The 57671-nt window shown below is 53.8% G+C and carries 44 protein-coding genes and 3 pseudogenes; 22 read left to right on the forward strand and 25 right to left on the reverse strand.

The annotated features are described in order from the left end of the window. Positions 1-45: 45 nt before the first annotated feature. Positions 46-831: a hypothetical protein gene (locus AB1287_RS03965; protein ID WP_435617008.1), complete on the forward strand. Its 786-nt coding sequence runs from the start codon at positions 46-48 to the stop codon at positions 829-831. An 11-nt stretch (positions 832-842) separates the two neighbouring features. Here the strand turns inward: AB1287_RS03965 and AB1287_RS03970 are convergent, their stop codons facing one another. After that, on the reverse strand, positions 843-1898 hold the full coding sequence (locus AB1287_RS03970) for an acyltransferase family protein (protein ID WP_435617009.1): 1056 nt from the start codon (positions 1896-1898) through the stop codon (positions 843-845). Positions 1899-2138: 240 nt separating this feature from the next. Between AB1287_RS03970 and AB1287_RS03975 the strand changes: the two genes are divergently transcribed. Further along, complete coding sequence (locus AB1287_RS03975; RefSeq protein WP_435617010.1) at positions 2139-2528, forward strand: HumD family translesion DNA polymerase; 390 nt, start codon at positions 2139-2141, stop codon at positions 2526-2528. A 236-nt stretch (positions 2529-2764) separates the two neighbouring features. Here AB1287_RS03975 and AB1287_RS03980 read toward each other — a convergent pair whose 3' ends face one another. The 4 genes from AB1287_RS03980 to AB1287_RS03995 all read right to left on the reverse strand — a co-directional run bounded on the left by AB1287_RS03980 (position 2765) and on the right by AB1287_RS03995 (position 7278). Then, on the reverse strand, positions 2765-2935 hold the full coding sequence (locus tag AB1287_RS03980) for a hypothetical protein (RefSeq protein ID WP_312624624.1): 171 nt from the start codon (positions 2933-2935) through the stop codon (positions 2765-2767). A gap of 208 nt (positions 2936-3143) precedes the next feature. Continuing rightward, complete coding sequence (locus tag AB1287_RS03985; protein ID WP_435617011.1) at positions 3144-4214, reverse strand: ABC transporter ATP-binding protein; 1071 nt, start codon at positions 4212-4214, stop codon at positions 3144-3146. Continuing rightward, entirely contained in the window at positions 4207-5976 is a 1770-nt protein-coding gene (locus tag AB1287_RS03990; protein ID WP_312624621.1) for an ABC transporter permease, read from the reverse strand. Before AB1287_RS03990 ends, AB1287_RS03985 begins: the two co-directional genes overlap by 8 nt. Before the next feature lie 213 nt (positions 5977-6189). Further along, positions 6190-7278 carry an ABC transporter substrate-binding protein gene (locus AB1287_RS03995; protein WP_435617012.1) on the reverse strand — a complete coding sequence of 363 codons (1089 nt, stop codon included), beginning with the start codon at positions 7276-7278 and terminating at the stop codon, positions 6190-6192. Between the two features lie 509 nt (positions 7279-7787). Here AB1287_RS03995 and AB1287_RS04000 point away from each other — a divergent pair. The 3 genes and pseudogenes from AB1287_RS04000 to AB1287_RS04010 form a co-directional block, all read left to right on the forward strand. Beyond that, positions 7788-8480 (forward strand): hypothetical protein, encoded by a 693-nt coding sequence (locus AB1287_RS04000; protein WP_435617013.1) that lies wholly within the window; start codon positions 7788-7790, stop codon positions 8478-8480. A 344-nt stretch (positions 8481-8824) separates the two neighbouring features. Continuing rightward, positions 8825-10258, forward strand: a complete 1434-nt coding sequence (locus AB1287_RS04005; protein WP_435617014.1) for a hypothetical protein — start codon at positions 8825-8827, stop codon at positions 10256-10258. A 297-nt stretch (positions 10259-10555) separates the two neighbouring features. Beyond that, a pseudogene (locus tag AB1287_RS04010) lies at positions 10556-10654 on the forward strand (hypothetical protein); the annotation flags it as partial. Between the two features lie 73 nt (positions 10655-10727). Here AB1287_RS04010 and AB1287_RS04015 read toward each other — a convergent pair. Both AB1287_RS04015 and AB1287_RS04020 read right to left on the reverse strand, forming a co-directional pair. After that, positions 10728-11216 (reverse strand): hypothetical protein, encoded by a 489-nt coding sequence (locus AB1287_RS04015; protein ID WP_435617015.1) that lies wholly within the window; start codon positions 11214-11216, stop codon positions 10728-10730. A 587-nt stretch (positions 11217-11803) separates the two neighbouring features. Then, positions 11804-13135 carry an amino acid permease gene (locus AB1287_RS04020; RefSeq protein ID WP_436799818.1) on the reverse strand — a complete coding sequence of 444 codons (1332 nt, stop codon included), beginning with the start codon at positions 13133-13135 and terminating at the stop codon, positions 11804-11806. 650 nt (positions 13136-13785) lie between these two features. Between AB1287_RS04020 and AB1287_RS04025 the strand changes: the two genes are divergently transcribed. After that, positions 13786-15315, forward strand: coding sequence for a DUF4041 domain-containing protein (locus AB1287_RS04025; protein WP_435617017.1), 1530 nt, complete (start codon positions 13786-13788; stop codon positions 15313-15315). Between the two features lie 356 nt (positions 15316-15671). On the opposite strand, the gene AB1287_RS04030 is transcribed toward AB1287_RS04025, so the two are convergent. Next, entirely contained in the window at positions 15672-16532 is an 861-nt protein-coding gene (locus AB1287_RS04030) for an AraC family transcriptional regulator N-terminal domain-containing protein (RefSeq protein WP_435617171.1), read from the reverse strand. Positions 16533-16783: 251 nt separating this feature from the next. Between AB1287_RS04030 and AB1287_RS04035 the strand changes: the two genes are divergently transcribed. After that, the gene (locus AB1287_RS04035) at positions 16784-17539 is read left to right on the forward strand and encodes an SDR family NAD(P)-dependent oxidoreductase (RefSeq protein ID WP_435617018.1); all 756 of its coding nucleotides are present in this window, start codon (positions 16784-16786) and stop codon (positions 17537-17539) included. Between the two features lie 418 nt (positions 17540-17957). Here the strand turns inward: AB1287_RS04035 and AB1287_RS04040 are convergent, their stop codons facing one another. The 5 genes from AB1287_RS04040 to AB1287_RS04060 all read right to left on the reverse strand — a co-directional run bounded on the left by AB1287_RS04040 (position 17958) and on the right by AB1287_RS04060 (position 22372). Next, the gene (locus tag AB1287_RS04040; RefSeq protein ID WP_435617019.1) at positions 17958-18434 is read right to left on the reverse strand and encodes a DUF2778 domain-containing protein; all 477 of its coding nucleotides are present in this window, start codon (positions 18432-18434) and stop codon (positions 17958-17960) included. Beyond that, a complete protein-coding gene (locus tag AB1287_RS04045; RefSeq protein ID WP_435617020.1) occupies positions 18431-18913 on the reverse strand; it encodes an Hcp family type VI secretion system effector in 483 nt (160 codons plus the stop codon). Before AB1287_RS04045 ends, AB1287_RS04040 begins: the two co-directional genes overlap by 4 nt. A 563-nt stretch (positions 18914-19476) precedes the next feature. Then, the gene (locus tag AB1287_RS04050; RefSeq protein ID WP_435617021.1) at positions 19477-20181 is read right to left on the reverse strand and encodes a response regulator; all 705 of its coding nucleotides are present in this window, start codon (positions 20179-20181) and stop codon (positions 19477-19479) included. Beyond that, positions 20159-21814, reverse strand: coding sequence for an ATP-binding protein (locus tag AB1287_RS04055; RefSeq protein ID WP_435617022.1), 1656 nt, complete (start codon positions 21812-21814; stop codon positions 20159-20161). Before AB1287_RS04055 ends, AB1287_RS04050 begins: the two co-directional genes overlap by 23 nt. Before the next feature lie 159 nt (positions 21815-21973). Next, positions 21974-22372 carry a DUF1090 domain-containing protein gene (locus AB1287_RS04060; RefSeq protein WP_435617023.1) on the reverse strand — a complete coding sequence of 133 codons (399 nt, stop codon included), beginning with the start codon at positions 22370-22372 and terminating at the stop codon, positions 21974-21976. Between the two features lie 186 nt (positions 22373-22558). Here AB1287_RS04060 and AB1287_RS04065 point away from each other — a divergent pair, with 186 nt between their 5' ends. Next, the gene (locus AB1287_RS04065) at positions 22559-23680 is read left to right on the forward strand and encodes a JmjC domain-containing protein (protein ID WP_435617024.1); all 1122 of its coding nucleotides are present in this window, start codon (positions 22559-22561) and stop codon (positions 23678-23680) included. 128 nt (positions 23681-23808) lie between these two features. Here the strand turns inward: AB1287_RS04065 and AB1287_RS04070 are convergent, their stop codons facing one another. Continuing rightward, positions 23809-25203, reverse strand: coding sequence for an MFS transporter (locus AB1287_RS04070; protein ID WP_435617025.1), 1395 nt, complete (start codon positions 25201-25203; stop codon positions 23809-23811). Between the two features lie 52 nt (positions 25204-25255). Next, positions 25256-26347, reverse strand: coding sequence for a cellulase family glycosylhydrolase (locus tag AB1287_RS04075; protein WP_435617026.1), 1092 nt, complete (start codon positions 26345-26347; stop codon positions 25256-25258). A 201-nt stretch (positions 26348-26548) separates the two neighbouring features. On the opposite strand from AB1287_RS04075, the gene AB1287_RS04080 reads away from it, so the two are divergent. Next, the gene (locus AB1287_RS04080; RefSeq protein WP_312624600.1) at positions 26549-27556 is read left to right on the forward strand and encodes a LacI family DNA-binding transcriptional regulator; all 1008 of its coding nucleotides are present in this window, start codon (positions 26549-26551) and stop codon (positions 27554-27556) included. Positions 27557-27648: 92 nt separating this feature from the next. On the opposite strand, the gene fumA is transcribed toward AB1287_RS04080, so the two are convergent. Together fumA and AB1287_RS04090 are read right to left on the reverse strand one after the other, a co-directional pair. Beyond that, positions 27649-29298 (reverse strand): class I fumarate hydratase FumA, encoded by a 1650-nt coding sequence (gene fumA, locus AB1287_RS04085; protein ID WP_312624599.1) that lies wholly within the window; start codon positions 29296-29298, stop codon positions 27649-27651. A gap of 179 nt (positions 29299-29477) precedes the next feature. Further along, the gene (locus AB1287_RS04090) at positions 29478-30989 is read right to left on the reverse strand and encodes an anion permease (RefSeq protein ID WP_435617027.1); all 1512 of its coding nucleotides are present in this window, start codon (positions 30987-30989) and stop codon (positions 29478-29480) included. A gap of 640 nt (positions 30990-31629) precedes the next feature. On the opposite strand from AB1287_RS04090, the gene AB1287_RS04095 reads away from it, so the two are divergent. Both AB1287_RS04095 and AB1287_RS04100 read left to right on the forward strand, forming a co-directional pair. Next, entirely contained in the window at positions 31630-34404 is a 2775-nt protein-coding gene (locus AB1287_RS04095; protein ID WP_435617028.1) for a flavocytochrome c, read from the forward strand. Positions 34405-34598: 194 nt separating this feature from the next. Then, positions 34599-35564, forward strand: coding sequence for an FAD:protein FMN transferase (locus tag AB1287_RS04100; protein ID WP_435617029.1), 966 nt, complete (start codon positions 34599-34601; stop codon positions 35562-35564). On the opposite strand, the gene dcuR is transcribed toward AB1287_RS04100, so the two are convergent. Both dcuR and AB1287_RS04110 read right to left on the reverse strand, forming a co-directional pair. Then, the gene (gene dcuR / locus AB1287_RS04105) at positions 35545-36264 is read right to left on the reverse strand and encodes a two-component system response regulator DcuR (RefSeq protein ID WP_312624594.1); all 720 of its coding nucleotides are present in this window, start codon (positions 36262-36264) and stop codon (positions 35545-35547) included. The two genes, AB1287_RS04100 and dcuR, sit on opposite strands and share 20 nt — an antisense overlap. Then, positions 36261-37880: a sensor histidine kinase gene (locus tag AB1287_RS04110; RefSeq protein ID WP_435617030.1), complete on the reverse strand. Its 1620-nt coding sequence runs from the start codon at positions 37878-37880 to the stop codon at positions 36261-36263. The genes dcuR and AB1287_RS04110 overlap by 4 nt, the downstream gene beginning before the upstream one ends. 172 nt (positions 37881-38052) lie before the next feature. On the opposite strand from AB1287_RS04110, the gene AB1287_RS04115 reads away from it, so the two are divergent. The 4 genes from AB1287_RS04115 to pheP all read left to right on the forward strand — a co-directional run bounded on the left by AB1287_RS04115 (position 38053) and on the right by pheP (position 44066). Beyond that, positions 38053-38970: an N-acetylmuramic acid 6-phosphate etherase gene (locus AB1287_RS04115; protein WP_435617031.1), complete on the forward strand. Its 918-nt coding sequence runs from the start codon at positions 38053-38055 to the stop codon at positions 38968-38970. Positions 38971-39249: 279 nt separating this feature from the next. After that, positions 39250-40317 (forward strand): PQQ-binding-like beta-propeller repeat protein, encoded by a 1068-nt coding sequence (locus AB1287_RS04120; protein ID WP_435617032.1) that lies wholly within the window; start codon positions 39250-39252, stop codon positions 40315-40317. 57 nt (positions 40318-40374) lie between these two features. Beyond that, on the forward strand, positions 40375-42570 hold the full coding sequence (locus tag AB1287_RS04125) for a TonB-dependent receptor (protein WP_435617033.1): 2196 nt from the start codon (positions 40375-40377) through the stop codon (positions 42568-42570). Positions 42571-42674: 104 nt separating this feature from the next. Further along, complete coding sequence (gene pheP, locus AB1287_RS04130; RefSeq protein ID WP_435617034.1) at positions 42675-44066, forward strand: phenylalanine transporter; 1392 nt, start codon at positions 42675-42677, stop codon at positions 44064-44066. Positions 44067-44108: 42 nt separating this feature from the next. Here the strand turns inward: pheP and AB1287_RS04135 are convergent, their stop codons facing one another. Further along, positions 44109-45350 carry a mechanosensitive ion channel family protein gene (locus AB1287_RS04135; RefSeq protein WP_435617035.1) on the reverse strand — a complete coding sequence of 414 codons (1242 nt, stop codon included), beginning with the start codon at positions 45348-45350 and terminating at the stop codon, positions 44109-44111. 64 nt (positions 45351-45414) lie between these two features. After that, a pseudogene (locus AB1287_RS04140) lies at positions 45415-46829 on the reverse strand (MFS transporter). Positions 46830-46937: 108 nt separating this feature from the next. Here AB1287_RS04140 and AB1287_RS04145 point away from each other — a divergent pair. From AB1287_RS04145 to AB1287_RS04155, 3 genes and pseudogenes are all read left to right on the forward strand, one after another. Then, a complete protein-coding gene (locus AB1287_RS04145) occupies positions 46938-47807 on the forward strand; it encodes a helix-turn-helix transcriptional regulator (protein ID WP_435617036.1) in 870 nt (289 codons plus the stop codon). 26 nt (positions 47808-47833) lie between these two features. Then, positions 47834-48871: a DUF2157 domain-containing protein gene (locus AB1287_RS04150; protein WP_435617037.1), complete on the forward strand. Its 1038-nt coding sequence runs from the start codon at positions 47834-47836 to the stop codon at positions 48869-48871. Between the two features lie 80 nt (positions 48872-48951). Then, positions 48952-49044 (forward strand): annotated as a pseudogene (locus AB1287_RS04155) (helix-turn-helix domain-containing protein); the annotation flags it as partial. A 71-nt stretch (positions 49045-49115) separates the two neighbouring features. Here AB1287_RS04155 and nfsB read toward each other — a convergent pair. From nfsB to AB1287_RS04170, 3 genes are all read right to left on the reverse strand, one after another. Continuing rightward, positions 49116-49769 carry an oxygen-insensitive NAD(P)H nitroreductase gene (gene nfsB / locus AB1287_RS04160; RefSeq protein WP_435617038.1) on the reverse strand — a complete coding sequence of 218 codons (654 nt, stop codon included), beginning with the start codon at positions 49767-49769 and terminating at the stop codon, positions 49116-49118. A 118-nt stretch (positions 49770-49887) separates the two neighbouring features. Continuing rightward, entirely contained in the window at positions 49888-50256 is a 369-nt protein-coding gene (locus AB1287_RS04165; RefSeq protein ID WP_312624581.1) for an MmcQ/YjbR family DNA-binding protein, read from the reverse strand. Then, a complete protein-coding gene (locus AB1287_RS04170) occupies positions 50253-50834 on the reverse strand; it encodes a TetR/AcrR family transcriptional regulator (protein ID WP_312624579.1) in 582 nt (193 codons plus the stop codon). The genes AB1287_RS04165 and AB1287_RS04170 overlap by 4 nt, the downstream gene beginning before the upstream one ends. 192 nt (positions 50835-51026) lie before the next feature. Between AB1287_RS04170 and AB1287_RS04175 the strand changes: the two genes are divergently transcribed. The 3 genes from AB1287_RS04175 (at position 51027) to AB1287_RS04185 (ending at position 54188) form a co-directional block, all read left to right on the forward strand. After that, positions 51027-52127 carry an MBL fold metallo-hydrolase gene (locus AB1287_RS04175; protein WP_312624578.1) on the forward strand — a complete coding sequence of 367 codons (1101 nt, stop codon included), beginning with the start codon at positions 51027-51029 and terminating at the stop codon, positions 52125-52127. Between the two features lie 33 nt (positions 52128-52160). After that, positions 52161-52502 (forward strand): RamA family antibiotic efflux transcriptional regulator, encoded by a 342-nt coding sequence (locus tag AB1287_RS04180; RefSeq protein WP_312624577.1) that lies wholly within the window; start codon positions 52161-52163, stop codon positions 52500-52502. 126 nt (positions 52503-52628) lie between these two features. Continuing rightward, the gene (locus AB1287_RS04185) at positions 52629-54188 is read left to right on the forward strand and encodes an alpha/beta hydrolase-fold protein (RefSeq protein ID WP_435617039.1); all 1560 of its coding nucleotides are present in this window, start codon (positions 52629-52631) and stop codon (positions 54186-54188) included. Here the strand turns inward: AB1287_RS04185 and AB1287_RS04190 are convergent. Beyond that, positions 54174-54422: a DUF1158 domain-containing protein gene (locus tag AB1287_RS04190; protein WP_312624575.1), complete on the reverse strand. Its 249-nt coding sequence runs from the start codon at positions 54420-54422 to the stop codon at positions 54174-54176. The two genes, AB1287_RS04185 and AB1287_RS04190, sit on opposite strands and share 15 nt — an antisense overlap. A gap of 500 nt (positions 54423-54922) precedes the next feature. On the opposite strand from AB1287_RS04190, the gene AB1287_RS04195 reads away from it, so the two are divergent. Next, positions 54923-57634, forward strand: coding sequence for a cation-transporting P-type ATPase (locus AB1287_RS04195; protein ID WP_436799819.1), 2712 nt, complete (start codon positions 54923-54925; stop codon positions 57632-57634). The last annotated feature ends 37 nt before the right edge of the window (positions 57635-57671 follow it).

Here is a 57671-nt window from a genome sequence, read left to right on the forward strand (position 1 = left end):
TGTTAAACCTGTGGCGATTCAGTGCCAGGTAACTCCACAATTGTAATGAATGGTATTGAAGTGGATAGGATATTCATAACGAACGTTCCAAGCACTGGTTTCATACAGCCATTAGTTTCTGTTAATGATCTCCCATTCCAGAAGGTAATCGCTGGACGCGCTACCGCAAAAGACACTCCTTTGCTTCCGTTAACATCGAATCATGTAGCAGTAATAGATAAGTATGGTTGTAACATACCAGCTTTAAACGGAGATTTGGTGTTTGCTGAAAATCCATCCACTGCTATTCCCGCTAACTCATCCACTGCTGTTGCTCCAGGATGGTTTGCCAGATCAACATCTGCGACAACATTTACCAGAAGCGGTTCAGGTTCACCTCAGCAGGCTTTGAGAATGAGCCGGTACATTGCCTCTATTGTTAGTGGAAGTGGAGCGACAACATCCATTACATATGAACACCCTAGGGCAGACCTGATAAATGGAGAGGTGATAACTATACAGGCATTATTCAACGCCACTGCAGGACTTACATTCTCTGTAAATATCTATGTAGCAAATGATAACGCATCGCGAACTACGTTGTTGTCTAAAACATTGGCAGGCGGTGGAGCATGGAAAGAATTGACATACACAGTGGCTGTTGCAGGAGTAGAAACAGCATCATCATTTGTTGTTGTTGAAATAGGTGCAACTACACCAAGCTCAACTACAATATTCGTTACAGGCCATCGCATGAATAGAGGTGAGTATGGTCTGTGTACACGATCCAATTCATTTAGTTATGCAGAAACACAGCGGATGAAACTAGATTACTCATACATCACACCATAAAAAAAGGGCGGTTATACCGCCCTGTTTTCTTTTCTGACCACTGCTCTGAACATAATCTTGACAATGTTTCTCTTCTCAAACATAGAGTATGAGAACTGAGCCGCTATAGTGAACGATACATACAGGATAAGCCATCCAACAAGACCATTATCATAAATTATTGAAGGCCTTAGATAGTCGAAGAACATGAAGCCAGCACACTGCATAAGATAAAAAGAGTAACTAATCTCTCCCATCCACACAAAAGGCTTAAGCATCTTGCTTGTACCCATCTGTGAAATACCAACAAGGATGATGGCTATCGCGGGCACGATCACGATGTTATGCTGCATGTACCCTTTCATAGGATAAGATGAAGCAAGGAAAGCAACGAAGATTGCTGATATTACAACCGGCCATTTCACTTTTAGCCCATACTGCATATATTTTGCAGCAGTAACACCAATTATGAATTCAGGCAAACGGTAAATTGGAGTTGCATAGTAAATTGGCATCTGAATCTCAGGGTTGAATACAAGAGAGGCGGGGATAAGCAACCCACAGAAAGCCATAGACACAGCCGCAACATAATGAATGTTACCTCTGTTGATATTTTTCAATATCATAGGGAAACACGCATAGAAAAACATTTCAGTAGATATTGACCAGGTGCCACCAAAGTTCCACGTGAAGAAGCTAGGTGTAACCCATGACTGAGTTGCCGTTGCGTATAGGAATATTGATGTTAATGACTTTATGATCCCCTGCAGGTCATATCCAGACTGCATGAATAAAAACGGGAGCGTGATAAAACCACAGAACAGGTAAGCAGGGAATATCCTGTTCAACCGCTTCATAAAGTAACCATCACCAACTGAAGTTCCGTAAGTGTATGTCAGGATAAAGCCAGACAGCACAAAGAACAGACTCATTCCCACAGCGCCATTGGCGATGATCCAGTTAACCGGCCACTGAAAATCAAGATGTATGCGCGCATTTGCGTGATACAGGAAAACATACAAAGCTGCAACGAAACGCAGAATCGTTACGTTATCGAGCCGTTTAGGTTTTTTTTGTATAGATTGCATGCAGTTAATTGGATTAATCTTAAAATGAATTGATTAAGAGTAACATCGACTTCTTACTTTCTCCACAATTTGCACATAGTTTGGTGAGACCAGCCACAAACATGGCAGCCTGCCAGATACCACCTAGAACTAATTACCTCAATAGCTCAATGCGTTACTAGCGTCATGCAAAATGGAAGTTGATCGACGTTGCCGATTGATAATGCTGTATGTATATACAGTAACTATCGGAGGTGCATCATGGGATTCCCGTCGCCAGCAGCAGACTACGTAGAAGAACGTATATCACTTGACCAGCGCATCATAGCCAGGCCGTCAGCTACATACTTTATGAAGGCAGGAGCGACACACTATCGAGAAGGTATCCTTCAGGGTGCGTTACTGGTTGTCGATGCCTCACTGAATCCTTGTGATGGTTCACTTCTGGTGTGCTCGTGCGAAGGTGAGTTTCGTATCAAGCGCTATCGAACACATCCACAGCCATATCTTGAGAATCTTGAAAACGGTCACAGGGAGTTGTTACGCCAGAAGGATGAGACAACCGATTCTGATAAACCGGTGTTCGGGGTGATCACCTACATCATTAACGATGCGAGAACGGGTGAGTTTGATGACCGTCCGGTTATGTGAGACAGAAATGGGACACACAAAGCTTTGCATCGGTTTGCAAGGCTTTGCATGTTTTCGCAAGATGGGACGTGTGAGCGCAGGAATCATGCGGTATGTGTTTGTTTTCTTAGATAGCTCTAGGAACTTCTAAGCCGTAGGTCACAGGTTCGAATCCTGTAGGGCGTGCCACTTCGACAAAATCAGACGTCAACCGACGTCTTTTTTTATGCCTGAAATTCAGCCCTGAAAAGAGGGCGTTACCACTCGTGCACAATCAGCATGCGGTCTTCTGAGATCCGGACTTCGCTGATACGAGGCGGCAGAGGCGGGGCGACGATGGTTAACGTGACCTGAATTCCCCCTTGCTGGGAGGCGAGCGTAGTCTTGAAGGGTAAAAAAAACAAAACGGCGAGCAGTAATTTCTTCATTGTAAATTAATAAGCAAAAAGTCGGACAGGATTCAGCATCAACAGGGCGGGCGACACAATAGCCTAAAGCGAAGCGAGAGAAAAAGAGAATTTGGTCTTTTTTAATACGATGGCGGCGGGCTGAGCAGGATTAAATCCGATCTGAAAGCGTTTTTACTGTTGGTACAAGAAGCTAAGCCCCTGTTCAGGCTTAGCTTCATTTTACTCGTCAATTCTTCGCAAATACCCACACATCCTTTTCAGGCAGTGACAGATGGCAATGCTGCGGGTCGCGAACTTCGTTGCCGTAGGCGCGGATCACGAAGTCATCGCCGGAGGTGCGGAACAGGTATTCCCAGCGATCGCCCAGGTACATGCTGGTGAGCAGCGGCAGTTCGAGCTGATTTTCTCCCGGCCCATCGACTAGCGCCACGCGCTCCACGCGAATCACCGCCGTACCTTCCTGTCCAGCCTGCACGCCTTCTCCTGCCTGGCCCCACAGTGTCCAGCCGCTGCCTTCAATGCGTGCTTTGCCGTCGCGCACTTCGGTGACTTTGCCGTGCAGGCGGTTGTTGCTGCCCATAAATTCTGCCGTAAACAGCGTCTTCGGTGAGCCGTACATCTCCTGCGGCGTGCCCTGCTGTTCAATTTTGCCGTTGTTGAGCAGCAGGATGCGATCGGAAATGGACATCGCTTCGTTCTGATCGTGCGTCACCATTAGCGCGGAAAGCCCAAGCTTGATAATGAGCTCCCGCAGGAACACGCGGGCCTCTTCGCGCAGCTTGGCGTCGAGGTTGGAGAGCGGTTCATCCAGCAGGATCACTGGCGGGTTATAAACCAGCGCACGGCCAATCGCCACGCGCTGCTGCTGCCCGCCGGAAAGCATATGCGGATGACGCTTGCCGAGATGCCCGAGCCCGAGCTGATCCAGCACCGCCTGCACGCGCTGGGTGATCTCTTTCGCGGGCACTTTACGCAGCTTCAGCGGGTAGGCCACATTCTCAAAAACGGTTTTGTGTGGCCACAGCGCGTAGGACTGAAACACCAGCCCGAGATTGCGCTCTTCGGCGGGAATCTCGCTGCGCGGCGTGCCGTCGTACACTTTGTTTTTCCCGATGACGATCGACCCTTGGGTTGGCTTTTCCAGCCCGGCGACCGCGCGCAGCAGCGTGGTTTTGCCGCTGCCCGAAGGACCCAAAAGGGAGACCACTTCGCCGCGCTTCAGGTTAATAGAGACGCCCTTCAGCACCGGGTTGTCGCCGTAGGTCAGATGCAGATTTTCAACCGCTAATTCAATCATGTAATTTCACTCCAAAACGAAGGGCAATCCCCAGACCGACGACCACCAGCAGGATATTGATAAATGACAGCGCTGCGACGATATCAATGGCGCCCGCCGCCCACAGGGAGACCAGCATCGAGCCAATCGTCTCGGTGCCGGGCGAAAGCAGGTAGACGCCGGTCGAGTATTCACGTTCGAAAATCAGGAACATCAGCAGCCACGAGCCAATCAGGCCATAGCGTGAAAGCGGAATGGTGACGTGGCGTGTGATTTGCCCGCGTGTCGCCCCTGTGCTGCGTGCTGCTTCTTCCAGCTCCGGCCCCACCTGGAGCAGCGTGGAGGAGATCAGCCTTAGGCCATACGCCATCCACACCACCGTGTAGGCCAGCCACACGCTGAAGATGGTGCTGCGAAGCCCTCGCAGCCAGACGATCAGGTTATCGCGCAGCCACTGCGACCACGGCATGCCCGAAAGCCAGCCTGATTTCAGGGCGTTATCGAGCCACATCGGCAGGAACAGGAACACCCACAGGAAAGCCAGCCCCGCCAGCAGCCCCGGCACGGCGCGCGGCACCAGCACGCTGTAGTCGAGGAAGCGGGTGGTGTTGTCCGGTTTACGATGCATGGCGATGCCGACAAACAGATAGCAGGCCACGGCCAGCGCGCCGCCAAACACACCAATCGCCATGGAGTTGACGATGGCCCTCAACAGATTGGGCTGCGCCCAGATGGTGTGGAAGGTACTGAGCGAGAGTTGATCCCAGACGGACACGCCCACGCCCCAGTTGGAGATAAAGGCGCGCAGCACCACGCCGAGCAGCGGCACGCCGATGGTAACCGTCAGCCAGAACGCGACCACGGCACCCGCCACCCAGCGCCACTTGCCAAGCGGCAGCGCGCGCGCCTGAGAGGCTTTGCCTTTCATGGTCACAAAACGGTTGGCGGTGCTCATCAGGCGGCGTTGCAGCATCACCAGCGGAATGGTGATGCAAATCAGCACCACGGCGACGGCGGCCATCAGATGATAGGAGGGCGTGCCGAGCTTGTTGGTGAGCTGATAGAGATAGGTCGCCAGCACCATGTTGCCTTCCGGATCGCCGAGCACCAGCATCAGGCCGAACACCTCCAGCCCGAGGAAAAACAGCAGCACGATGGCGTAGAGAATGGAAGGGCGCACCATCGGCAGACTGACGGCGGTCATTACCTGCAAAGGTGATGCTCCGGAGATACGAGCGGCTTCTTCCACGTCCGAGCCCACGCTGCGCAGCGCCGACGAAATATAAAGGTAGGCGTGCGGTACGTGCGTCAGCCCGGCAATCACCACGATGCTAGACATGTCGTAGATGTTCCACGGCACGAAGCCAATCAGCGACTGCGCCCACAGCGACAGAAAGCCCACCGGCCCTGCGGCGACCACGTAACCAAAGCCGAGCACCATCGGTGAGACGAAAATCGGCACGAGGATCAGCGGCTCAATCAGCCGACGACCCGGTAAATCCGTGCGCACCATCAGGAACGCCAGGATCCCGCCGAGCGGAATGGCGATGGCGACTAGGCCAAAGGCGAGAATAAAGCCGCTTTTCAGCGCCTTATAAAAATCCGGATCGGTGAAAATAAACCCGAACGACTCGAGGCTCCACTCTTTAGAAGGGGCAAAGAACGGTGCCGACAGGAAGCTCTGAATCACGATAAACGACAGCGGAACGTAGATGGCGAGCGTGGTGAGCAGCACCACGACGCCGCGCGGCAAACTTTGCCACTTTCTTGTTAATGCATTCATAGAAAATCCCTGGTCTGGCGGGGAGGCAGAATCTCAACAGGTCTGTTTGCCGGATGCGCTGCGCTTATCCGGCCTACGGTTTGTAGGCCCGGTAAGGCGTGAGCCGCCACTGGGCATTTTTTGCCGGATGCGTCAGGCTTATCAGGCCTACGATTTGTAGGCCCGGTAAGGCCTAAGCCGCCACCGGGCAATCAGACGAGGTTGCCGTAAAGGTTATTTCGCTGCGGCTTCGCGCCACTGTTTGATGTAGTCGAGGCGTTTTTTCGGCTGCAGGTACTCCAGCAGGGTTTCATCCACCGGAATAGGCTTCAGCGCGTTGCCGAGCATTTTGGTCATGCCGTCGATGTCATTTTTCCCTTCGATATCGTTACGGATAGACGGAATATCCGCCTGGTTCGCCAGAATGCTTTGCCCTTTTTCAGACAGCACGTAGTCCAGCCACAGCTTCGCGGCGTTGGCATTCTGGGCCTGCGAGCTGATGAACGACACGCGGGAGAGCACGAGGGTGTAATCCTTCGGATAAGCGATGCCGAGTGACGGATCGTTCTTCGCGCGCGCCTCGGCGTAGGACCCAAGGATATTGAAGCCAATCAGGTTTTCGCCGGACGAGACACGTTCCATCATCGTGCCGGTGGAGGACTGCACCGCTAAGCCGCCTTTGGCGACGTCGGCGAGGGTTTTAAAGTAGTTCGGATCGGCTTTGTAATCCTGCACCGAGAGCATAAAGCCGAGGCCGGATTTCTCGATATCGTAGGTGGTGACTTTGCTTTTGAACTTGTCGGCCTGGCCGGCAATCAGCTTCGCCAGCGCGGCGTGGGAGTCCGGCACTTCGTTCGCCGGGATCAGGCGTTTGTTGTAGATGAACACCACTGGCTCGTAGGTGGTGCCGTAGGCTTTGTCGTTCCAGACCGCCCACTTCGGCAGCTGGCCTTGTTCCGGCGACTTATAGGCCTGCGCGTAGTCCGTCGCAAGCTTAAGGGCTGTATCCATCGACGAACTCCAGACCACGTCGCCACTGCCGCCGCCCGCAGCCTGTTCGCTGATAAAGCGGTTATACAGCTCGGTGCTGTTCATGTCGTTGTATTCGACTTTGATGCCGTGGTAAATGGCTTCGAACCCCTGAATTAGCGGGCCCGCCGCTTTGGTGTCGGTGGTGGAATAGATAACCACTTTGCCTTCTTTGGTGGCGGCATCGACGACCTTTTGATAGTCCGCCGGATAGCCCTGCGGCAGCGCCGCGATGGCAGAGGTAGAGAGAAGTACAGCAGCAGTAATCAGAGAGATACGGAAAGTGTTCGACATTATAGTTAACCTTTTAATTACATTTGATGAACTAATGGTCAACATAGCCAAAGGTGAAGGGCAGACAAGAGGGCGGAGAAAGGGATGTGCCCGAAGTGTGATTTTCGGCGTCGTTTGGGGAATTAACACCATAAAAACCGCGAACCGTGGTGAAGAGTCCGGGAGAAATGCCGGGTGGCGCTGAGGGTTAACCGACCTGCGGGGGAGCTATTTGTAGGCCCGTGCAAGCGCAGCGCCGCCGGGCGATCGGGGCGTAAGCCTGATGTCCTTTCTCCGGTCTTAGGGAGAGGGGGGATTTTAGATCGGCGGGTCAGAGATGAGTTTTCTGGTCTGACTTTGGGGGAAGATGGGTTGTGCGTCCGCATTGTGCAGAAGCAGACTGAATGCATGAGCGTTTGCATATAAAGTCGTTACAAAACCATTATGTAAAAGTATGACATATAGATTTTAATGTTACATACCTCTATCATAACAGCCATAATACCCCAACATAATTAAGGAATATAAATATGTCAGGTCTCGGAAGAGAATCATCTGTTACAACTCGTTTCGCAAATCAATTCAAACGTGCATGCGAAGAAAATGAATTGACCGATGTAACTTTTGAATTGGCTGGGCAGGATAACAAAGCCAATGCGGATGCAATATTCAGTGTTTTAGATAACTTTCTATTAATTGAGTTTAAATCTTACGAAAAAGGAATTAAGAGCGAGGAAGATAAAGATAGAGTTTATGACCTGTGTCACAAACTTTTAGAAAATGAAAGAATGACTAACTCTCATAGAAGTTGTCATTTCATTATGTGGGGCATGAGTGAGAACAAAAGATTAGAAACAAGGTATACTATTTATCAAGATAGCGTTTGTAGAAAGAGTATTCTTGTAGAATCGAATTTATTAGATGAGCCTGAGAAACCAACGGTGTTGCAGGGGGAACAGCTTGCAACTAAAATCTCTAAATCAGCAGTGGGACTGGGCCTTGAACAATTCCTTATTTATTTGAAATGGCTATTCAGTTCAGAAAGATCTTCAGAAGAAACATACGATGGGACCATATCATTAATCGCAACATCATCATCAAAATATATTGATGGCTTAGAGTTTTCTTCTTTTAATGAATTTGAGTCTTGGGCAAAGCCGACAGTAATTAATTTGCTCTCACAAAAAAACAATCCGAAGAGTAAAAAAAGGCCTGGCATTTAATTATAGTGGCTTTCTTCTATGATTTATCTTTATAACGCTATTTTTATAGGGATATCTATAACAAGTATTTTGAGTAGCAATCTACTTCCGCTTTTCGCTCATTGCGGACCTTGTGGGGCTTTGCGAGTGTCGCTCTGTGCCAATAGCAGACATCCATACAATTATGTAAAATAAGATAGTGGGTCAGAATCTATGTTAGTCCAGCTCATCTATGAGCTGAAATTACGATCACTTAGCAGTAATTCACTTATAACTGCTAGCGAGCAATGTTCTTCTTGAAACTCAAATTGATACAACAAAACCGATTGGTTACATAATCGATTATCAAAATATAAGGAATTTCAATGGGAAGTTACGGGGTTATTAAATATATCGTATTGTTTGGTTTGTCCGGGATAATGTTAGCTATGCTAGTGCTCTTTGTTTCCTCCATAGCATATTATTTCTTTACGCATAACAAAGGAGTTCTTCAATATATAATTAAAACTATTTCCATAGGCCTTGTAACTATTCCAGTCGCAATAATATTAATCGTTGCTCTCGTCTATTATGCTGTCTGGCAAAAAGGGATTTTAACGGCATGGCGTTTTATATTACCCCCGACTCAAAGAATAACTGTGAATGAAAGTGCTAATACTGAATCAGAAGATGTGATTGTTCACCTTGTTCATGGAACATTCGAGCCGAATGCGTCTTGGACTCAACCAGAGTCGGAAATGTGTAAATCAATTAGATCAAGAAATCCCAATGTGGGTATATCTCGATTTATATGGGATGGCAAAAACTCTGCATCATCTCGTAAACAAGCGGCATATCAATTAGGAAAGCATATTGAAAACTCCCCTGCAAAATATAACTATATTATTGCCCATAGCCATGGGGCCGCTATTGTAAGAGAAATGTCTTATTTACGAGATGATATTGCAAAAAAAATACAAGGCGTATGCCTTTTGTCACCACCGTTCATCTTTCGATGTAGAATAAAAAGAACGTCAGGTACTTTAATCAATCTTATTGATATCAGCGGAGCTTTGGCTATTCAATTGTTACTTGCAGTATTTTTAGTTCCTTTCGATCAATATAATATTAATTATGCAGCAGCAATTTTTTTCGTTTCATTATTTGCAGAAATAATGATTTCCAAAAAATATAAAAGAGAATTTTTGCAGGAAGTTGAGAATAACGAGTGCCGTGAAGCAGTTGACATTAGGAAAGTTGAGATTTATCACGCAATTGGTGATGAGGCAGACTCAGGCTTGAGATTTGTAAGTTCACTTCATGAAGGATGTTTTGCAATTCTTTCTCAGTTAAAAAAAGCTCAAGTAAGTCATAAAAAGCTAACGCATTGGTCAGCAGTTTTAAGCTATCTATTTTATATTTCCATGAGCATGTTAATATGGTTCTTCTATCCTGAAGAAAAATCATGGATTTTAGTATTTTTAGTAAGCCTTTTACTAACCTTTATTTCACACACTTGGCAAAGTTTGAAACCATCGAAAGATATCCCTCATGTTTTACTTATTGCCGCAATACCAGTTGCAATTTTTTCATTTTGGTTGGCTGTAGCTAAGGCCATAGCTTATGGGGATTTGCGGTTGATATTTTGCCCCGATGTTTTTATTTTTTCATCTGAAACTCCAGTTGGAGATCATAAAATTCTTAAGTTTGCTCCACAAAACGATGGGATGCTAATACACTCAACACACTCACACCCGGAGGCTATAAAAAATGTTTCCGAATGGTTATATTGTTTTGAGTATGAAAGAAAAAATGGCTAACCATAGCTTGATACAGCTATCACAAACCAATTTATAAGATACTCCCCTGCTAAGTTTGCAGGGGAATTACAAATATAAAAACTCAATACCGCCTTGTTCTAGATTATTTCATGGTGCCAAAATATTTAATTCTCACTAAATAATTGGCTTGAGCAATAAAATAATTTTTGGTGATTAAAGAAAATATAAATAACATTTATCTCAGTCGGTTAGCATCGTGATCATATTTAATGAGTTCTAAAGTCCACTCCTCGCTCACTGCGGGCCTTCAGCTCAGTTAGTTCGGCTGCTTCGTGCCAGTGCCGCTCAATGTGGCAATTGTTGAAAAAAGTCCGTCACTTTATGGATACCGTCAATCGGTTATCTGGTGGAAAACATGAACTGACAAAAGTGTAGCGGTATTAGGATCACTTATTTAGATTATCCGTTGTGATTCATAAATTATGATGACGGATAAATAACTCACAATTTAACAGGATAATTGTCGAAGAACTTCGTTCTGAACTTCTGATGGTAAAGATTCAACCATATTAACTATAGCAGTAACAATCTGTCTTTCAGTTGCCGTAAGATTGATGCCATCATCATCTCCGGTTGGCAATATAAAAATCTTGGCGTTTATGTGAAGCATACGATTTGCATGGGAAAAAACTTCGCCCATAACTTCGTAAATTTCAGATAATTGCGCTTTATTTGGTGTCTGGCGGAACCGCTGGAGAACGCGCTCGGTTTTCTTACCATCCAAGTCATCAGCCACAAGATATGAGTCAAAATCAATGTCTTTGTAGCCAATATATTTGCTCGGAGCAAAATACCACTTCATATTAACATAGCATGCATACCAACACCGTACAAAACTTAAACGCTCTGTCATTTCATGTTCTGGATACTTTTTAATTTCATCGTACCAGTAGACAATGTTACGTACAGCCTGGGAAGGACAATCGATAAGTTCCATAATTTTAATCCTGTAACTCTGTGGGGTGTGTGATCACTCTACACAGGATTATGAACTACGTCAATTGTTCATAATGTACATAAATTAATTGACTGATCTATATGCCAATTTTATCATCAACGAGTCGGATGTTTTAGGCTCACGCGGTCGTGTGATGCACACAGAGTTGAAAGAGCAGGAAGTTAGAAAGTAAGCACACACGTTTTAGTTCCACGAACATTGAATTGCAGCTGTTTCTGTAGTCACTTTTGTGGAAGCAGACCACAAAAGTGACTACTTCCGCACCCCGCTCATAGCGGACCTTGCTGTCTTAACACTCCTGCTTACGATAGCTGCATCGTGGCTCAAACATAAATCTAAAGTAAACATCGCATAACCGGCAAATGTTAACAGACACAAATATATATCTATTACCTGAGTGTATCGGCCTTCAGCAGCCAGAGAGGGAGATGTTTGCCGATGAAAATGTTCAGCTTTTCAGCCTCTGTTCCCACAGCACATTTGATGTGGACCATTAAACATCGACAAAACAACCCTCTCTGAAGCTGGCCGACGGGCCGTACGCCATGAGTTATTTATCCGCGCTATTAGCCCTGCCGGCTTTGCGCACCGATATTAAATTTCTGCGCAATCATACCCATTACCACGATAACCGTCGCAAGCAGCAGGGTGTACACCACCTCGTTAAAATAGGTTCCTTCCCAGATCATGACGATGAACGCGGCGATGATCAAAACGATCACTGCGTAGGTCAGCCATGGAAACAGCCAGACCCGGAGCCGGATGTGCTTACCCTCTGCTTCAAGCTTGCGTCGCATGCGTAATTGGGAAAAGGCGATAACCAGGTACACCAGCAGAGCGATAGTCCCGGTGGCCTGCATCAGCACGTCATAGATATCCATCCACTGCAGGGCAGAAAGAACGACGGCCAGCAGAGCAAAAAAGCTGGAGACCAGCACCCCAACCCACGGCGTGCCAGTGGTCCTGCCGGTAATTTGCATGACCCGGTGGGCATCACCCCGGCGGGCCATGGAGTGGAGCATCCGTGAAGTGGTGTACAACGCCGAGTTGAAGCAACTACAGACAGAAGTGAGAACGATGAAATTAACAACCAGACCTGTGTAGGGGATCCCTAATGCGTCGAGGGCAACACGGTAAGAGCCCCAGGTGGAATCGCCCAGACGTGGATCATTCCACGGCACCAGGGCAACCACGATAAAGATAGATCCGATATAGAACAGGCAGACACGCCAGATGACGGACTTGGTGGTTTTGATGATTTCCTTGTCGGGGTTAGCTGACTCAGCAGCTGCAACGGTGACGATTTCTGCACCGAGGAAGGCGAACATCACCCCCAGCAGGGCAACCACCACCGACTTGCCGCCATTAGGGATAAACCCGCCAGTTGAGGTGAGGTGCGACCATCCAGAGGTATTACCCCACGGCCACAGGTGAACAATCGCAAGACACCCTAACGAAATAAAGAGGACGATCGCCACCACTTTAATCAACGCGAACCAGAACTCGAACTCACCGTAGCTACGCACATTCATAAAATTCACTACGATGAGTGAAAGTGTAACGATCAGGGCAAAACCCCATCCCGGCACCATCGGGAACCAGTTGTGCAGGATAGTGCCAGCAACATATGCCTCCCAGCCCATCAGCAGTGCCCAGAAATACCAGTAGAGCCAACCGATAGTAAAACCGGCCCAGCGACCAATCGCTCGATCCGCGTAGGTAGCAAAAGAGCCAGTATCAGGCTGGGCAACGGCCATTTCACCGAGCATCCTCATCACCAGTACCACCAGGATCCCGCCTCCCAGGTAGGCGAGAATAGCGGCCGGTCCGGCGAGAGCGATAGTTTTACCGGAACCGACAAACAGGGCGCCACCAATAACACCGGCAATCGACATCATGGTCAGGTGGCGGGATTTAAGGCCGCCTTTTAACTCCCGGTTTGGCGCAGTCTGTTCTTGCCAGGTGTTTAATTCGTCTACATTACTCAAAATGACAGGTTCCTTTGTGGGAAATCAGTACCGAGAATGAGAGGGATATCAGGTAGCTACGCCGAACCGTGCCTCATCAGTTATGCCGCGGTTGTTGTTAACATTTTTACAACAAGGCCTAGTTTTACTTCCCAGGAAACCCTGCAATCGAGTACCAATTTTGAATAAATGAAGGATCCAATTATGTTTTTTGGTGTTTGATCGCGTTCAGTGACTGACAGAAAGGTCTGTTTGATGAATCTTTGGAAATAGCCTGCTATTTCTGATGATGGCGGGGGCATATTCAGGTCAAGGTGATTTTATTTTATACATCAGGCGCTGAGCCATTTATCCCTGGTATCGTAAGGCTGCATTGAAGCGCTACAGATAAACAGAGCTTCCGCTGTTTGTTCGCAGCGGACCTGCGAAATGGTTAGCTAGTCCGCTTTGTGCCACAAGCGGAAGTTGCCTGCTCGTTGTACTTCGTGTTTTCAGGATAGAATACATGAACATATCACCATGATAATCATGGCAACATTTGGTACTATTTCCTTATTTTTACAAGGGAAGAGGATTTTTAAATGGTCCTGGGACTAGCAATAGCGGTAGGTGTTCTTGCTGTTTTATTCGTGGTTATGATTGCGATGCATATTTTATTGAAGAAAAAGCATGCAATCGATCTTTTACGTTATAGCAAGATTGTTGATCTTGAAGAAGAAGCACGAAAAATGAAAAAGGCTATGGATGATGAAGAAAAGTCCAGCCGCAATGCTATTGATAAAGAAGTGAAAGACAAGCGTACTGAAATAGATAGTGAAGTGAATGAAAAACGCCAAGCGATAGATAAAGAGGTTAAAGATAAAGATGCAGATATACAGAGGCGTGAAAAAATAGCGAGAGAGCTCATTGCGTCTCAGGAGCAAGAGCTAACCGACTTAAAAAAATCGTATAATGAAAAGCGCCAACTCTTGTTGGAACTCTCTGCAAAATTAGCAGAAGTTAGTGATTCTGTTGATATGATTGATTATGGTATATATAAACCGCGTTTCGACTATCATGATTCCAAAGCTTTTCAGGAAGCCATTAGTTACAATAAAGAAAGGCAGAAAAGTCTAATTCGACAAGATGCTGCTTGTGACTTTAATACTAGTTGGGAGGTGAATGGTAGTAAGTCGGAAGGTAAAAAAATGATCAAGCGCTATGTGAAATTGCTCGTCAGAGCATTCAATAGCGAGTGTGATGCTGCGATAGGAAAAATTAAGGCAGGCAATGTTGAGCAACTTAAAAAACGCATTGAAAGCGCTTTTGATGCACTCAATAAATTTGGGCAATCAATGAATATAAGTATCACTTATGATTATTTTAATTTGCGGCTGGAAGAATTACTGCTTTGCCACGAAAAAGAACTTAAAATTCAGGATGAGAAAGAAATCCTTAGAGAAGAACGTGAATTGCAACGAGAGGAAGAGAAAGCACAGCGTGAATACGAGAAAGCTATTCGCGATGAACAAAAGGCAGAGAAAGACTTCCAGAAGGCAATGGAAAGAGCAAGAAAAGAGCTTGAAAAGGCAAATGCTGAAGAAAAATCCCGTATTGAAGCCAAAATTGCTGATCTCGAACTCCAGGTAGAAGAGGCAAGGGCTTTGTCTGAGCGCGCAAAATCTCAGGCGCAGTTAACTCGAAGCGGTCATGTCTATGTGATTTCTAATATTGGAGCGTTTGGAGAGAATGTCTATAAAATTGGTTTAACCAGACGACTTGAACCTGAAGATCGTGTTAATGAACTGGGATCTGCATCAGTGCCTTTTAAATTTGATATCCACGCCTTGATTTACTCCGATGATGCTCCAGCACTTGAAACTAGCTTGCACAATGAATTTTCTGCGCACCGGGTAAATATGGTAAATAATCGCAAGGAATTCTTTAAAATTAATTTGTCAGATATTGAAAACAAGGTTAAATCACTTGGTTTTGATGCGTCATTTACGGAGTATGCACTTGCTCCTGAATATCGTAGTACGCTCTCTATTTTGAATGCAAAAGACAAAGAAAAATCAATTGCAGATGCAGTAGAGCATAAAGTTGAAGAGTTTTTCCCCGAAATGGCTTAAAGAAGTTTAATTTCATATTAAAGGCTAGACAAACTCGCTTCGACGAGTTTGTCTAGGTAATTTATGCGATTATAGCATTTCTATAATAATTCAGATTAAACATGGATTTTTCAGGTTATTATCGATAAAGCTGCTGCACCACGCTCACGTGATTGCTTCTTTTGAATGTAAGCATCCAGCTTAACCAAATCATTCATTTATCAAGAATTTCCAGAGAACGGTTCAGGTAGGATCTAAGGCTAATGTCCGCTCCTCGCTCACAGCAGACCTTCAGCTCAGGTCACTTATCTGCTTCGTGACAGCACGCCTGGCCTTGCGCCGTTTACTTCACCAGCGATGAGTTCTCTGAAGCGCTATTACTCGCTTTTGCGAGCTTCACGGATGCTGCGAGCCGGTGGTTGACCGAACATACGCGAATATTCACGCGTGAATTGCGTCACGCTCTCGTAGCCTACGCCATGGGCAGCGGTGCTGATTGCAGCACCTTCCGCAAGCATACGTCTGCGGGCTTCTACCAGGCGCAGCTGTTTTTGAAATTGCAGCGGTGTGAGCGTCGTGACGCTGCGAAAATGCGTGTGAAACACCGAAATGCTCATGCCGGCTGCATCGGCCAGCGTTTTGACTCGCAGCGGCCTGGCATATTGAGTCCGGATGATCCCGACAGCCCGGGCTATCCGGCGGGCATGGCTGTCCGTATTTCCCAGCGCGCGCACAGATTTGCCATATTGCCCCGACAGCAGCCAGTAATGCAGTTCGCGCACCAGCTGGCGACCCAGCATCTTCAGCGCGTGCGGTCTGTCGAGCAATTTCAGCAGGCGCAATGCGGCTTCTGCAACATCTTCTTCGATCCGGCCAACCTTGACGGGCAAATCCGTAACGGTCTCCCGTTTTTCCATATCACCAACCAGTTCGCTAATCACAGCGGCGTCAAGCTCCACAACCAGTGAATAATATGGCGTGGTGGCGCTGGCGGTAATAACCTGGCTCACTGTCGGCACATCCATAGTAATCAGCAAAGACTCCCCGATGCCAAAATCAAACGTGTGACTGCCCATCGTCACGCGTTTGCGTCCTTGCAGCACAAGTGCGATCAGCGGCTTAGTGACAGCAAACTGCAACAAGGAAGGCGCGGTCTCGCTTAAGATGAATACCCCCGGAATGGGGGTTGTTGCCACACCTTCCTTATTGAGGTGCGCGCGGGCATAGTTCCGCGCCACTGCCAGGAGCGCCGCAGTCGTCTTCGCACCTTCCGACTCATCGGTGTCTGAGGCGCATCCTTCTTCAGATAATCGGGGTATTGCCGTCATATTTTTAGGCTAAAAAATGTTATTTGAGTATGCACCAATCATAGTGCAGTTCTGGATGATTAGACATTTCAAAATTATCAGGCAAGTTTTCGGTATTTTCAGGCAACCTGAAATGCGTTGTGATGAGTAGTATTTTATCTCCACTTATCAGGAGACATTTAATGACAACACTTTCTCTTGTGACCGGTGCCAGCCGCGGCCTTGGTCGAAATACTGCCCTGAGCATTGCCCGCCATGGCGGCGATGTAATCATCACCTATCGTAATGGTAAGGAAGCTGCGGAGGCTGCGGTAGCAGACATCCAGGCCCTTGGCCGTAAAGCTACTGCACTGCAACTGGACGTGAGCAACGTCTCCTCTTTTCCCGGGTTCGTGGCTGCCGTACGCGCTGCATTGCAGGACAACTGGGGGCGCGATACGTTCGACCATCTGATCAATAACGCCGGGCATGGTGAAATGGCCGACTTCGCAAACACCACAGAAGCGCAGTTTGACCTGCTCTTTGACGTCCACGTTAAGGGGGTATTTTTCCTGACTCAGTCGCTTTTGCCGATCCTGGCCGATGGCGGACGGATCGTTAATTTTTCATCGGGTTTGACCCGGGTATCGTTCCCCGGATTCTCGGCCTACTCGGCTGCCAAAGGCGCGGTTGAAGTGCTCAGCGTTTATATGGCTAAAGAGTTGGGCAGCCGCGGTATTACCGTCAACACCGTTGCGCCTGGCGCAATCGAAACGGACTTCCTGGGAGGCGCGGTACGCGACATTCCCGATTACAATAAAGCCTTTGCAGGTATGACTGCGCTTGGTCGCGTGGGAGTACCGGATGACATCGGTCCGATGATTGCCAGCCTGTTGGGGGAGGCAAACCGATGGGTTAACGGTCAGCGCATCGAAGTTTCGGGTGGGCAGTCGATTTAACCGCTCCGGGACAGCTCCCGCTTCGGCTGGACGCTGTCTTTTCCTGGTATCTGTCATAAGAGGTTTTACCCCACATTCCAAAACTTCCCGGCCCTGAAGCCGGGATAATCAGAGCCGTTGGGATGTTTTTAGGTACATAAAAAATCCCCGCACAGAGGACATTCTATGAGGGGATTTTATATTTATCGTTTCTTCATCATCGCTGCTAAATAGACCACTATTGAAACTATTAGTAGCGATGTCAGACATAGAGACAGAAAGTAATAGTTATTCCATGTGTACTCTTCAATAAAGCCCAAACGTTTTCTAAAGAACCAATACACTTTATCTTCTGGAAAAAATTTAAAAAGCACCACTAATGTTACAGAAAATATAAATGCTTCTCCAATCCATAATAGTACATATTGTATTGGCTTCATCAGTACACCTGTATAGTTCCGAAAGCAATTAACGAGGCTGTGACTTGTATTGTTGGTGTGCTAAGTAACGCATCACGGAGTAACATGAAATCAGATAAGCGAGGGAGAGTAATACATCCTTCACTACTCCCCTTATATCCTGCGGGATGTAATCGAAAATTCCCTCTCGTAACATCTCCAATAAATGTCATATCATCTATCTGCGAATCATGTCTATACAGAGAAAACCATATTGACCTATCGGAACCGCTAATACCAGATGCAGCCCAATCTATCACAGTGGTTAAAAGACCGCCAGTGCCACGCGTGACAATATAATAAAGACCTGGCGGTAATGGACCGATATCAGGTATAGCAATAGCATTAGCATTATTACGTGATATGCCTGTGCCAGAATAGGCAGGGGAAAAGCCTATCCCCGGGCAGCTGAGATTACTTAGTGCGCCACCATTCAAGTGGAAGGTGCATCGAATCATCTTTCATTCCAGCTATCCGCGAAGATAATGTTACCGTCACAATGTTTCCATGTGATTTTCTCATAACGCAAAGATACGGCCTCCAGGTGATTATGCTTTTCAGTTGCCGGGTTTTTGCAATCATGCATCATGGGACAAATAGAGATTACTTTTACATTTTCCAGTAACATATTAAAGTACTCTTGTTCTTGCCCTGAGTAATTAATCTTGTACCATTTAATTTCAACGCTTTTTAGCGTTTGTCCTTTTGCTACCGCTTTGTAGATGTAGGGGCTGGATGAATCAAATTCTTTTTGAAAAGTTAACGGTGCGTGTAAACGTGTCCCGGTGATCTTACCCGTTCCATTATCTGTAGGTAAATGCAGACCATGGCTAAAGCCAAGAACTTCAATACTCCCTTCCCGGTCGTGTACATCAACCGCTCCCTTAATATCAGCGCCGCCATCATCCTTCATCCATAAGTAAGCCGGAATTGCCATTCTTCTTTATCCTTTTACGGTTGATGAGTAAATAACCTCACACAAACATATAGGGTGTTCAATACAGGAAATTCTGAGAATGGTATGTGTTCATTAAAAACAAAAAAGTCGTATGGAAGGCGTTTTAAGGGTTATATTAACTTGTTTATTTAACATGCTTTGGTTATTTGAAAGCGGGAGTAGATTCCTGTCCGGCCATAAATAATGCCTGTTAAATTCTTTATGGTTAGCAGTGTAGCGATGATCCACTTTCTTTTTACTGCGCGTCATAAATACCGTTATTTTCATTTATTGGTATAAATATTATTTATTGTGTATGAGGTTATTATATTTTATGGTTATAAGTGCAGGCGATGTCATTGCTGGAAAAAATATTCAATGCGGGGGCGCTTCAGAGAAAAGTGCAGAGGAGTGTAATGATTGCAGAAATGGCTGAATGGTGGCCGTATATATAATGCTGACTGCCTGGACCATGCGGCCTGATGCCCTCTCCCCCGGCCCCTCTCCCACAGGGCGAGGGGAGCAAACATTAATAAATCCTCTGAAGCGAGGATTTTTGCTATTTATTCCGCAGCATCAGGGCATTTCCTGTATAGCCTGCGAGGGTGCCCGATATTGCCATACAGCATCTCGATGCTGATAAAACCGCTCTCCACGCAGTATTCCAGATAGCGGCGGCTGGTGGTTTTGCTGATTCCCACAACGTCCACCACGTCATCCACGGACCAGTGCGTATCCGGATGATCGCTGAAGAAACGCTTAATTTTTTCCAGCGTATTGGGCTCGATTCCTTTGGTAGACGGCGCTGAAGACGATTCGCCAGCGGGCAGATTAAACATCCTGTCCAGCGCGTGCTGATCGACCACCTTCATCTGGCGTATCGCGTTCACCAGCAGCATAAAGCGCTCCAGCGATGCCTGCAGCCGCTGGAAGAAAACGGGCTTAATCAGATAATCAAACGCGCCGCTGCGCATGGCGCGGCTGCACGTCTCCATGTCGCTGGCGGCGGTGATAAATATCACCGAACATTCGTAGCTTTTCAGCAGCGGGCTGTCGATAAGCTCCACGCCCTGGCCGTCCGGCAGGTAGTTATCCAGCAGCACCAGCCGTGGCCTGTGTTCGCTGATAAGCGCGCTGGCCTGCGCCAGCGAGGCGGCAATGCCCACCACCCGCAGGTGAAAATTCTGCTCAATGTATTCACGATGCAGCCCGGCAAGGTGCGGCTCATCTTCAACAATGACGACGTCAAGCGGTCTGGAATGCGTCATGAGTTAGCCCTGTCGTATTCGAAGCGTGGTAAGGGATAAACACTGAGAAAAGCGTGCCCTGTGGCGCGTTGTCGCTGATTTCGATACTGCCGCCAGCCTGCTCAACGTAGCCTGCCACCAGGTAGAGGCCGATGCCGTGTTCGGCGCTCGCCAGGCTGTCACCGACGGGCTTGCTGGTCACGCCCTGTTCAAAAAGGTGCGCTTTCATGGCGTCGTCCACGCCGCAGCCCCGATCGGCGACCTCAATCAGCAGCTCCTGATTGCGATCTGAAATATAGAGCTCAACGGGCGCGCAGGGCGGTGGGGCTTTGAGCGTGGCGTCCACGGCGTTGTCCACCAGATTGCCGATAACCGACATCAGCGCCGTCTCGCTGATCAACGGCGGCTGGCGGGTCATCTGACAGGCCGGGTCGAAGCGCAGCTCAATGCCTTTCTCGCGTGCGCTGACGTATTTTCCCAGCAGCAGGCCGCACAGCGCCGGAGAGGTAAAGCGGGTTGAAACAAAATCCAGCGCCTGCTGCGCCCCTTCAGACTGCGCCTGAATATAGCGGATCGCCTCGTCGTAGTGCTGCATCTGCAACAGCCCGACCAGGGTCGCCGTCCAGTTCAGCTGTTCGTGGCGCATCATGCGCAGATTGTCCGCATAGCGCGTCACCTGGCTGAGCTGGCTGCTGAGGGTATTGATGTCGTTTTTATCGCGGAAGCTGAACACCCAGCCGTTTTCCCGCCCCGGCTCCAGCTCGATAGGCACACGGTTGACGATCACCTGGCGCTGATTCAGCACGGCAATCTGGTCGTGGCGGTTGCCCTTTCCCGTTTGCTCAATAAAGCCGGGTGGCACATGCAGAACGTCCGCCAGCGGTTTACCGAGCAGCGTTTTTTCATCCTGCTGAATACTCAGCAGCTCCCTCGCGGCGCGGTTGATCAGGATAAGCTGCCGCTCCTCGTTGACGGCAAACACCCCCTCATACATCGCCTCCAGCAGCGCTTTTTGTTGCAGCACCAGCAGGGCGATATCTTTCGGCTCCAGGCGGAACATCTGCTTTTTCAGGTTGCGGCTGAACAGCCAGGAAAAGAGAAACAGCAACAGCAGCAGCGCGAGGCCGTAAAGCGCGGCCTGCCACAGCAGGCGGGCGTTGATATTGGCGATGTACGAGGTGAGATAGCCCACCGAAACAATGCCAATCACCTGATGCTGTGCGTTAAAAATCGGCGCCTTGCTGCGAAGCGACACGCCAATCCCGCCTTTGCGCACGGAGATAATGGTTTTGCCCTGCAAGACTTCCGCGTTGTCGCCGCCAATCATCGGCAGGTTCAGGCGCTCCGGCGATTCAGAGTGATAGAGATGCTGTTCGTGGGTATCGCCAATAACAATATAGCTGGCGTCGCTCTGAGCCCGCAGCGGCTGAATTAATTGAGCGATCCCGGCCAGATCGCGGTGCGCGACTTTGTCCGCCAGCCCCGGCATCAGCGCAATTTCGCTGGCCTGCACCCGCGCACGCTGGCCCAAATCGTGATGCAGCTGGCGGTCGATAAAATGAAAAAGAATCACGCCCAGCAGCGTGAGCAGCAGGCAGGAGAACAGCACCAGTGCAAGAAAGAGCTTCACCTGAAACGGGAATCTGCGTTTCATATAACCTGCGTAAAATTTCCGAAACGATGTCAGAGCCTGCCATCTGGCATCAGCGCCCGCAATCTTATGAAACTAGAGTTGTGAGAGGTAACACTTTCTATGAGGAGGGGGAGGGAAGGCGCACGGCTTATTGCTCAGCCGTGCGCAGGGGAAATCGGCTTACTTGTTTAATTCGGCTTTGGCTTCTGCCAGCTCTTCTTTCGCGTCCTCAAGCTTTTCCTGTTTCTTCTCGATTTTATCTGTCCGGCCCGTCGCTTTGGCTTCGTTCAGCTCCTGCTCGCGTTCGGCAACTTTTTGCTCTTTCTTGCGCACGTCGGCTTCGCGATCTGCGCGCAGGGAGGCATCGGTGCAGTGGGCGGATGTTTCCGCCAGCGCTTTCTCAAGGCCCGCAACGCGATAGCTGTTGTCATGCGCTTTGGCATAGTCGATCTGCTGCTGAATCTCTGCTTTTTTCGCTGCACAGCCCGTCAGGCCAGAATCCGCCAGTGCAGCCGTTGCAGGAAGGGCGATCAGGGCCAGCGCCAGCGCCGTGTTTTTTGTCATCAGGTTAATATTCATGGTTTCTCTCTCCTTGTGAAGTTTATTAAGCGACATCTTACCTGCAAGATCTTAATGAATGCTTAAATCAACCTTAGAAAAAGCGGGGATGATTCATTTTTTAGCCAACCCTTGACCCTCAACAAGAAAGCCCGCGCGTATCTCTCGCATAATCACCGCCGTTTTTCCTCTTACTGGTGTGATGGAATGGTAAATCAACTGAATCTGAACTGGCCTGAATTCTTAGAGAAATACTGGCAAAAGCAACCCGTTGTGTTGAAAAATGCCTTCCCGAACTTCGTTGACCCGATCACGCCGGACGAGCTGGCGGGGCTGGCGATGGAGCCGGAGGTGGACAGCCGCCTGGTGAGCCATAAGGACGGTCAATGGAGTGCGAGCCACGGCCCGTTCGAGCAGTTTGACGATCTCGGTGAAAGCGGCTGGTCGCTGCTGTGTCAGGCAGTGAACCACTGGCATATGCCTGCGGCGGAGCTGGTGCGTCCGTTCCGCGTGCTGCCGGAGTGGCGTCTGGACGATCTGATGATCTCCTACTCCGTGCCGGGCGGCGGCGTGGGTCCGCACATCGACAACTATGACGTCTTTATTATTCAGGGCATGGGCCGCCGCCGCTGGCGCGTGGGCGATGCCATTCCGATGCGTCAGTTCTGCCCGCATCCGGCGCTGCTGCACGTCGATCCGTTTGAGCCCATCATCGACGTAGAAATGTCGCCGGGCGATATCCTCTATATCCCGCCTGGATTCCCGCACGACGGCTTCACTTATGAAGATACGCTGAACTATTCCGTGGGCTTCCGTGGGCCGAACGGACGCGATCTGATCAGCAGCTTCGCCGACTACGCGCTGGAAAACGATCTGGGCGGAGTGAACTACGGCGATCCCGATCTGACGGTTCGTGATCACGCAGGCCGCGTAGAAGCGCACGAGCTTGAGCGCCTGCGCACGATGATGGTTGAGATGATCGGTCAGCCGGAAGATTTCAGGCAGTGGTTTGGCCGCTTTGCCAGCACGCCGCGTCACGAGCTGGATATTGCCCCGGCAGAACCGCCGTACTCACCGGAAGAAGTGCTGGATGCGCTGCAGGGCGGTGAAACGCTGACGCGCCTGAGCGGTCTTCGCGTGCTGAACGTTGACGGCAAGTTCTTCGTTAACAGTGAAGGCTGGAACCCGGCGGATGCGCAGGCGGCGGATGCGTTAAGCCGTCTGACCGAACTCAGCCTGCACGACCTCGGCGACGCGCTGGAAAATCCGGTGTTTGTTGACGAGCTCACGGCGTTTATCAATCAGGGTTACTGGTTCTTCGACGAGTAATTGTTGAGGGGAGTGCCGTCTGATGCCCTCTCCCCAACCCTCTCCCACGGGGAGAGGGAGTAAAACCAAAGCTCCGTACAGTTCCCTCTCCCTTCGGGAGAGGGTTAGGGAGAGGGGAAAATATACGATCAATTCGCTGAAACCGGCCTTCTCGTCAAATCCTCACCTTCTGCATCATCTGCCGTAGCATGACGTCTCTCCGCCAGCAGGCGGCAAATCTCCGCGTGCTTCTCTTCCGTAAAGGTAAAGCGTGACATAAAGCCCAGACGAATCAGCGAGCCAATCGCGGGCAGCAGGCAGATGCCGAAGAACAGCCCGTTCAGCACCGCGTCGCTCTGGCTTTGCGCCTGCGGTATGTAGCCAATCATCGTCAGGAACACGCCAATCAGCCCGCCGCCGACGGCCACCGACATCTTGCCGGTAAAGGTCTGCCCGGAAAACGTGATCGCTGCACAGCGCTTATGGGTGTGGTACTCGGCGTATTCGATGGTGTCAGCAATCATCGACGACGTCAGTATGTTGGTCATCATCACGAAGACGGTGCTCAGGCCCAGCAGCAGGAACAGCACCGCCGTGTGGTGATAGCCCGCAAACCACATCACCACCCGCACCGCGATATCCAGCCCACAGAGGATCATAAACAGCTTCCGCTTCTGCATTTTGCGCGTCAGCATCGGTGCCACCAGGCACACCACGGCCGCCACAATCCCCATCAGGCCAATCACCATTTGCAGGCTGGCGTCGCCCATGTTGTAGATGAAGAAGTAGATATAAATGCCGTTGGCGACGTTATGAAACACGCAGAAGAAGAACGACAGCAGGATAATAAACAGCGGCTTGTTCTGCTTCAGGTTGCGGAAGGTATCGCGAATGGTGACCTTTTCCGGGCTTGGCGGCACGCGCTCTTTAATTTGCAGGAAGCCGTTCAGCATCAGCGGCAGGCCGACCAGCATCATCACCAGCGCCGCCATAAAGTAGCCTTTGTCGTTGCTGTACTGTGAGAAAAAGGCCGCCAGCTTCGGGAAGAAGATATTGGCGCAGGCAATGCCTGCATTCACACCGAGCATCGCCGCGGTGACCGCGCGGGTGCGCTGTCCGGAGTCGTTAGTCATCACCGACGACATCGACCAGAACGGAATATCGGAAATGGCATACAGCGTGCCCCACAGAATGTAGGTCACGCCAGCGTAGAGAATTTTGGTGGTGGTGTCGGCCTCGATTTTATAGAACGACAGCAGCGTGACGCCGGTTATCAGCAGCGGCGCAATCAGCATAAAGTGGCGGAACTTACCGAAGCGGCTGTTGATGGTGTCCATGATGCTGGCGAACAGCGGATCGTGGACCGCATCCCAGGCGCGGGCAATCAGGAAAATGGTGCTGGCGGCAAGGGCGGAGATGCCCAGCACGTCGGTGTAAAAATAGTTGATGAACGAACCCACTAAACCAAAGCTAAAACACTGACCTAAACCATAGCCAAAATAGGACCACAACTCGCGAGACGGTATTTTCATTGTATTTGCCATAGTGCGTACCTTAAAGCCCGGCGGCGAACCGCCGGAGCGCTGACATCATTTTTTATGGACGGGCAGGGTGCAGGCCGATTTTGCTCAGCCTGCGGACCAGGCGCATTTCAGCCTGCGAGAACGGAATGCCGTTCTCTTCAAACACGTCGTGGAACCACAGTCGGCAGTAGTCCGGGGAGTTCGTCATCACCACCGGCCACGGCAGCCAGGTCTGCGTCTTACCGCGCACTAATCCCCACTGATACGGCGCAACGTTGGCGGCGTGCATCAGCGGTAATTGCTCTTCGATGGTGCTGCCGATGTGGCGGGCCAGCCATTCGGTGCAGAACATCGGGCGGCCGAGCTGTTCCAGTTGGTGGATGATGGCGACCATCCGCGCGGTGTTGGTGTAAGCGTGGAAGCTCACCACGTCCGACAGCTCAAGCGCAGTTTGATCCAGCGGATGCTGATAAAACGTCTCGCCTTCTTCTTCTGCTGGTAAGCGCCACGCGCAGACGGTAAGCGGCTGCACTGGGTCCTCATCGCGCACCCATTCGAAGGCTTTGCGCATCAGCTCGTGGGCGAAGGCCTCCAGCTTTTCGTCGTACTGCACTTCGACGGTGCCGGTGGCGAAGATGCCGCGGTTGCCGGGTTCGTTGTAGAGATCCCACAGCAGCACGCGCTTATCGCTGCGGAACTTGCGCACGATGTCGCGCACGTAGCGCTCAATCTGCGGCCACTCATCGCGATCGCATACTTTGGCACGTCCCGGGCTCGCCGCCGCCTGGCTGTTGTGTTTGCCCGGCACCGGCGCTTTTTGCGGGCCGAGGTACGGCTCGTCGCCGGAAAAGCCGCAGTCGTCCATCAGCGTCAGCATGGTGCGGAAGCCGTGGTCGTCGGCAATCTGTAAAAAGTGGTGGATGCGTTCGATCAGGCCGTCGCGATCGTGCTCCCAGACGATAAACGGCAGATTGATGCGCAGGCTGTTGTAGCCCGCCTCTGCCGCCCAGCCCAGTTCGCGCGCAATGGTCGGCGCGTCGAAGGTCTCCTTCTGCCAGATATCCGTCCAGTTCACCGCCGTAGAAGGCAGGTAGTTAAAGCCGCACAGCCAGCCCTGCTGCTGATACCACGCGTTTGCCTGCTGCTGCGTCCACTGCTGTTTCATGCTCACCTCAATAGCTGATAATATTTAGCTAATAATTATTAGTTGGGGGATAAATGAGCAAATGCGAATGCGCAGAAAAGCGAGAGGCGTCACAAAGTTCAGCCGTCCGGCGTAAAGAAACGTGACCGGAGGCGCATGGCGCTGCCGAAAAACGAAGAGGGCGGGTATGATATTGATTCTGTTAGCCGCAGGGCAGGGAATATGAAGCGGAAAAATAAGGTCACGATGAACGACATTGCGCGCGCCGCCGGGGTTTCACAGGCTACGGTGTCGCTGGTCCTCAACCAGTCGCGCAATATTAAACTTAGCGACGAGACGCGTCAGCGGGTGATTGCCGTGGCGGGCGAACTCGGCTACGACCGCCTGCCCGCGATCCACTCACCGCACAATCAGGAAGAGATTGCGCTGCTGATTAGCTCTCTGCAAAGCTATGACCCGTTTCTTGACGCCATCAGCCAGGCTCGCGAAGCCGCCTGGCGCAGCGAAGTGCTGCTGACGGTCTACGACTACGGCGACGACAGCGAACTGGCGCTGAACATCATTCGTCAGCTGGAAAAGCGCAACTGCGTGGGCATTATTCTGGCCTCGCCGGTGACCTGCGTGGCGGACATGAGCGCGTTTCAGGGCTGTACGACGCTGCCGCTGGTGCTGCTTAACCAGCGCGATCCCGACTCCCCGCTGCTGCCGTCGTTTGTGCCCGATGACTACGCCAACGCCTTCCAGCTGACGCGCCATCTGCTGAGCCAGGGCGTTACCCGCATCGCGCATATTACCGGTGAAAGCTGGATGGAGGCCTCCCGCCAGCGCCTGGCTGGCTATCAGGCGGCGCTGACCCAGGCGGGTATTGAGCCGAAAGCAGAATGGGTGCAGCAGACCAACTGGCAGTTCAACGAGTCGTATCAGGCGACGGTGGCGCTGCTGGCGCTGGACGAGCGCCCGGAGGCCATTTTCTGCGCCAGCGACTGGCTGGCCATCGGCTGCTATCAGGCTTTGTCGACGCATGGCGTGAACATCCCGCAGGATATGCTGGTGGCGGGCTATGACGATCAGAAAATTTCAGAACAGATGACGCCGCCGCTGACCAGTATCCAGCTGCCCTACGGCGAGCTGGGCCGCCTGGCGGCAGAATATCTCTGCAACGCCGAAGACGCGGCTTCGCATTTAACCCTGGCTGGGCGTCTTAAAATAAGGCACTCAAGCGGGCGTTGAAATGCCCGGTGACGGCTTTGCCTGACCGGGCCTGCAGAATGCGGAATTTGTAGGCCCGGCAAGCTTGCGCCGCCGGGCAATAAGGGGGAGAGTTACTTCTGGCTACAGCCCGCGCACTGCTTGTTCTGGATCTGCTGGAAGAAGTCGTTGCCTTTGTCATCCACGAGGATAAACGCCGGGAAGTTTTCGACTTCAATTTTCCAGATGGCTTCCATACCCAGCTCCGGATACGCCACGCACTCAAGGCTCTTAATGCTCTGCTGCGCGAGAACCGCTGCCGGGCCGCCGATACTGCCGAGGTAGAAGCCGCCGTGTTTGCTACACGCATCAGTTACCTGCTGGCTGCGGTTGCCTTTGGCGAGCATCACCATGCTGGCACCGTGGGACTGCAACAGATCTACGTATGAATCCATGCGGCCTGCGGTGGTCGGGCCGAGAGAGCCTGACGCATAGCCTTCCGGGGTTTTTGCCGGGCCCGCGTAGTAGATTGGGTGATCTTTCACGTACTGCGGCAGCTCTTCACCGTTATCCAGCAGCTCTTTGAGCTTCGCATGAGCCATATCACGCGCCACGATAATGGTGCCGTTCAGCGACAGGCGGGTGGAAACAGGATGGGCGGAGAGCTGTTTGCGGATCTCGCTCATCGGCTGGTTCAGGTCGATCTTCACTACGCTGCCTTCGCCCTGCTGGCGCAGCGCTTGCGGAATGTACTGGCCCGGATTGGCTTCCAGTTTTTCAATCCAGATCCCGTCACGGTTTATCTTCGCCTTGATATTGCGGTCCGCCGAGCAGGAGACGCCCATGCCAATCGGGCAGGACGCGCCGTGGCGCGGCAGACGGATCACGCGAATGTCGTGAGCGAAGTATTTGCCGCCGAACTGTGCGCCGAGGCCGAGGTTCTGCGCTTCCTGCATCAGCTCCTGCTCAAGCTGCACGTCGCGGAAGGCCTGACCGTGTTCGTTGCCTTCGGTTGGCAGGCCGTCGTAATAGCGGGTAGACGCCAGCTTCACGGTTTTCAGCGTGGCTTCTGCGGAAGTACCGCCAATCACGAAGGCGATATGGTACGGCGGGCAGGCTGCGGTACCGAGCGTACGCATCTTCTCAACCAGCCAGTTTTTCAGTTTGGCTGGCGTAATCAGCGCTTTGGTTTCCTGATACAGGTAAGTTTTGTTGGCGGAGCCGCCGCCTTTTGCCATGCACAGAAACTTGTATTCATCGCCGTCGACGCTGTAGAGATCGATCTGCGCGGGCAGGTTGGTGCCGGTGTTGACCTCTTTATACATATCCAGCGGGGCGTTCTGGGAGTAACGCAGGTTGTCTTCGGTGTAGGTGTTGTACACGCCACGCGCCAGCGCGGCTTCGTCACCGCCGCCGGTCCAGACGTTCTGGCCTTTTTTACCCATGATGATGGCGGTACCGGTGTCCTGGCAGGTCGGCAGTACGCCTTTAGCGGCGATCTCCGAGTTGCGCAGGAACTGCAACGCCACGTATTTGTCGTTGTCGCTGGCTTCCGGGTCGGTCAGGATTGCCGCAACCTGCTTCTGGTGAGAAATGCGCAGCATGAAGGATGCATCGTGAAATGCCTGCTGCGCCAGCAGGGTCAGCGCTTCAGGCGCGACTTTCAGCACCTCCTGACCGTCAAATTCAGCCACGGAAACGTGCTCGCGGCTCAGCAGATAGTAATCGGTTTCGTCTTTGGCGAGCGGGAAAGGGGTCTGATACACAAACGGTTTATTCGACATACTCAACTCCATAATAAACGTTGCCCGTGACCTGGTTGCGTCAGGGGGAGTTTGAAATGATTGATTCCGGAATCGTTATTTTTGCCTGATGGCGCTTTGCTTATCAGGCCTACAACCTCAAAGAATGATGCGTTTGTAGGCCCGGTAAGCCTGCGCCACCGGGCATTTGTGACGTTGTCTTAGAACATCATCGACATCCACGGATAGCCAATCAGCAGCAGGGCGGCGAGGAAGATGGCCCCGAAGATGGTACCCAGACGCCAGTAGTCTTTGGTTGGCAGATAGCCGCTGCCGTAGTAGATAGGGCTTGGGCCGGTGCCGTACGGGGTGATGATCCCCATCACGCCGAGCGAGGTCACCATCAGCAGACAGAACACTTCCATATTCATGCCCGGAATGGTGGAGGCAATGGTCAGCATGGCTGGCAGCAGCGCGGTGGTGTGCGCGGTGGTGCTGGCAAACAGGTAGTGCAGCAGGTAGAACGCCAGCAGCAGCACGATGGTTGCGGTGCCCGGAGAGATGCCGCCCATCAGCGCGCCACCTTCTTTACCCAGCCACGCAATGAAGCCGGTGGAGGAGAGGCCATCAGCCAGTGCGACCAGCGTTGCGAACCACACGAAGGTGTTCCACGCCGCTTTGTTGTTGGTGATATCGTTCCAGTTCAGTACGCCGGTCCACAGCATCAGCACGATAACCAGCAGGGCGGCCATCGCCGGTTCAATAAAGTCGGCGGCGAAGATCCACATCATCAGCGCACAGCAGACGAACACCAGCAGCAGGATTTCGTTGCGCGACAGCTTGCCGAGTTTTTCCAGCTCACGGGCAGCCCACAGCGGCACTTCGTTGTTCACTTTCACTTCCGGCGGGTAGAACCAGTAGGCCAGCAGCGGCATCACCAGAATCAGGATCACGCCGAGCGGCAGGAAGGCGAGGAACCACATGCCCCAGGAGATATTCAGGCCGACGATGCTTTTCACCAGCGCCAGCGCCAGCAGGTTCGGCGCCAGGGCGGACAGGAACATCGAGCTGGTGATACAGGCCGCGGTGATCGCCACCCACATCAGGTAAGAACCGATTTTACGCGCGCTTGGGTCGTTTGGTTTGGAGCCATACAGCGGTGGCAGGTTAGCGATAATCGGGTAGATGGTCCCGCCGCTACGCGCGGTGTTGGACGGCGTAAACGGAGCCAGAAGCAGGTCAGCGAAGGTGATGGCATAACCGAGCGTCAGGCTGCGACGACCGAGGTATTTCACCAGAATCAGCGCCAGACGGCGACCAAACTGGGTTTTGTCGTAGCCGGCAGCAAACATAAAGGCACCGAAGATCAGCCACACGGTAGAGTTACCGAAGCCGCTCACCGCCCATTTAAAGGAGGCGGATGCCAGCTTGAACTTCGGCTCAAGCATCTGATCCGGGCTGAACAGCAGCCACTGGCTGCACAGGGCGATGACCACCACGCCGGTCAGGCCAATCACGGCACCCGGCAGCGGTTCGAAGATAAGACCGACAATCACGCCCACGAAGATAGCGAAGTAGTGCCATGCGTACGGCGGCAGGCCTTCCGGTACCGGTACGAACAGCAGCAGCACTGCGACGATAATCGGCAGCGCCATCATCAGCGGGCGGTTTTTATTTCCGGCTTTTGCACCAGCGGCAGGCGCCGGTGCGGGGGTTGCAGTTTTGTCTTTCATAGTGAGACTCGACAAGTAGTTAAGAATTCGGTTTGCCGTTCTGAATCACCCGATCGTTTTTTTTAGTTTCTAAACTTACTTTAATTATATAGGACGATCGTGAGGCTATTCAGATATAGCGATTTAACGCATTAAGCGGAGCGCTAAATTAAATATTTTGGTTATTTATATATTGCGCTTTCAGTACGCGTTGCAATTGATCCAGATCAAAAAAATGAAATAACTGGACGCTTTATTTTGTTTTTATATAACCACTCCGGGGTGTGTGGTTATTTAAGAAAATAATGGATAAATGTTAATTTATAAAAGCAGTGATGATGACGTTTAAGTTTGATTGTTGTGTGTTATATATTGATATTTAGGTGTTTTTTATGTCGTCGGTCATGCCGTTTTATTGTTAATGATGGTTGTGTAATTGTTACTTTCTCTGGCGGTGATGTAAATATCATATTTTTATTTGCTAATACTGTAGTGGTATTGATGTTATGGCAGGTATTAAATAGTTTTATAACTAACGTAATACCTTTAGAAACTAAATAAAGTATTATATTAGAGGCATGAAATCGGACCACTTAATAAAACGAATAAAGCGCCCGTCACCGAATTCTTAAATTTCAATTTTAAAATCTGGAGTTCCATTATGACCAGTAATGAACGCATTCTGAGCCCCTTCACTCTGCCAAACGGCACCGAGCTGAAAAACCGTTTGTTAATGGCGCCGATGACCACCTGCACAGGCTATTTTGACGGCACCGTGACCAGCGAGCTGGTGGAATACTACCGCGTGCGTGCGGGCAGCATCGGCACCATCATCGTTGAGTGCTGCTTCATCGACGATCTCGGTCTCGCTTTCCCGGGCGCTATCGGCATCGATAATGATGAGAAGGTAGCAGGCCTCGCCAAAATCGCCACAGCCATCAAAGCCGAAGGCTCAAAGGCTATTTTGCAGATTTACCACGGCGGTCGCATGGTCGACCCGAAACTGATCGGCGGTCGTACGCCGGTAGGCCCAAGCGCCGTCGCTGCTCCGCGTGAAGGTGCTGCAACGCCCGTTGCGCTGACCACGGAAGAAGTGGCGGGCATGGTCACCAAATTCGGTGAAGGCGTGCGCCGTGCCATTCAGGCCGGTTTCGACGGCGTGGAGATCCACGGTGCGAACACTTACCTGATTCAACAGTTCTTCTCGCCGAATTCCAACCAGCGTACCGACGAATGGGGTGGCAGCCGCGACAACCGCGCAAAATTCCCGCTGGCGGTGCTCGACATCACGCATAAAATGGTGCGCCAGTACGCCGACGACAGTTTCATCATCGGCTACCGCTTCTCGCCGGAAGAGATGGAAGTCCCGGGCATCCGCTTTGACGACACGATGTTCCTGCTGGAAAAACTGGCGGCGCGCGGTCTGGACTATCTTCACTTCTCGCTCGGCGCAAGCCTGCGTTCGTCCATTGTCGATACTCAGGATCCAACGCCGCTGATTGAAAAATTCTGTGCGCAGCGTTCTGAAGTGCTGGCGCAGGTTCCTGTGATGGGCGTCGGCGGCGTAGTGAACGCGAAAGATGCCGAAGAAGGGATCGATCACGGCTACGACCTGATTGCCGTTGGCCGCGCAACCATCGCTTATCCTGACTGGGCGGAGCGTATCGCCAATGGCGAAGAGCTGGAGCTGTTCATCGACAGCACCCGGCGTGAAGCGCTGAACATCCCGGAACCGCTGTGGCGCTTCTCGCTGGTGGAAGCGATGATCCGCGACATGAGCATGGGCGAAGCCAAATTCAAAGCGGGCGTGTTCGTTGAGAACGTGCAGGACGATACCCACGAGCTGGTGATCAACGTCAGCCTCGAAACCGACCGCATTGCCGATATCGAACTGGTGTCCGGCCCGTCGCAGGTCGAATTCGTGACCAGCTTTGAAGAGATCAAATCCCGCATCCTGGACGCCAACACTCCGCACGTTGATGCCATCTCCGGTGCGACCAGCCAGAGCGAAGCGGTGAAAAAAGCCGTTTCCAAAGCGATGGTGAAATCCACTAAAGCGCGCGTGGCGGAAGAGGGCGGCGATGAGCTGGCGCCGAAAAACTACGACGTTGTGGTTGTCGGCAGCGGCGGTGCAGGCCTGGCGGCGGCGATTCAGGCGCACGACGAAGGAGCAAGCGTGCTGATCGTTGAAAAAATGCCAACCATCGGCGGCAACACCATCAAGGCTTCTGCGGGCATGAACGCCGCGGAAACCCGCTTCCAGCGCGTGAAAGGCATTCAGGACAGCAAAGAGCTGTTCTATGCTGAAACCCTGAAGGGCGGCGGCAATAAAAACAATCCGGAGCTGCTGCATCGCTTCGTAGAAAACGCGCCGGAAGCCATCGAATGGCTGGCTCGTCGCGGCATCATGCTGAACGATATCACCACCACCGGTGGGATGAGCATTGACCGTACTCACCGCCCGCGTGATGGATCGGCGGTCGGCGGCTACCTGATCAGCGGCCTGGTGCGCAACGTCACTAAACGCGGTATCGACGTAATGCTCGACACCTCCGTGGACGACATTCTGTTTACCGACGGTGAAGTGAGCGGCGTGCGTCTGCTGACCGAAGAGAAAGAAACCGTGCTGGTGCAGGCGAAAAGCGTCGTTGTGGCAACCGGCGGCTTCAGCGCTAACAGCGCGATGGTGGTGAAATACCGTCCTGACCTCGAAGGCTTCGTGACTACCAACCACAAAGGTGCGACCGGCGGCGGTATCGCATTGCTGGAACGTATCGGTGCGGGCACCGTGGACATGGGCGAAATCCAGATCCACCCGACCGTTGAGCAGAAAACCTCATACCTGATTTCTGAATCCATCCGCGGCGGCGGGGCGATTCTGGTGAGCCAGCAGGGCGAGCGTTTCTATAACGAAATGTCCACCCGCGATAAAGTCTCTGCGGCAATCATTGCCTTGCCGGAACACTTCGCTTACATCGTCTTCGATGAGCACGTGAGAGCGAAAAACAAAGCGGCGGATGAGTACATCGCAAAAGGTCTGGTGGTCAGCGCCAGCTCACCGCGCGAGCTGGCGGCGAAGCTGGGCATGGACGAGCACGCTTTCCTTGCTACGCTTGAACGCTACAATGGCTTCGTGGAGAAACAGCACGATGACGATTTTGGCCGCACCACCGCGCTGCGTGCGCCAATCAACGAAGGGCCGTTCCACGCTATCCAGATTGCGCCAGGCGTGCACCACACCATGGGCGGCGTGACCATCAACACCGATACCGAGGTGCTGAACGCTGAGCATCAGGTTATCCCTGGCGCCTATGCGGCGGGCGAAGTGGTCGGTGGTATCCACGGCGGCAACCGCATCGGCGGGAACGCAGTAGCGGATATCATTATCTTCGGTACGCTGGCGGGCCATCAGGCTGCGGTGAGAGCGCAGCGGTAAAAGCGGCGCTGGCGGTGAGATTTCCCCCTCACCCCGGCCCTCTCCCTCAAGGGAGAGGGAGAAAACCAGACTGGCGCTGTTATTAATTGCGTGCACAATCAGTCCCCTCTCCCTGAGGGAGAGGGTTAGGGTGAGGGTCAACCCATCCGGCAAACGCCACCAAAAGAGCCACCACCATGATGAGGGCAACCGCCATGCCAACAGACGATTCGGTTTACAGCTATTCCGCCGTTCTGATGGGGTCGCCCATCCTGCTGAAGCTCTTCTCCCACAACGAGCCGCTGGCTTCCCGCGTATTTGGCCTTATCAAACAGTACGAAGATTTGCTGACCGTTAACCGCGCGCAGTCGCAGGTGATGGATATCAATCACGCTGCCGGGGAACGTCCGGTGGCGGTCAGCCGTCCGGTGTATCAGCTGATTAAATGCGCCAAAGCTGCGAGTATGCTGCCCGGCAGCGCGTTCAACCTGGCGATTGGCCCGCTGGTCAAACGCTGGCGCATTGGTTTTAAAGGCGACAGCGTGCCGCCTGCGAATGAGATTGCGGTCCTGCTGGACGTCACCAGGCCAGAAGACGTCGTGCTCGACGATACCGCGCTGAGCGTGTTCTTAACCCGCAAAGGGATGGAAATCGATCTCGGTGCGATCGCCAAAGGCTACATCGCCGACCGCGTGCGCGATCTTCTGCAAAAAGAGGGCGTGACTGAAGGGCTGATCAATCTGGGTGGTAACGTCCAGACGCTCGGCACACCGCAGGGCTGCTGGAGCATCGGGCTGAAAAAACCGTTCTCGAATGCTGATGCGCTGGTGGGTGCGATGGAAATCGCCAACAAATCGGTGGTTACCTCCGGCACCTATGAACGCTACTTCGAGCAGAACGGCCAGCGCTATCACCACATCCTCGACCCGCAAACGGGTTACCCGCTGGATAACGAACTCGACAGCGTGACCATCATCTCCACCGACTCACTCGACGGTGATATCTGGACCACGTTGCTGTACGGCGCGGGCGTGGAGAAGGGCTGCCGGATGCTGAAAGGGCGCGATGATATCGAAGCGATTTTCGTCACCAAAGCGCGGGAAGTGGTGCTTTCTTCCCGTCGCCAGTTCCGCTTTACCCTGCTCGACGACAGCTATCGCCTTATTGACCGTACTGCTTGAGCAGGCCGTACTGTTCCGCCACAAGACGATAGCGATAGACCGGCCGCCCGGTGGCGCCGTAGTGAATGCTGGTGAACAGAATGTTGATCTGCGCCAGCCAAATCAGATACTTCCTGCATGATACCCGCGAAATATTGACCGCATTTGCCAGATCGTCGGTCGAAAACTCCGTGCCCGGATGGGCGTCAATCCACTGGCAAATGGTGCGCAGCGTCTGTGGCGTTAAGCCTTTCGGCAGCTTTTTGCTGTCGGCCACTTCCGGCGTGCCGCCGTGCAGTAGCCTGTCCACGTCAGCCTGCTCGTAATAAGCGTGCGCCCCCATCAGGTTTTTCTTCTCACGCCAGGCGGTAAGCGCCTCTTCAAACCGCGGGAACTGGAAGGGCTTGATCAGGTAATCGACCACGCCGTAGTGAATGGAGGTCTGGATCGTCGCGGCGTCGGCGGCAGAGGAGATCATGATCACATCAATCGCCCGCCCGGAGGCGCGGATCGCCGGCAGCAGATCCAGACCGTTGTCCTGCTGCATGTAGACATCCAGCAGGACCAGATCGATATCCAGCGCGGGATCGTTGACCATCAGCGTAGCCTGCGCCAGCGTGGAAGCGGTGCCGCAGCAGTGAAAACCGGGCACCCGGGCAACATACATCCGGTTCAGCTCGGTGACCATCGCGTCGTCATCAACAATTAATACATTTATCACGCACTCTTCCTTTCACTGTCCCACGGGAGACTGACAAAAAATTGGGTAAACACGCCGGGCTCGGATTCTACCGTAATCGTTCCGCCCAGTTCATCTAACTGCTGGCTGGCAAGGAACAGGCCGACGCCCCGGTTCTCGCCTTTGGTGGAGAAGCCCTTGGCGAAAATGGCCTCCAGATTGGCTTCGGGAATGCCGGGGCCGTCGTCACTGACTTCAATGGTCAGCCAGCCTTGCTGATAATGCATCAGCAGGCTCACTTCGCCTTCTTCCTGCTGGCTCATGGCGTCCAGCGCGTTTTCAATCAGGTTGCCGAGCACCGTCACCAGCACCGTCACCTGTTTTTCATTCGGGTTATCCGGCACCAGGCTTTCATCGGCCAGCTGGAGGCTAAAGCCACGCTCTTTTGCCCGGTTGATTTTGCCGAGCAGGAAGCCCGCCACCACCGGTGATTTCACCCGATGCTGAATGGCGCCGATATCGGTCTGATACGTCTGCGCGGTCTGCAATACGTACTCTTCAAGCTTATCGTAACTTTTCATGCTGAGCAGGCCGAGGATCACGTGCAGCTTGTTCATGAACTCGTGCGAGGTGGTGCGCAGGGCATCGACGTAGTTGACCATGCCGTCAAGACGCTGCATCAGCTGGCTGACTTCGGTTTTATCGCGGAAGGTGCTGATCGCGCCAATGACGCGACCCTGGCTGCGAACGGGCACGGTATTGCTGAGCAGCAGGCGACCGTTGCAGCCGAGCTCTCTGTCCTGAATGGGTTCGCCGCTGGCGACCACTTCGGTGAGGTTGTTGAGCAGCTGGGCCTGGCCCGGCTCGCCCTGGGCAATGCTTGATGAGGAGAGCAAAATCTGGCGAGCGGCGTGGTTTATCACCGTCACGCGACCCTGGGCGTCCACCGCCATCACGCCTTCCTTCAGCGACTGGAGCATCGCCTGGCGCTGCTGAAAGAGGCTTGAAAGCTCGGATGGCTCAAGGCCCAGCAGCTCACGCTTGAGCACCCACACCAGAAAACAGATGCCGATGCTCCCGACGACCATGCTGAACAGGACGCTCCAGATCACGCCCCAGCGTCCGCGGCTTATCTGTTCATCCACTTTGCTGAGCGAAATGCCGATGGCCACCACGCCAATCTGCCGGTGATTATCGTCATAGACGGGCGTAAACACGCGTAGCGCTTCGGCCAGCACGCCGTGGTTAATCGCCACGCTCTCGTGACCTGCCAGCGCCGGGTGGAGATCGTCGCCGATAAAGGGTTTGCCGATGAGGGTGTTATCCGGGTGCGAATAGCGAATGCCGCGCATGTCCGTTACCACGGCGAACAGCAGATCGTTGCGCGCCTGCACCGCGTGAGCGAGCGGCGCGATGGGGCTATCCTGCGGCGGCTGAAGCAGGCCCCGTTTTACTTCGGGGGAATCCGCCAGCGTTCTCGCCACCGCCAGCGCCGTTTCTTTTACGCCATCGCGCGTGGCGTTGCCAATCTGTCCGAGCCACAGGGCCCAGACGAGGATCAGCACCGTGCCTACCACGCTGCAAACCATCAACGTCACCAGGGTACTGAGTTTCATCCGCCGCTTTAGCGGGGCGGCGGCGAGGGGGGAATCGCTCATGTCGATCTCACGGCTAACCTCAAAGGGGTAATTATCGCCGCCGGGGCAGATTTTTTAAAGCCGCGTAAAAAAAAGGAAATTTACCGTGCGGGCGGGGAAGCGTGACGGCACTCGCAGGCTGTCGCTCAGAATAACCTTATAGTGAATAAGGACGCTAACCAAGGAGGTTGTCATGAGCATTAAGCCAATGAGTTCTGCGATGGAACGTCGCAACGCCGAAACCACCGGGATCGACAAGCTTTCGACCCACGATATGCTGGCGATGATCAACAGGGAAGACCGACTGGTCACCGATGCCATTGCCGCCTGTTTGCCGGAGATAACCCGTCTGGTGGACAACGCGACGGCAACGCTGAGCCGCGGTGGCCGCGTGATACTGGCTGGTGCAGGCGTATCGGGCCGTGCGGCCGTGCTGGCGGCGGGGGAATTTGCGCCGGACAATAAGCACTCGCTGCTGGCGCTGATGGCGGGCGGGCTGCAGTCGATGGTGCAAACCTCGGAGCTGGCGGCTGCAGATTACGATCGCGGGGTAAAAGATCTGGAAGCGATTGCCTTTAGCAACAACGACATGCTGATCGGCCTGAGCATCAGCGGTAAAACGCCGTGGGTCTGGGGCGCGCTGCGCCATGCGTGGTCGTTGGGTGCGAGAGTGGCAATAGTGACTCAGGATGCCAGCAGCGAAGCTGCTCAGTTAGCGGATATCGCCGTCGTGCCGCCAACCGGGCCGGAGGTTGTCGCCGGGTATAACAACCCGAAAGCGCAGCTGGCGCAAAAACAGATCCTCACCATGCTGACCACCGGGATAGCGATCCGCAGCGGGCGCGTTTACAGCAACCTGCGGGTTGACGTGCAGGGTAACACCACGCGCTGGCAGGAGCGGCAGATTGCCCTCGTGATGGAATTGACCGGCTGCCCGCGCGCGCAGGCGAAAGTCGCGCTGGCGAACGGCAACAACCATTGCCGCACGGCAATCCTGAGTATCATGACCGGGCTCGACGCTTGGCGCTCGCGTGAGCTGTTAAGTGACAACAACGACAACCTGCGTTTAGCGTTAATGGAGGCGCAGGAGAAGCAGTTGCACAACGCCTGACAGCCTGCCCGACGGGCCCGGTAAGGCAAACAGCAAAAATCCTCTCCCGAGAGGATTTTTTTTTGTATCAGCCTCCCTCGCCATGTGGCAGGTTGGCCGGGGAGAGGGCATCAGGCCGCACAGCTTACCTGCAGACGACACCTGCTTACCTCCATTCTAAAAACCGCTCAATACCTGATTTCCATCCATTCTCCCCGTGAATGTTTATGCTTGAAGAAATAAAGATAATACGTATAGTTCTCATTCTCTTTTTTATTTATCTTTTGCAGGGAACTTTTCATGAAACGTCAACTCACCGCGATGGCGCTTGCCTTTGCGCTGGCGGGCTGTGCTGCGCAGAGCACGAAAGCCCCGCAACACGCACCGCAGCTACAGGCTGCCGCACAAGCTGAACAGCTGACCCAGCGCGACCTTGCCGATGGCCTTTACGAAATGGCGCTGAGCCCGAAAGGCGATGCGCTGTATGTTTCCAGCGCTGAAGGCTTTAAGGACGTGCAGGGTGGAGTGGTCTATAAACTTGACCCGAAAACGCTGAAGACCCTCGGCGCGAGCCACACGGATCTGAAAAACTTCGGCATGACGATTTCTGACGACGGCCAGACGGTCTACGTCACTAACTCGCTGGACGGCGGCATCAGCGCGCTGAACACCGCTGACGGCAAGGTAAAAGCACGCCTGCTGTTCCCGGAGCGTAACGAAAAAGGGCTGCCGTACGGCGCACGCCAGGTGCTGCTGCATAACGACACGCTGTATGTAGGTGCGGTGGCCGATCCGGCGGTGATTTGGGTGGTGGACGCGAAAACGCTCAAATTAAAAAACCGTATCAAAAACACCGGCAAATGGATGACCGGGCTGCACTATTCGGCCAGTACCGGACGCATATATGCGGCTAACGGCGGTGGGGAAATCCTGGTCATCAATCCACGCAACAACCGCATTGAGCATCGCTGGAAGCCGCTGGGCGACAAACCTGCGCTGCTGCTGAACATCGCCGAAGACAGCGACACCGGCCGCCTGTTCGTTACCGACAACTCAAAAGCCAAAACGACGCTGGTGCTGGATATCCATAGCGGCAAGGTAATTAAGCAGCTGGATATCGGTGATTCGCTTGGGGTGGTGTTTAACCGTCACGAACTGTACGTGTCACAGCGCGAATCTGGCAAAGTGCTGAGCCTCGATGCCACCTCTTATGCGGTGAAAAAGAGTTGGGATCTGAAGCCGAATCCAAACAGCCTGCTCCTCTCCGCCGATGGTCAGACGCTGTATGTCACCGTCAAGCAGGCCTTCAATAAAGATCACTCGACCGATGGGCCCGATCGCGTCGTGCGCATCGCGCTGAATCACTAAAAAAACCGGCCCGGCAACGGGCCATTTTGTTTCACTTAGCCTCGTTAAAAGTCAATTATGCACAACACCAACTTTACGGCGTTTCGTAAAACGCTGCTCGCGCTTGCCATTGGCGCGGTTTCACACTCCGCTCTTGCGGCGGACACCTCAACCCCTGGCCCGAAAAAAGGCGAAGAAACCATGGTGGTTCAGGCCACCGAAGGCAGCGATTTTAAAGCAGGCGGCAACGATCTGGTGCCTGCGTTCCTCGACGGACAGGTTGCCCACGGCGGACGAATGGGGATGCTCGGTGAGCAGAACGCCATGGACGTCCCGTTCAACGTTATCGGCTATACCTCGAAGCTGGTAAAAGATCAGCAGGCGAAAACCATCGCTGACGTGGTCAGCAACGATGCCAGCGTGCAGTCCGTGCAGGGCTACGGCAACTTTGCGGAAACCTACAAAATTCGCGGCTTTGAACTCGACGGCGATGATATGACGATGGGCGGCCTGCCGGGCGTGGTGCCGCGTCAGGTGATGGACACCCAGATGCTTGAGCGCGTGGAAATCTTCAAGGGCGCGAACGGACTGATGAACGGCGCGGCGGGCAGCGGCGTCGGTGGGATGATCAACCTTGAGCCGAAACGTGCGGAAGATGCGCCAAACGCCAGCGTCGGCGTGGATTACACTTCCGATTCTCAGGTCGGCGGCACGGTTGACGTGGGCCGTCGCTTTGGCGACAGCAACCAGTTCGGCGCGCGCGTGAACCTCGTGCATCGCGAAGGTGAAACGGCGATCGATGCCGATAAGCGCCGCACAACGCTGGCTTCTCTGGGGCTGGATTACCGTGGAGATCGCCTGCGTACTTCACTCGATTTAGGCTATCAGAAGAAAACCTTCCACGGCGGCGAGATGGGGCTCAACATCACCGGCGTGAACTTCATTCCCGAGGTGCCGGACACAACGAAAAACTACAGCCAGAAGTGGGGCTACAGCGACATTGAAAGCGAGTTCGGCATGGCGAAGGCCGAATACGATTTGACCAGCAGCTGGACGACCTACGCGGCGTTCGGTGGGCAGCACTCCCATGAAATCGGCAGCTACTCGGCGCCGAAGCTGATTGACGAAAGCGGTGACGCCACCGTCGGGCGCCTCGATACCAACCGCATTATCGATGCGTGGAGCGGCATGGGCGGCCTGCGCGGTAACTTCGACACAGGCCCGGTATCGCACCAGGTGAACGTTGGCTATTCCGCGCAGATCAAAACGGATAAAACCGCGTGGCGCATGTCGGCCAACAACCCGACCACCAACATTTACGATAACCACGATGTTGCCAAACCGGACAACGCCTATTTCGGCGGAGACTACTACGACCCGCTGACGACCGCCCGCAGCCGCACGCAAGGTTGGCTGCTGAGCGACACGCTGGGCTTCTTCGACGACCAGGTGCTGCTGACGGGCGCTGCACGTCATCAGAAAGTGGTGGTGCGCAACTACAGCAATGTTACGGGCCTCGAAGATACCTCTTCCCGCTACACCGAAAGCCGCTGGACGCCAACTTACGGCATCGTCTACAAGCCGTGGAAAGAGATTTCACTTTATGCCAACCACACCGAAGCGCTGCAGCCGGGCGATAACGCGCCGAAAGGCGCGGCGAACTACGGCGAAAGCATGGGGATCCTGCATTCGAAGCAGAATGAAGTGGGCGTGAAGATGGACTACGAGCGCGTGGGCGGATCGCTTGCGCTGTTCGAAATCAAAAAGCCGTCGGCATTGCTGAACGGCGACAACAAATACGTGCTGGACGGTGAGCAGCGTAACCGCGGTATTGAGCTGAACGTGTTTGGTGAACCGGTGCTCGGCCTGCGCCTGAACGGCAGTACAACCTGGCTCGATCCGGAGATGACCAAAACCGCTGGTGGCACCAACGACGGCAACGACGCGATTGGCGTCTCCCGCTTCTACGCGGTGCTTGGCGGCGAGTATGACATCAAGCCGATTGAAGGCCTGACCGCAACGGCCAAAGTGAATTATACAGGTTCACAGTATGCAGACGCGGCAAACACTAAAAAGCTCGACAGCTACACTACGCTCGATCTTGGCGTGCGCTACCGTATGCGCGTCAACGCTGACCAGAACGACATGGTCTGGCGTGTGGGCGTGGATAACGTCACTAATGAGAAATACTGGTCCGGTGTGGAGAGCTACGGCACCTACATCTTCCAGGGCGAACCGCGCACCGTGAAGGTGACGATGAGCTACGATTTCTGATGTGACCCTCGTCCCGGCGGGATGACTCGCCGGGGCGGAACTTGCGACATCGTGGATGAAGTGTTAAAAGGTGCCCCTTCTGAAAAATGCGACAGGGGAACGACGTGAAAAACGCGTCATCGGCATCCGGTAATCCGCCAGCGGATGCGGCGTCAGAATCACAACCGACGCTTCAGCGCGGTCTGCAAAACCGCCATATTCAACTTATTGCCCTCGGCGGTGCCATCGGCACCGGACTCTTTCTCGGTATCGGACCTGCCATTCAGATGGCCGGGCCTGCTGTTATCCTCGGCTACGCCATCGCCGGTATCATCGCCTTTTTGATCATGCGCCAGCTGGGCGAAATGGTGGTTGAAGAACCGGTTTCTGGCTCATTTGCTCACTTTGCCTATAAATACTGGGGGCCGTTCGCGGGCTTTCTCTCCGGCTGGAACTACTGGGTGATGTTTGTCCTGGTGGGCATGGCCGAGCTGACCGCTGCCGGGATTTATATGCAGTACTGGCTGCCGGAGGTGCCGACCTGGATCTGGGCGGCAGCGTTCTTCATTATCATCAACGCCGTGAATCTGGTGAACGTGCGGCTGTATGGTGAAACTGAATTCTGGTTTGCGCTGATTAAGGTGCTGGCGATCCTCGGCATGATCGGCTTTGGCCTGTGGATGCTGTTCAGCGGCCACGGCGGGGAGCATGCGAGCTTCGACAACCTGTGGCAGCATGGCGGCTTTTTTGCCACCGGATGGCACGGCCTGGTGCTGTCGCTGGCGGTAATCATGTTCTCTTTTGGCGGGCTGGAGCTGATTGGCATCACCGCTGCAGAGGCTCGCGACCCGGAAATCACCATCCCGAAAGCGGTGAATCAGGTGGTGTACCGCATTCTGCTGTTCTACATCGGCTCGCTGGTGGTGCTGCTGGCGCTCTACCCGTGGGTGAACATTAAATCTGACAGTAGCCCGTTTGTGATGATTTTCCATAATCTTGACAGTAACGTGGTGGCATCTGCGCTGAATTTTGTCATCCTGGTGGCGTCACTCTCGGTGTATAACAGCGGCGTCTATTCCAACAGCCGGATGCTCTTTGGCCTCTCCGTTCAGGGCAATGCGCCGAAGTTCCTCACCCGCGTTAACCATCGCGGCGTGCCGGTGAATTCATTGCTGCTGTCCGGAGCCATCACCTCGCTGGTGGTGCTGGTGAACTACCTGCTGCCGCACGAAGCCTTCGGCCTGCTGATGGCGCTGGTGGTGGCCACGCTGCTGCTGAACTGGATTATGATTTGTCTGGCGCACCTGAAATTCCGCAACGCGCAGCGGAGAAAAGGGCGTGAGCCGACCTTCCGTGCGCTGTGGGCACCCGCCAGCAACTATCTGTGCATCGCCTTTTTACTGATGATTTTCGGCCTGATGCTGATGATGGACGATATGCGCCTGTCGGCTATTTTGCTGCCGGCGTGGGTGGTATTCCTGTTTGTGGCGTTTAAGGTATTAAGAAAACGCGCCTGATCGCCTGATAAAGAAATCCCGCCATCTGGCGGGATTTCTTTATTACACGGTGACGCCAGAAAGGGACCGAATATCATTCCCGGTCGGCGTCTGGTGAATGCGTAAACCAAACTCTTCCACCACCGCGAAAATATGGTCGAAAATATCGGACTGAATCCCTTCATATTCTGCCCACACTACGGTGTTGGTAAAGGCATATATCTCCAGCGGCAAACCGTTGGCATCGGGTGCCAGTTGACGCACCATTAAGGTCATATCTTTGCGAATTCTCGGATGATTGCGCAGATATTCATTCAGATAAACGCGGAAGGTACCGACGTTGGTCATTTTACGCCGATTAAGAATCGACTCGTCGCTGCCGTGCTCTTCGTTCCACTGACTAATTTCCTCATGACGGCTGTCCATATACGGCTTCAGCAGCTTCGCCTGAATAAGGCGCTGCTGTTCCTGCTCGTCGAGAAAATGAATGCTGGTGGTATCGATATTAATGCTGCGCTTAATGCGACGCCCGCCGGAGGCCGACATACCGCTCCAGTTTTTGAATGAATCAGACACCAGCGACCAGGTCGGAATGGTGGTAATGGTGTTATCCCAGTTACGCACTTTAACGGTGGTCAGGCCAATGTCCGTCACCGCGCCGTCCGCACCGTATTTTGGCATTTCCAGCCAGTCGCCAAGGCGCAGCATGTCGTTGGCGGAGAGCTGTATACCGGCGACTAACCCGAGGATCGGATCCTTAAAGACCAGCATTAAGACCGCCGCCATGGCGCCCAGGCCGCTGATTAGAATCGCCGGAGACTGCCCCAGAAGCAGCGAAATAATCAGAATGCCGACCAGAATAGCGCTGACCAGCTTGATCCCCTGAAATATGCCCTTAAGCGGCAGCTGCGATGAAAAAGTGAATTTCTGCGACAGGTTGAGCAAGACGTCGAGCAGCGAGAAAAACGCCAGCAGGGAATAAAGCATCACCCACAGCTGGGCGCAGGTCATCAGAATAGTTGCAGCGTCGCTGCCTTTTTGCAGCCAGAGTGCAGCCTGAACCTGAACGACTATCCCCTGAATCGTAAAGGCGATCCGATGAAATAACTTATTCTGGGTGATGATTTGCAGCCAGAAATGTTGACTCGCCTGTGCGCGTTTTTCGAAGGTGCGCAGTACTATCCTGTGTAATATCACGTGCAGGATAATGGCGGTCAGAAAGATAATGGCAAAAACGATCATCAGCGATGTGGTGTGGTTTATTTCAAGGCCCCATTTTTTCAGGGCAATAATAATTTCCTGCATAACTTCTCCTCTTTATCAGCGGTCATGATGACCGCTGAGAGAATAAGATGCAAATCGACGTCGATTATGATGTGAGCATTGGGCAACGGGTTAAATGGCGGCGGTAGCCCAGCGCCAGTGCCCCAAGGGCCAGCATCAGCACGACTTCAAGCGCCAGAAAGCCGACGATAGCGAGGGTGTAATCTCCCTGTGATGCCAGCGCCAGAAACGCGCTGCCAAGTACCGCAGGGCCAAGGCCCAGCGTCGATTGTTGCAGGGTGCTGAGGATGGCGCTCCCCGCGCCCGCATCCCCTGGCTGAATATCGCGCATGCCAATCCGGTAGAAGCTGTTGACGATCAGCGCCTGACCATAGCCAACCAGCGCAGTCGCCGGGGCCAGCGTCAGGGCATGGGTGCGCATGCCGAAATGCCAGAAGGTGAGCATCAGCAGCACCAGGCCGCTGATTTGTACGGTCAGACCGGTGAGCAGGATACGGCCCATGCTGTAGCGTGCGATCAGCTTCGGGGCGTACAGCGCCGAGACGAAATAGGCGATACCCAGCGCGATAAAGCTGTTGCCCGACTGCCACGGTGCCATGCCGAGACCCGACTGCATGGTCAGCGCCATGCAGAACATAAAGCCGGACCAGGCGCTGAAAAACAGCAGCGCGATCAGAATACCAAAGCGGATGCTCGGCAATTTCAGCAACCGTGGCGGCAGCAGCGGCGTTTGCCCGCGGGCTTCTTTCGCCAGCGCACTGCTGCGCATCAGCCACATCAACGGGATGAGCGCCAGCAGCATGAGCTTCAGCGCCCACGGCCAGTGCAGCTCCATGCCCAGCGCCATTGGAAACAGCAGGCAGCAGAGGATCGCGGCGAGATACAGCGTGCCCGGCCAGTCGATACCTGAAGGCGTTTCGCTGCGGGTTTCAGGTACGTAACGCTGGCTTAAGGCCAGCACGATAAGGCAAATCGGCACGTTAATGAAAAAGGCGTTCCGCCAGCCAAGCCCGGCGAAATCGGCCGATACCAGCCGCCGCCCATCTGTCCGACAATAAAGGCGATACCGCCAATGCCGCCGTACAGGCTGATGGCCCGGGCATGCGCGCTGCCTTTCAGCGTGACGTGCAGCGTTGCCAGAATTTGCGGCACGATAAGCGCCGCGCCTGCGCCTTGCAGCGTTCGGGCTGCCAGCAGCGAGTGAATCGACCCGGCCATGCCGCACAGCAGCGAGGCCACGCCGAACAGCGCTACGCCCCACATAAACAGCCGCCGCCGTCCGTAGTTGTCGCCGAGTTTACTGCCCATGGCGAGGCACACCGCAAAAGCAACGCCGTAGAGGGCGACGATAAGCTCCAGCTGCGTCGGGCTGGTGTGCAGCGAGCGGGTAATCGAATCCAGCGCAACGTTGGTGATAGAGGTGTCGATAAGCGGCAGCATCTGCCCGGTCAACAGCAACAGCAGACCGGCACGACCGGGTGAAACAGCAGACGTATTCATGGTGTTCTCCATTGCGTCATTCAGGGATCGGACGTAGCATCGCTGAATGAATAAACGGGTACCAGTTCCTGCTTATACTGGTACTGACACTACCCTGCTGGAGGTAACATGTCGCTGATCGTCCCCGTTGAGGCCGCACCCGCACGGCACGATGATAACCGAAAACAGCTTGGCGCCTTTTTACGTGCGCGGCGGGAAAGCCTTGACCCGCAGCGGCTTGGGCTTCCGCGCAGCGGCAGAAGGCGCACACCCGGCCTGCGTCGTGAAGAAGTCGCGATGCTGGCAGACGTAGGCGTCACCTGGTACACGTGGCTGGAGCAGGGCAGGGAGGTGAACCCTTCGACGCTGGTGATGCAGGCGATTGCCCAGGCCTTGCAGTGCAGCGCGCTGGAAACCCGACATCTGTTTGTGCTGGCCGGGCTGCCGCCGCTGGAATCCCTGCAGGCACCGCAGTGCGAAGGCATCAGCGCCGGAACGCGCAGAATGCTCGACAGCCTGATGCCGCAGCCTGCCAGCATTCAGAAACCCAGTTTTGATATCGTCGCCTGGAATGAGAGCTTCTGCCGCCTGATGGGCGTCGATTTCGCCTCAATCCCGGACGAAGATCGCAACTGCATCTATCTTTATCTGACCAACGATGCCTGGCGGACAAGGATTGCGAATCCTGACGTCCTGCCAACGTTTGTTTCCTATTTTCGGGCGGCCATGGCGGAGCATCGCGGTGAACCGGAGTGGGAGAACAAGCTTGCACGTTTCTTTGCCGCTTCTGCTGAATTTGAATCGCTTTGGCGTCAGCGATACGACGTGCGCGGCGTGGAGAATCAGATCAAAATGTTCAATCATCCGCAGTTAGGGATGTTCAATCTGCAACAAATGTACTGGTATTCCGCCCCGCGTAATGGATCACGATTGCTGGTCTATCTCCCGGTTGATGAAGCCGGGGAGCAGGCGCTGGCGTGGCTCGATAAACAGGGTTAATCGCCCGCTTACTTTCAGGGAAAGAGATGAACGTCCCCCGTAAACAGGAACGCATTATTCGCCGGGCGCTGGCCGACTGGCAGCAAACGGGCGCACTAAGCCCGGACGAAGAGGCGCGGCTTGCGGCTACCCTTAAGCCACAGCTTTTCGACTGGAAACGCCTCAGCCGCTATGCCTTCTGGACGGCGCTGGCCTGTGTGCTCATCGCGTTGGGCAGCCTGTTTGCCGACAGCTATCTGATGGCGGTACTTTACTCACTGTTTTCACATTCTGGCCTGCTGCGCATTGGCGTGCCGCTGCTGCTGGGCGCGCTCTGCTACCTGTGGGGCTTCCGGCGCCAGCGACGCGAGAGCCAATGGCACTACAGCACCGAAGCCATTCTGTTTCTCGGCGTGGTCTTTACCGCGCTGATGCTCTGGCAGCTGGGGGAAAGGCTCGATGACGGCAGCGGCCACATTGCACCGCTGTTTCTGGTGGGCTGCGCTATTTACGGCGTGGTGGGGTGGCTCGGCCGTTCGTCGCTGGTCTGGCTGTTTTTCCTGCTCGCGCTGGGCAACTGGTTTGGCGCGGAAACGGGCTATATGTCCGGCTGGGGCGCTTACTGGCTGGGGATGAACTTCCCGATTCGCTTTGTGCTGTTCGGCGGCGTTCTGCTGACGGCTTGTCTGCTGCTGGGCCGTATTCTGCGGGGGCGTAATCTGTTTACCGTCAGCAAAGCGATGGGGCTGACGTATCTGTTTATCGCGCTGTGGATCATGTCGATTTTCGGCAACTATGATGCCGACAGCTGGTACAGCTCAACCCATGCGGAGCTGCTGCCGTGGGCGTTGTTATTTGCCGTCGCCGCTGGCGTTTGCGTGTATATCAGCCTGAAAACCGACGACGGCATGCTGCGCGGCTTCGGCCTGACGTTCCTCGCCCTCAACCTCTACACCCGCTTCTTCGAATACTTCTGGGACGGCATGCATAAAGTGGTGTTCTTCCTGATCCTCGCCGTTTCTCTGGCGGCCCTTGGCAAATATGCTGAAAAAATCTGGCATGCGGGCGGGCAGGAAAATAAGTAGTCCATCAGCTTCACTGGTTTTTTCTCGAGCACGCTTCCCGTTTTGCACTTCCGTTCTGCTATGGATTGCCCGATGCGCTAATGGAGGCCAACGTGACGCGTGCCAGCCTCGATACCCTCACGCGCTACGCGCTGGCCTGCGGCGTGGAATCGCCGACCATTCAGCTTTATTAACACTGCCCGAGGGGGCTTCCTGGTAACCTGTTATCCAGGCCCGGCAAATGCAGCACCGCCGGGCAAATCCGTTAAATCTCGGTGATCGTAGTGCTTTGCGGCAGGCGGGATTTCGGCAGTTTGGCGTTAAAATCCTCCACGCTGTGACGGCCAACCGGAACTACCACAACGCTGGTAAAGCCTTTTTCGGTCAGGCCGAACTCTTTATCCATCACCGCGGCATCAAACCCTTCGACTGGCACCGCGTCGAGGCCCATTGCGGCTACGCCCAGCAGGAAGTTACCCACGTTCAGGTAAACCTGCTTCTGCATCCAGTGCGCGTCATCTTTCAGCTCTTTACGATGCAGGTCAGCAAAGAACGTGCGGCCTTTATGGTTGCCTGCTTTGGCTTCCGGCGTAGCAAAGCGGCCATCGGCCTCTTCCTGATCGACGACTTTTTCCAGCCAGGCATCGTCCATCGCCGTTTTGGCGCAGAACACCACGACGTGGGAGGCATCCAGCATTTTGCGTTCGTTGAAGACGAAGCCGCCCGCGGCGGATTTCGCCACGCGGGCTTTCCCTTCTTCGGTGCTTGCCACGATGAAGTGCCATGGCTGCGAGTTAGTGCTGGATGGGCTGAACTGCAGCAGGGTTTTCAGATTTTCGGCCTGCTCAGCGGTCAGCTTAAAGCCGGGGTCAAAAGCCTTGGTAGAGTGGCGTTTTAAAGCGATGGAAATGATGTCCATGATAACTCCTCAAGAGATAACAGCCCCTTAGGGCAGATTGATGGGAGGAGAGTACAGGGAGAGCGGGCGTTTGATAAGAGAGAATAGTGCGAAAACACTTGTTGTTTTTAGCTATAAATCAGGCGGGCCGCATCATCTTCTGCTGACGTTTTGGCAGCTTATCCACCACGCAGTGCCAGGAGTCGGTGATTAACCCTTCGATCAGCTCCGGGCTGATATCATCGCCGCCGTAAACGGTTATCCAGTGTTTTTTATTCATGTGATAGCCCGGCCCGATACTTTTATAAATCTCCTGATGCAGCAGCACGTTATCCGGTTTGGCTTTGAGATTGATAATCGGTTGCCCGCGTAGCGTCATGGCAAGCATAAACATTTTCCCGCCGACCAGATAAACGTCACACCCCGGCCCGAACGGCCAGGAGGGTTCGGTGAAGGGAAGCTCAAGGGCGAACTGATGAGCGTGTTTGGCTAATGCCTCGCCGTTCATGCGGGATTTTCCTCGGCCAGGGCCAGCCACATGGCTTCAAACCCGAGTGCGGTTAAGTCGCTGGCGCGCTCCGGCTCGTGGCTGGCAAATTCGATGGTCGTTTCGGCAAGCGATAAAAACAGCGCATCGCCAAACGCCTGAAACTCGGAGGAAAGAAACACGCTGCGCACCGAGCGTTGGCAGAGTTTATGCAGCTCAGGGAACATGTCCGTGACCTGCTGTTTGGTGTCGGCGGTGATTTTCTCGCTCACGGCCATGCGGCGAATGGCTTTGTGGCCGATCGGGTTACGCACGCCCCAGGAGATGTAGCTGTTCCAGATGCAGCGTGTGAGCTCTTTCGGCGTAACGGCATCCGTAATGCCCGCCAGCATGGTTTCACACAACGAACTCTTCAAGTGCAGATAAAGCGCGTTGAGCAGATCGTCTTTCGTGGCAAAGTAGCGAAACAGCGTTCCTTCAGCAACGCCCGCGTTACGGGCGATCAGGGCCGTTGAGGCCGCTATACCCTGCTGGGCAATAGCCGATGTTGCGGCTTCCAGTAAGGCCTGCTTTTTATCTTCACTTTTAGGACGAGCCACTACACTTTACCTCTCCGACGATAAAAAACACCGATTGAAACACGCTCCCTGAAGTACTTCAACGTTGAACGTCAAAAATTGAAAATCGCCTTGACGACTTTCGCTCGCTTTCTATAATGAGTGCTTACTCACTCATAAGCAAGTTTTCTCCTAAGTACGTTCTCCAGGATGGAGCGGTTCTTCGGTTCGGATATGCAGCGTCTTCTTCTAAGTGTGGTCATCATCATGTTAATTGCCAGTGCAGCAAGTTTACCGTTCGTGTTGAATGCCGGTTTTGGCAAAGCGCCGCAGGGCGAACAGCTAAACGCCGTGGAAGGTTCCGCGCACTATCGCGACGGGCAGTTTCATAACCAGCAGCCGACGCCGAGCTGGTCCGGGCAGAAAAGCATGCCGCGCGCTATCTGGGAGTTTTTAACCGAAAAGCGCCCAAACGCGCGTCCGGAGCGGCCGTTGCCGATGGTTAAAACCGATCTCGCCAGCCTGCCGCTTCAGCAGGAGGTCATGATCTGGCTCGGTCATTCATCCTGGTACTTACAGCTTGCCGGGAAACGTATTCTGATCGACCCGGTCTTCAGCAGCTATGCCGCGCCGTTCTCCTTCATCAATAAGGCGTTTGAAGGCGAGTATCCATGGCGTGCTGAAAACATGCCCGAGATCGACCTGCTGATTATCTCTCACGACCATTACGATCATCTGGATTACGCGACGATCAAAGGCCTGATGCCGAAGATCAAACGCGTGGTCACTCCGCTTGGCGTCGGGTCGCACCTGCGCTACTGGGGCATGGACAGCGCCATCATTACCGAAGCCGACTGGAACCAGCAGGTCAAGATAAGTGATGAGCTGGTGGTACACGTGCTGCCCGCTCGCCACTTCTCCGGCCGTGGCCTGAAACGCAACCAGACGCTGTGGGGCAGCTTTATGTTCGTCACGCCAGAGCAAAATATCTATTACAGCGGCGACAGCGGCTATGGCCCGCACTTTAAGGCCATCGGCGAGCAGTTCGGCCATGTGGATTTGGCGATCATGGAGAACGGCCAGTATGACCAGGACTGGAAGTACATTCATATGCTGCCGGATGAAACGGCACAGGCCGCCGTGGACCTGAACGCTCGCGCCGTACTGCCGGGCCACGCCGGGCGTTTCGTGCTGGCCAAACACACCTGGGACGATCCGTATAAACGGCTGGCACAGGCGAGCGCCGGGAAAAATTATCGTCTGTTAACGCCGGTTCAGGGTGAGCCGGTGTGGGTCGCCAATCGCGATCAACAATTCCGTGCCTGGTGGGAATAACCACCGCGCAGTTTCACAAGAGGGGAGGAAGGTATGACGATTTCCGCTCAGGTTATTGACACCATCGTCGAGTGGATTGACGACAATTTGCACCAGCCGCTGCGCATCGACGACATTGCCCGTCATGCGGGATATTCGAAATGGCATTTGCAGCGCCTGTTTCTACAGCAAAAGGGGGAAAGCCTTGGACGCTATATCCGCGGGCGCAAGCTTAAGCTCGCGGCAGAAGATTTACGGGATACCGATCAGAAGGTATACGATATCTGCCTGAAGTACGGTTTTGACTCACAGCAGACCTTCACTCGAGTCTTCACCCGCACCTTCAAACAGCCGCCCGGTGCCTGGCGCAAAGAAAATCAAAGTCGTGCGCACTAGCGTATAAAAACAGAGCCTGCGTAAGCGGGCTTTTTTACGCCTGCTTCCTGGAATACTCAAGTGATATTGCAAACCATTCCCATTTGCATTAGCGTGTTGCTCTCTCACAACAGGAACGTTAACGTAATGAAGATGGCGTGGAGTGGTTTACTGATTGGGTTAAGCGCGCTGCCAGCGGCGGCCTGCGAATCCTCTTCTCTTCAGGGAGAGCAAAAGGGCAGATTTGACGCCAGCGGTGAGGTCTGTTTTGCCCTGCCGGAGCTGGGGGAAAACTACGTTCAGGCAACGCTGGTCGGCGTGACAGACGCCCGTCTGCTCGACCGGGACAACCGCCGTATTCGCACGCTGATTGAGGGCGGTCCGGCGGACGGTACTCAGACGCTGCTGTTTTCACTGCCGGTTCATCAACCCTCGACGCTGGTGCTGAACGGTAATGAGGGGGCACGCTGGCATTTTCAGTGGCGTATGAAGGAAACTGAGGCGCAGGCGTTGGCAACCAGCCCGGATCCGGCAAGCCCCACGCTTCATCAGCTGGCGGTCTCGCTTGCCGCTGGCGGCAACACGGAAGCCTTCTGGCAAAAACGCCAACTTGAAGGCACGCCAATGATTGAACCCGTGGATGCGCAGCACAAGCGCGTGACGTTTCTCTGGCGCGGGGCACGGCAAAACGTATTTTTGCTCGGCTCGCCTGCAGGTGAGCACGATCCGCTGTTCCGCCTGAATGATTCTGACGTCTGGTTTCGCAGCTACGTCGTGCCCGTCGATACCCTGATGCAGTACAAGCTCGCGCCTGACGTACCGCACATCGGTACCGATCCTCACCAACAGCGCCGGGCTCTGTTGGTCAGCGCCCAGGCCGATCCCCTGAACCCCAACACGCTCCAGCCGGACGGCGATCGCTGGAACCGCCATTCGCTGCTGGCGCTCAACCCTGCCCGTTACTGCACGCTGGCCAGGATGAAAAAGCCCATTCAGTATGGTCAGTTGACCCGCCATGCGTTCGACAGCGATTTTCTCGGCAATACCCGCGAGATAAAAATCTATCGCCCGCGACTGCCGCAGCCCGCACGCTGGACGCTGCTGCTGTTCGACGGCAGGCAGTATCAGGATGATTATCACTTTGCCAACGTGCTCGACGATCTTATTGCCCGTCACGTGCTGCCGCCGGTGAACGTGGTATTCATCGATACGCTCGATCACACCCGGCGCAGTGCTGAGCTGCCCCCAAATCCGAGCTTTGCCGATTTTATGGCACACGAACTGCTGCCGTGGCTGCACCGTCAGGGGCTTAACCTGCAGCGGCAGAAAACGGTGCTGGCGGGGTCGAGCTATGGTGGCCTGGCGGCATCGTGGGTGGCGCTGCGCTACCCGCGCCTGTTTGGCAACGTGTTGAGCCTGTCCGGCTCTTACTGGTGGGCGCCGAAAGGTGAAGCTTCCGACTGGCTGACGCACCAGTATCAGCAGTCTCCGCGCTATCCGATTCGCTTCTGGCTGCAGGCGGGCACGTTCGAAACCAGCGGCCCCGGCGGCGGCAATTACTCTAACACTCTTGAGTTTGAACAGGTGCTGCGCGACAAAGGCTATCGCGTCAGCTTCCACCCTTACGCCAGCGGGCACGACTATGCAGCATGGTGTGAAGCGCTGGTGGACGGGATGCGTGATTTCGCAGGCTTAGTTCGCCAGTGAGAACCAGCGACGCCAGATAAAGCGCAGGACGAAAAACTCGATGGCACCGAGCAGCAAAAACCAGATGCAGAACAGAATGGTGTAGAGCTGGCTCAGATCCATCAGGTGGAACACGCTGACCAGCTTTTGCGCCACCGTCAGCCCCAGGGAAGGGGCGGGCAGCAGCAGGCAGGAGAGAAAGGCCATCAGCAAAATGCCGCCAGCGGTGATGAGGGGGTCGAGCGGATGTTTCATTATGATGTTAATCGGTAGTTAAAAAATACATTGTCCGGGAAATTCCTCCGTAACGCAATATTCATCTCTTGTGCGATATTTCGCACGGCAAAAAGATGAAATCTCATCTCTCTCTATAAATAAAGTTTTAAATTCGCCAATATAAATTGATATGTAAACTAACGTTATAATTAAGTTAGCAGCTTTACGAACATATAAGTGCTGTATCCCACCAGAGTGGCAATCACGATTGCAGCTGCAATAAATAGCGCCAGGCGGCGTGCAGGATAGGTTCCTGACATAGATAACCTCGTTTAATAATGGTTTAAAAAGTCGCGGTATTATATCAATCAATAAATTGATGAACGCAGTTTTGAATATTGTTCGGGGTTTATTATTGCGTTGGATCAATTTTTTTTCACAGCAAGATAAACGTTATTTAAACATTTTAAATGTCGGCCCGAAATTGACTTCAGGTTATTTGCTTCCGGGAAATTATAAGGAATCGTATTTTGACTAAAATGAATACCTCGCAAAGCCGGCCATCTGGCGATGGCCGCCCTGAACACGCTTATCAGCAAACCTGCGAGCAGGTCCTGAGCGAACAACAAAGCCAAAACGAGGGCCTGATGGCCGCAGAGGCGCAGGCGCGACTGAACGCCGTTGGGCCAAACTCGCTGCCGGAACAGAAAGGCAAACCGGCGTGGCTACGCTTCCTCGCGCACTTCAATGATGTGCTGATTTATGTCCTGCTGGCCGCAGGCGCGCTGACGGCGGCGATGGGTCACTGGATTGATACCCTGGTTATTCTGGGCGTCACCGTCATCAACGCCCTCATCGGCCACCTTCAGGAGAGCAGCGCGGCGAAGTCGCTGCAAAGTATCCGCAATATGCTTTCCAGCGATGCGGTCGTGGTGCGTGAAGGCAAACATGAAACCGTCTCCACTGCCGATCTGGTGCCTGGCGACATTGTCCTGCTGCGTGCGGGCGACCGCATTCCGGCGGATATGCGCGTGCTGGAAGCCCACAATCTGCGGGTAGAAGAAGCGATTCTGACCGGCGAATCCACCGTGGTGGACAAACATACGCAGGTGCTGAGCGGCGAACTGCCGCTGGGCGATCGTACTAACATGCTTTTCTCCGGCACGACGGTCAGCGGCGGAGGCGGGCGCGGCGTAGTCACGGCAACGGGCCAGCAAACGGAGCTGGGCCACATCAACCAGATGATGGCAGAGATTAAACCTTCCCGTACGCCGCTGCTGGTGCAAATGGACAAGCTCGGCAAAGCGATTTTCGTCATTATTCTGGCGATGATGGTGGCGCTGTTTGTCTTCAGCCTGGCGGTGCGTGATATGCCGATGAGCGAGCTTTTGCTGTCGCTGATTAGCCTCGCCGTCGCCGCCGTGCCGGAAGGGTTACCGGCCATCATCTCCATTATTCTTTCGCTCGGCGTACAGGCGATGGCGCGCAAGCGGGCCATCGTGCGCAAACTGCCGACGGTAGAAACCCTTGGTGCAATGACCGTGGTGTGCTCGGATAAAACCGGCACCCTGACGATGAACGAAATGACGGTGAAAGCCATCATCACCGCCGACTGCTGCTACTCCGTGGACGGTGACAGCTACGCGCCAACCGGTAACATCTACCTTGAGGGTAGCAACGAAGCGGTGCTCATCCAGCCCGGAACCCTGCTGGAGCAATATCTGCGCACCATCGATCTGTGCAACGACAGCCAACTGGTGAAGCAGGACAATGGCCTGTGGGGCATCACCGGCGGCCCGACCGAAGGGGCGCTGAAGGTGCTCGCGGCGAAAGCACAGATGGCTGACGTTGACGCACAGCTGATTGCGAAGATTCCGTTTGATTCACAGTATAAATACATGGCGACGCACCACCGCATCGGTAACGATGAGCGCGTGCTGGTCACCGGCGCGCCGGATGTGCTCTTTGCGCTGTGCCAGACCCAGCAGACGAAGCAGGGCGAAGCGGCCTTTGAGCGTGAATACTGGGAGAGGGAGATAGAGCGCTTTGCCCGTCAGGGTCTGCGCATGGTGGCTGCCGCGAGCATGCCAGCCCGGCCAGGAAGCACGACGCTTGAGCATTCGGACCTGCAAAACGGACTGGTGTTCCTCGGCATTGCCGGGATGATGGACCCGCCGCGTCCGGAAGCGATTGACGCGATCCACGCCTGCCAGAAAGCAGGGATCCGCGTGAAGATGATCACCGGGGATCACCCGCAAACGGCGATGAGCATCGGGCAGATGCTGGGGATCAGCAACAGCCAGCAGGCGATGACGGGCTACCAGCTTGAACACATGGATGACGCCGAACTGGCAAAGGCCGCCGTCGGGTACGACATTTTTGCCCGCACCAGCCCTGAGCATAAGCTGCGTCTGGTGAAGGCGTTGCAGGGCGAGGGGGAAATCGTAGGCATGACGGGGGATGGCGTGAACGATGCGCCAGCGCTGCGCCAGGCTGACGTCGGCATCGCGATGGGTATCAAGGGCACGGAAGTCACCAAAGAGGCCGCCGACATGGTGCTGACGGACGATAACTTCGCCACCATCGCCAGCGCGGTGAAAGAGGGGCGTCGCGTCTACGACAACCTGAAGAAAACCATTCTGTTCATCATGCCGACCAACCTGGCGCAGGGGCTGCTCATCATCATCGCCCTGCTGGCAGGCAGCGTGATCCCGCTGACGCCGGTGCTGATCCTCTGGCTGAACATGGCCACCTCCGCGACGCTCTCCTTTGGTCTTGCCTTTGAGGCGGCCGAGCGCAACGCCATGAACCGCCCACCGCGTAAAGCGGGCCAGCATGTGATGGACGGTTTTGCCGCCTGGCGCGTGGCCTTCGTCGGTTCGATGATTGCGCTGAGCGCCTTCGCGCTGGAAGCGTGGCTTGGCCCGCGCGGACACAGTCCTGAGTTTATCCGTACCGTGCTGTTGCAGATGCTGGTGGCGGCGCAGTGGGTCTACATGATCAACTGCCGCAGCAGCAACCGTTTCTCCCTCAACCGCGGCCTGCTGCTGAACAAAGGTATCTGGCTGGTGACCGGGGTTCTGCTTCTGCTCCAGCTGGCCATTATCTATCTGCCGTTTATGCAGATGATGTTTGGCACAGAAGCGCTGCCGCTGCGCTACTGGGGGATCACTCTGGCGATGGCGGGGGCGATGTTCTTCGTGGTCGAAATCGAAAAACGCCTGACGCGCCGCTTCCGTAAAACGAGCTGAACCTGTCTTAAGCGCCTCCTCGCAGAAGGGGAGGCGC

Source organism: Scandinavium sp. UTDF21-P1B, assembly GCF_040750395.1.
Taxonomy (GTDB): Bacteria; Pseudomonadota; Gammaproteobacteria; order Enterobacterales; family Enterobacteriaceae; genus Scandinavium.

Coding starts and splice junctions, on each gene's coding strand:
- AB1287_RS03965 (WP_435617008.1), top strand. CDS start 46: ATGAATGGTATTGAAGTGGATAGGATATTCATAACGAACGTTCCAAGC.
- AB1287_RS03970 (WP_435617009.1), bottom strand. CDS start 1,898: ATGCAATCTATACAAAAAAAACCTAAACGGCTCGATAACGTAACGATT.
- AB1287_RS03975 (WP_435617010.1), top strand. CDS start 2,139: ATGGGATTCCCGTCGCCAGCAGCAGACTACGTAGAAGAACGTATATCA.
- AB1287_RS03980 (WP_312624624.1), bottom strand. CDS start 2,935: ATGAAGAAATTACTGCTCGCCGTTTTGTTTTTTTTACCCTTCAAGACT.
- AB1287_RS03985 (WP_435617011.1), bottom strand. CDS start 4,214: ATGATTGAATTAGCGGTTGAAAATCTGCATCTGACCTACGGCGACAAC.
- AB1287_RS03990 (WP_312624621.1), bottom strand. CDS start 5,976: ATGAATGCATTAACAAGAAAGTGGCAAAGTTTGCCGCGCGGCGTCGTG.
- AB1287_RS03995 (WP_435617012.1), bottom strand. CDS start 7,278: ATGTCGAACACTTTCCGTATCTCTCTGATTACTGCTGCTGTACTTCTC.
- AB1287_RS04000 (WP_435617013.1), top strand. CDS start 7,788: ATGTCAGGTCTCGGAAGAGAATCATCTGTTACAACTCGTTTCGCAAAT.
- AB1287_RS04005 (WP_435617014.1), top strand. CDS start 8,825: ATGGGAAGTTACGGGGTTATTAAATATATCGTATTGTTTGGTTTGTCC.
- AB1287_RS04015 (WP_435617015.1), bottom strand. CDS start 11,216: ATGGAACTTATCGATTGTCCTTCCCAGGCTGTACGTAACATTGTCTAC.
- AB1287_RS04020 (WP_436799818.1), bottom strand. CDS start 13,135: ATGATGTCGATTGCCGGTGTTATTGGTGGCGCCCTGTTTGTCGGTTCC.
- AB1287_RS04025 (WP_435617017.1), top strand. CDS start 13,786: ATGGTCCTGGGACTAGCAATAGCGGTAGGTGTTCTTGCTGTTTTATTC.
- AB1287_RS04035 (WP_435617018.1), top strand. CDS start 16,784: ATGACAACACTTTCTCTTGTGACCGGTGCCAGCCGCGGCCTTGGTCGA.
- AB1287_RS04040 (WP_435617019.1), bottom strand. CDS start 18,434: ATGATTCGATGCACCTTCCACTTGAATGGTGGCGCACTAAGTAATCTC.
- AB1287_RS04045 (WP_435617020.1), bottom strand. CDS start 18,913: ATGGCAATTCCGGCTTACTTATGGATGAAGGATGATGGCGGCGCTGAT.
- AB1287_RS04050 (WP_435617021.1), bottom strand. CDS start 20,181: ATGACGCATTCCAGACCGCTTGACGTCGTCATTGTTGAAGATGAGCCG.
- AB1287_RS04055 (WP_435617022.1), bottom strand. CDS start 21,814: ATGAAACGCAGATTCCCGTTTCAGGTGAAGCTCTTTCTTGCACTGGTG.
- AB1287_RS04060 (WP_435617023.1), bottom strand. CDS start 22,372: ATGAATATTAACCTGATGACAAAAAACACGGCGCTGGCGCTGGCCCTG.
- AB1287_RS04065 (WP_435617024.1), top strand. CDS start 22,559: ATGGTAAATCAACTGAATCTGAACTGGCCTGAATTCTTAGAGAAATAC.
- AB1287_RS04070 (WP_435617025.1), bottom strand. CDS start 25,203: ATGGCAAATACAATGAAAATACCGTCTCGCGAGTTGTGGTCCTATTTT.
- AB1287_RS04075 (WP_435617026.1), bottom strand. CDS start 26,347: ATGAAACAGCAGTGGACGCAGCAGCAGGCAAACGCGTGGTATCAGCAG.
- AB1287_RS04080 (WP_312624600.1), top strand. CDS start 26,549: ATGAAGCGGAAAAATAAGGTCACGATGAACGACATTGCGCGCGCCGCC.
- fumA (WP_312624599.1), bottom strand. CDS start 29,298: ATGTCGAATAAACCGTTTGTGTATCAGACCCCTTTCCCGCTCGCCAAA.
- AB1287_RS04090 (WP_435617027.1), bottom strand. CDS start 30,989: ATGAAAGACAAAACTGCAACCCCCGCACCGGCGCCTGCCGCTGGTGCA.
- AB1287_RS04095 (WP_435617028.1), top strand. CDS start 31,630: ATGACCAGTAATGAACGCATTCTGAGCCCCTTCACTCTGCCAAACGGC.
- AB1287_RS04100 (WP_435617029.1), top strand. CDS start 34,599: ATGCCAACAGACGATTCGGTTTACAGCTATTCCGCCGTTCTGATGGGG.
- AB1287_RS04110 (WP_435617030.1), bottom strand. CDS start 37,880: ATGAGCGATTCCCCCCTCGCCGCCGCCCCGCTAAAGCGGCGGATGAAA.
- AB1287_RS04115 (WP_435617031.1), top strand. CDS start 38,053: ATGAGCATTAAGCCAATGAGTTCTGCGATGGAACGTCGCAACGCCGAA.
- AB1287_RS04120 (WP_435617032.1), top strand. CDS start 39,250: ATGAAACGTCAACTCACCGCGATGGCGCTTGCCTTTGCGCTGGCGGGC.
- AB1287_RS04125 (WP_435617033.1), top strand. CDS start 40,375: ATGCACAACACCAACTTTACGGCGTTTCGTAAAACGCTGCTCGCGCTT.
- AB1287_RS04135 (WP_435617035.1), bottom strand. CDS start 45,350: ATGCAGGAAATTATTATTGCCCTGAAAAAATGGGGCCTTGAAATAAAC.
- AB1287_RS04145 (WP_435617036.1), top strand. CDS start 46,938: ATGTCGCTGATCGTCCCCGTTGAGGCCGCACCCGCACGGCACGATGAT.
- AB1287_RS04150 (WP_435617037.1), top strand. CDS start 47,834: ATGAACGTCCCCCGTAAACAGGAACGCATTATTCGCCGGGCGCTGGCC.
- nfsB (WP_435617038.1), bottom strand. CDS start 49,769: ATGGACATCATTTCCATCGCTTTAAAACGCCACTCTACCAAGGCTTTT.
- AB1287_RS04165 (WP_312624581.1), bottom strand. CDS start 50,256: ATGAACGGCGAGGCATTAGCCAAACACGCTCATCAGTTCGCCCTTGAG.
- AB1287_RS04175 (WP_312624578.1), top strand. CDS start 51,027: ATGCAGCGTCTTCTTCTAAGTGTGGTCATCATCATGTTAATTGCCAGT.
- AB1287_RS04180 (WP_312624577.1), top strand. CDS start 52,161: ATGACGATTTCCGCTCAGGTTATTGACACCATCGTCGAGTGGATTGAC.
- AB1287_RS04185 (WP_435617039.1), top strand. CDS start 52,629: ATGAAGATGGCGTGGAGTGGTTTACTGATTGGGTTAAGCGCGCTGCCA.
- AB1287_RS04190 (WP_312624575.1), bottom strand. CDS start 54,422: ATGAAACATCCGCTCGACCCCCTCATCACCGCTGGCGGCATTTTGCTG.
- AB1287_RS04195 (WP_436799819.1), top strand. CDS start 54,923: ATGAATACCTCGCAAAGCCGGCCATCTGGCGATGGCCGCCCTGAACAC.